Here is a 56,777-nt window from a genome sequence, read left to right as displayed (position 1 = left end):
GGCATCCCTGTTGTTCGGATAAACCCCTGTTGATTGGGTGCTCCTCCATCAATAACCGCTTCGTAAAGTTGCTCAGTATGCACGGCATACGCCTGTTCTTCTAGCGACACCGTTCCCGGATCTACAATATCCAAGGTAGTTGGATAGGAAAACGCATGCTGTTCTCCAATGCGCGTCGTAAAATGATAATTGTAAGTCTTGATACCCTCAAAGTCTGATTCCGCTTTTCGGGTTAAAACAGTGTTTGCCACACTTGGTTGGGTAGCAAATGCCTGAATAACAATGTCAATCGTGCCCGCTACCGGCCCCTGTGCCTCTGTTCGCCCCAGTGTGCCCGGCTCCATCCACAGCGTGCGCACACGAGCGATCCGGTCATCGCCTGCGTCGTCGTCCACTTCCGCCAAGTACAGCGTCTTGCCTCCGAAATCCAGTGTAGATACGCCCACATCCTCCTCGTCATACTCGACTGCTGTTCCGGGCAGGGCTACCTCCACGTATTCCATCGTCCGTAGTCCGCGCCGGGGGGCTTTTGCCCGCACCGGCTCCTCATTCGTCCACGTGCTCGTCAGCGTCACATACCGCTCGTAGACATACATGCCCCCCAGATCCGGCGACACATCGGCAAACACCTCCACCAAGTGCACATCCGTAAACGCCTCATTGGTGCGTACTGGTTTACTTTTACCGGTAGGTCCGGTCGCACTATCTGCCGTGGCAAACGCGGCCAACAATTCCCCCGCAACTTTATCGGAATAGACCAGCGTCTTCGTGCGCGGGCCAAACCACCGCTCTACCTGCAAGCGGTTATTGTGCAGCCGCGTGATCTTCGGCTCGCGAAGGGATTTGAGATTGGTATTGCGCAGTGCCATGGCCTCATTCTTCTACCGGCCCCACCCCATCTGTGGCACCTGCACCCGTGCTTGCACCCGGGGCTGCGTGTTCATCTGCGCGTAGCGGCGGCACAGCTCATCCAGCCGCTCGATCCCCCGTGCCTTAGCCTGGCTGGCCGCTGCTGTGTTTCCCTGCCCTGCATAATAGTCACTTGCTGCCAGCTCCACCGCTGGCTGGCGAAACACCTCGTAGACCGTTGGCGTAGGACTATCGTCCAGCCAATCCGGCGCAGCCGGTGCGTAGTGGTAGTAGACCCAGTCCGGCGCACTCGCATCCAACCGCAATTCTGTCCCGTTGAAAAACGAAGTCCGCACCATCTGCGCATGCTCATTCTCCCGTGGGTCTTCCGCCCACACACCAAAGACCGTGCGGCCATCCGAAAGATCAATACTGCGGTAGACGCTGCGCGTAACGCTGGGCGCGGGATCGTCCCCAGAAGCTGCGATCCATCCTTGATCGGGCGGGGTTTCGGTCACCACCCCAATCGATCCTGAAGTATAATACGTTACTGAACCATCGGGGTTCCTTAGTCGCCAAAGTTGGTTAAACGGTGTCGGGTCATCCAATAAGTCAATTGCGACTGTCACTCCATCGCTCTCGTATTGCGAGTATCGGGGGAATGTGTTAAAGTCTCCCCTACGTGCATAATACCCATCGACAGCTACCGTCCCCGCTCCCGAAACTACATACGCATCCGCCCGCGTATCCTCGTGCACCAGCACCTTCAGGAAATCCCACTGTGCATACTCCCAGCACTCCCTCAGCCGCATATTCAGTATGGCCTTGACATCATTGTAGTCCGCACTCGGCGGCGACTCCTGCTCAAGCCCCAGCCGGTAGAGCGTGTATTCGACAACGGAATCAAAAGTGACTGTCGGTAGACTCATGGCTTCGTTTTAATTTTAAGGACTTGCGAACAATCCAGCTCCGGTCACCGTAGCCTCCACTCCCGCGCCTACGCCTTCAAGGGCACCAGCGGCTCCTTGTGCGCCTGCTTCAATAACAGTCTGGTTAGTAGCGTTTACACTATCCATCGCATTATTAACGGTCTCAAAGGTTTTGAACGCTCCGAATACTGCCAAGCCGGACCACACGTCCACTCCCATTTCCTGAGCAGGGCTCGTCGCTGCGATGAAGTATTTGGCAAACATATCAAACGGCCAGGGCTGGCCGACTGGCACCTCTATATCTCCAAACTCATTCGGTATCTTGACCTTATTGTTGGCGTAGAACCTATCTTGATACTCGGCATAAGCATTGATAAGGATCCCATTGACCATTTCTACGTGTGCAAACTTTCGATCTGATGCTGTGAAGAAGTTAATCCAACCTTCCCACCACCCCTCGGGAGTGCTGAGTTGAGTTAAAGCCGACTGGATCATTGGAGAACCCGGGCCGTCAGGGATAAACGTCCCGCCGACCATAGTTCCAAGAAACATGCCGTCATCGTCAAAATACGGGCTGACATAAACAGGTGCAGGAGCATCTTCAGCCTGATCAGAACTTCCCAGCATCGGCGCGGATTGAGCGGGCAAATCCTGCATTTTTCCACCCACGACAGGCGGTCCTTGAACAAACGTGGGCTGCTTACTGGCGCACCCAACCAAGCCCAGCGTTGCGATACATACTAAACCTAAAATTAACGTCTCGAGTTTTCTATTCATTGGTCTTCTTCGGTTCAGATTTCGGATTGGAAAATAAGGCCAGCAACGCGCCGACTAGCGCCCCGAGCACCGGGATTGGATCTGTTGCGGCACGGTCGAGAATTCTCTGAACTACGGCAGCGGCAGCACCCACATGTTGCTGTAGCTCCTGAACGTCAGCGTTGGTTTCTACAAACACAGGGTTATCTAAGAACTCTTGAGTTTCGTTGTATAAATTCGTCGCTGTGGCTTCGGCGTTCGAAATTACGTTCTTCCCCCAGACCGCCAATTTATCTTGATACTCTTCCAAGACCGCTTGCCCGTCTACCATCTCAAAGCTCCGGTAAATTCTTAACTCACCGTCCTTAGCGATTTCGGTCTCTCTGACCTTCTGTTCCACCTGAGTGGTTGCAGGAACGGGCATAGCCTCCACAAAAACCGGCTCAGGTTTTGGAGCTGCCTCTAAAACGATAGCAGGAGGATCATTCAATAGATCCTGTTCAGTAGGTTGCGCTGGGTCCGACGCGAGCAAGGCTACTACTGAGCCCACACCCACAGTAGCTCCACTGCGTCCTGTGTAACGGTGGGTTAATCCTTTTACAATTGGCTCTTTCACCTTCATGTCGCTACCTCCCATCGGCCTTCTCCGGTCCCAAGAATCAATCGATACCAAGGCTGAAAGATGATTAGCCCGAGTTTCTGCCGAAGTGTTTGAATCTTGCTAACCGTCTCATCCACAGGCCACGCCGCTAGCATGTGAGCGTATATCCTGGCAGCTTCAACGATCGAAAGATTCAGATAGACTTTCTTTGCCTCCGAGATCACTTCCCTCATCACATTCTGACCGTGCCTCGGATCAAAGACCGTCACCAACAACTCCCGGTGCTCTTCTTCAATCCAATACACCAGTGTCTTCCGGCCCATTCTGTCGTGTTTGAAGGCGGCCGCGATAACACCTTCCAGGAGCCTGTCGCCGACTACCTTCTTGAGCAGTTTTCCGATTTGTCTAGTCCACCATCCTTCTGCTTGTGGTGACGGATAGGACGCTCCGTCCGACGCGGCTCCAGGCCAGTCCACCCACAACCGATTGTGTCGGTCAATGAAGGCTGAGGGAGCATCAAGAACATGCCCATTTTTGACTCTTCCCCGAACGGTCCCATCCGGCAATACCCAATGGACTTTCGCGGGGGAACAATGCAGATCAGTCAGCCATACATCGCGCCTTGCAGCTTCAGATCGGGCCTTTTGTAGCCTGCGTTTTCTGACTACTTCCGGCCTCATGCCAGACCCTTCTTAGGGGCGTGATTCTGCCCGGTGTAGTAGCGGTTCAGGAAGTTCTCCCACGGCACATGAAATCGTCCTCTGTCGCCTACGTGCTCATCCCATGATCCGAGCAAAGTGACCATGATCCTCGAATCGGGGAAACGACTAAGGTTTTCAACGACTTCTCGGTGCCAGTAACCAGGCTCATTGCGGCTCCGGTAAAACGCCTGACCCCTGATCCCGGTTCGCCTCACCTGCGAAGACCGCATGTCCCCCACGGGTATTTTGGTAGATACCCAAATCGGTAACCGCTCCAGCTTGATCCACTGTAACCACATCCGCAGAGAGTAATTGGTTCCGGGGGCGAACTGCCCCGCCTCGTCGGTAAACGTGGGCATTTTGTAATACCCTAAATCGAGTTTGATCGAGCTGTCTTTGTAGTCGGCAGGTGGAGCTTCAAAGACACTGTCAGGCTCCCAAAACGAAGAAGATCGAAGACCCACTTCCTTCATCCCTTCCATCATTTGGCGGGAAGTCATTCCCTCATCCTTATCAAGTCGCCCAAAGTGATTACGGATCGCGTTGTAGGCACCCTCACGGGACAAACCACTTGGACCCTCTCCCGGCCAAAACCGACCATAAAGCATGTCGATTCCATTGACTCCTGCATGGAGAGTGCAGGACGAGCGACGCCCTTGATTTGACGCTTTGACTCCAAACTCCCCGAGTCCAGGCATCGCCAGCATTTCATCGATTGAAAGGTTGGCCGCTGCTCTACTCATGTTTGGCAGATGGTCCCGAGGATCGGGCTCATCCATGATGGACTGCGGCGTATGCAGCAAAATCTCTGAAAGGTCTTCGCTCATTCTCCTACGTGCTCGACGATTTTCACCCGATCCCAGGTCCGTTGCTGTAGATCCACAAAATCGTATCCGTGGAACTCCGACGCCGCTTGCAGCTCGATCAACGGTCTTTCGGTAGGCGGTTCCGCGAAGAAACGTTCTTTTGTCAGATATTCTCTATCGTCTGTCAGAAAGAGCCAGTTCAACGCAGTCGTTCGCACCAGCTCGTTCTTATTAACGACACCCCTTTGGCTACTGTTGGTCGTGGCACAGCCAAAGACCACCAAGCAAGAGGCGACTAAAATCAGTTGCTTCATAGTTCGCCGAAAATAGCCTCCCTTAGCTCTGGAATTTGAGTCCGATCATAAGGCTCTGTCGCCCGCTTGAAATCGGCCATCGTCCAGAAATCGTCCGTCGCTACTTGAACAAAGTAATCGAACTTTTCCGGGGAAAGCTCCCACGCCTGCCAACCGAATTTGAGCAAGCCCTTTGGTATAACTGTGCGCGTCTCAATGGCTAGAACTGCAGGCTCTGGCCAATCGACCTCGGTCATTCCAAACCGATCTTCGGGAATCCTAACATCCCACGTGGGATCGGTCGGGTAGGCGATCTCAGTTGCGGTCGCGCTGACCGTAAAGGCTAGCAGCAAGAGAGTCATTAGTGTTTTCATGGTATTAGTATTTTGTGATTTGTCCGTTGAGTAATCGGTTCTTCTCCCACTTTTCCTTCCAAGTGAGGGTTTCTGCCGGGACCGCGTAATCGACACCCAATGCCACCCGCGCTACAGGCACCCGCGAAGGTTGATACATGCTGAGAACGTCGATCTTCTCCCGGTCAGTCCAACCCTCCTCTTCGGCTGTCTGGACGAGATATTCAATCTCGCTGTCCGGCAGTGCGAAGCGAACGGATCTTACATTAAAAATGACACCGAAGAACGTCCACGCCTGCCGGGTGGAAATAGTCACCCCCTCGTCTTCGGCCGGGATTTCCCCTAGAGGCTCATACGTCCGGTAAAACGTTGTAATCGGCGTATTGTTGTCGATTTTAAAGACCGTCCGGACCTTATCGTCGATGAGCTCACCGGTATAAAAAGCGGGTTGGTCTGCAAAGGTGGAGGCAAAAGCCAGAATGAAGCTGGCGATTAGTGTGATGTTTTTTAGTTTCATGGTCTTTGTTGTCTGGGTTCAAAATAGGAGGCTATCACCGCGACATCGCGTTTGATGTCTGCCAGATCGTCTTTAAGAAGATCCCTTTCCCGCTCCGCTTTTACATCGGATTGGATCAGAAGAAGTTTTTCCTGTTCCATCCTTGCGAGGTCGCGACGGATCTCGGAAACCGATGAAGCCGAAGTTTGATTCAGAAGGTTTACTTTTGCTTCTACCGCAGCTAGTTTCTTCTCGTAGTTGTGGACCAATACAAAAACCGCCAAGAGTGTGGAGAGCAGCCCAGTGACTGCACCACTCACTATATTTGTCCAGAAAGGTTTCATTCTTATTCAGTTGGAAATTTGGACAACATCTCTTGTCTTACAGACTCTAGCTCAGGAGGAACCGTCGCGCCTTGTATTAGGATTTTGGCTACCTCATAGTCGCCCCTCTCAATAGCGTCCCATACAGGCCGCCGCAAAGGTTCAAAATTGGCTCGAATCAGCGCAGGCTGATTATCCAGCAAAGCCTTTAGTTGATCTGTAAGTGGCAGCTCAGGCGGAGGTGGGATAAAAGCCCAAGCGGCGGCAATCTCAGCCTCCGTGAGAACAAAAGGAGTCGTGGTTACAGTCGGTTCGTCGCCTTCGACGTCCGAAGGAGTCGTGACGATGACGGTCAGCGTCAGAGCCTTACCGTCCCATGCGGTTGTTGCACCTTCCGGAATAGTCACACTTGCTGGCAATGGCTTGGGATACATCCCGCCCCTGCCCTCTACCCGAAAATGAATGGCGTTGGCGTCGACGTGAACTAGAATTGGTTGTTTCATCTTAGGTTAGACTCGGATCGAGGACGATGTAATCGATGCGGACAGCGAGATTGGTCGCTTCTGAGTCGGAGGCGGTTAAGGCGACATTAGGGCGCAATGAAGTTAGGGCGTTCGAATCGGCCATATCTAAGGCAAACGTATTGCCCCGAACCACCGACGATTTTCCTGCCATGTTTAGAGTGACGGTGTCGCCTGTGAGTTGACCGGCTCCCCCAGTGGTGAGCTTCACATCGAGAGTGCCCGTTACCTCGGCTGTATTTTGATTCCAAATACTCAAACGCGTCAGCATAGCCCCCTCTGGCAGAATCGGACGGAGCGACGAGATCAGATCCACGTTGCCCGCGCCAGCGTTGTAGGCGTCGACATTCGGCTCAATTATATAGCCGCTCGCTTTGGGATCAGTCCAAACGGCACCATTCTCGCTAAGTAGTGCGTAGTTTCCGTTTCCGGAGAGATCAGGCACGTAATAGCCCGTGCCCATTGAGAAATCGAGGGCAGTGAGTGCACCGAGTTTCTTTACTGTGAAATCACTGATCGTCAGTGCTGTTGCTGAGGAACTCGCGAAACGGACGATGGGGTTTTCCGTTTCGCGGAAAAGATTGGTGAATCTTACTGAGTAATCACCTGTGCCTGTAACAGTGATAATTGTCGCATAGGACCCAAACGTAACCGTATCAAAAATAGTAAGATCGACATTGCCACCGCTGTGAGCGTCTACGCTAAAACTAATCTCATACTCGGCTCCCAGGCGGATGTTGTCCGGCACTAACCTCGCGTCCGTGGACCCTCCCGAGTCAGTGGCCTCAAATCCTGTAATGTCAGTAGAGGAGAAAGTATCCCACGTATTACTTTGATTGGACCAACTAGATGCTCCATAAGTGACCGTCTCTTTCTTTAATGCCGGATTCCGTGCCAGAAACTCTTTAAGGCCGATCTGTGCCAGACCGTCATCATTGGAATTTGAGAGTAGATCGAGGGCCGTCAGAGACGTGTCAAAAGGTGCAAATTCAGAAAAACCGCCGTTGATAAAATGCGAGCCACCCCGACTACCGAGAACGACGTTCCCGGAAGAAACGCCGCTGAATGCTGCAGACACCGTGTCCGCAAGATCGCCGTCAACGTAGATCAAAAGGTCGTCTACTGATCTCTCAAAATAAAGATGATAGGTTTTTCCAATTTCTGGCAACCAGTCTACATTGATGTTCGCCGATCCTAGTCTGCGGACTACAATTTGGTCATCCTCGTCCCAAAAACCGAACAGGAAGTTTCCCGATCCGCCGACGCTGAGAATTTGAGCAAATGTATCTGCAGCACCCAGCGTGAATTTAAACGCAAGGCTGTCGCCGTCGTCGCCCCACGTCGTGCGTGTATCGATCTCGCCGCTAACCCCATCCAGCCAAACTCCGCCATCCCGAGCGCGGGTGTTGAGGTCGCTCGTGAGACCAGTAACATCGGTTTGCGGAATAGAGTCTCCCGGCTGCAAAGCACTATCTGCTTTCGTCCCTTGAGAGGCTGAAGCAGCTCCGATCGCTGTTCGTATTTGGGCTTGCTCTCCACTCGACGGCGGATCGCCTACAGGTGTATTTCCAAGATCAATACTCATATTTATTCCTCATCAAAGTTAAACGTCAGGGCCTCACCGTTGTAGACAATGGCTTCGCCGTTATAGGTGAGTGGACCGCTCCGAAAGACGGCCGCTCGGATTCTTAGCAATAGTCTACGGGCTCTTTTAAGCGGAGGTAACATGGCTTCGTTCAGTTTCCGGTTATCAGTTCTTTAGTTCACCGTTTCAAAATCTGCGTGAATTGCCGCAATCTGCGGATCAGTTCGGATCATCTGACCGCAGATAAACCGTCAAAACGATCCCACTCGCCGTAAACGTGTTGCCTCCGGTGCGATCAATCAGGGCGGCATAGAGTGCCCCGCCTCCTGCGCCAATCGGCTTTGCCAGTTCCACATCGGCTAGCTGGCTATTGACCAAGTCCGCGTAATCGCTAGCCGCAACTTGCTGCACCGCCACCACTTTCTCTGCCGCCGCATCGCTCGCACTCACCGCGCTCCCAGCCGTGCCCAAAGAGGTATCGTCCTCTAGCAGCACCACATCCAGTGCAGCCCCATTATGGTCTTTGTCCAGCACCGTGATTCGCTCCACCGTGCCCTTCCATCCAGGTGGCAAGACAGTCAATTGCGTCGTAGCGCACAGCACATCCCCCGCAGTCGTAGCGTTCGTATCGAGCACCGGCACCACCCGGCAATCCCGTATCTTAAAATTTCCAATATGATTCATCGTTTTCCTTGGTTTCCCAGTTTTCGGTTTGCCCGCCGTAGCCTTGCGCGGAGGCGGGTTTTCGGTTGGTTAAATTCTAGATCACTTTTTCCATTAAGTTTTCCGTGCTATCCGTGAAATCCGTGGTTAGAATCCGGCGTTGTGTTTGGCAGCTCGAAACCCAGCCTCAGTGGGTATTTCGATCCCGCTTAGGTGCACAGGCGCACCCGCATCATCGATCTGCGGCCGCAGCGCATCATTGCGCTTCAATTCCCACGGTAGAAAATCCGGGTCATCCCACACGTTCTCCATGCGCTCCATGCGCCCCGCATCGGCCTCACGCTCCTCAAACATCCGCTTGAAGTAGTAGCCGCTGGAGATGTTGGCCCCCGGCATCGCCAGTAGCTCCCCATTCTTGCCCCGTGTGGGTCGTTGTCCGCCCACCTGTTGCACTGCCCCCGCCGCAATGATCTGCTCGGCTTCGGCTAGAGCGCGCTTCATCAATACCTCGTTGTCCAAGTTCTCGAGAAAGATCATCAAGTCCTCCTCGGGGATATTGTGGAAGGTAAACATGCCAGTGGTCGATAAGGTCTGCGCCCGGCCCCGCAAACCCTGAAATAGGGCCGGGCGACAAACCAACTGATGATGCTCGGCTCCGTCTTACTGATGCGGGCCGAAGTGGTTGAGATCGGCCACGCGCACATACAGGGCCACCTCGCCCGTATCGATGTCGGCAAGAGCCTTGCCACTCATCGAGCCAAACGCGAAGTCTACCGTATCGGCTGCATTGTAGGCATAGCCCACACTCAGCCCGGCCGCGTAGTCGATTTCCGTGCCGTTGACGTTGAGCTGTGTCGCCGCCAGGTAGCGGTCGGCATCATCCCCATCGCCAATCGTCAGCGTGGTCGAGTTAAAGGCCGCATCGTCCGCATCCTGAAAAGGGATGACTAGGCGCATGGCGACCAGTTGAAAGAGGCTGCCGTCTACTACTGCCAACGTCACCGTCTGCGCGGTGTTGTTCGTAGTCTCCGTCAAGTCCTCGTGATCGATGCTGATCAAGTGCGTTGCCCCCAGGGCGGTACGATCAGCAGGTGGTAGTGGTGAGATATTCATTTCTCTGGAATCTTAGTTTCTATGGTTAGTGTTTTCCCGGCTTCACCCTCGACCCCGGTGTGGGGCGGCCGTAGAGAAAGGAGGGTCTACGGCACGGCCCCACGGGGATCTCAGGTTGGTGAGAAAATCAGTTCAATCGCTCCCCGGCTATTAGGTGAGTGCGGCAGGCACATGCTTGATCATGCCTGTAGGATCGCAGCAAAGGGCCGCACACATATCAATGTGCCCGTCTTCGCCACCCCCGCGCTTGGCAAGCGGCTCGTGGCTCGGCTCCCAGCCGAAGCGATACTCCGCGCAACCTTCGTGCCATCCGATCATCGAGAAAGCACCCGTGTATTTTCCGGGGCTAATCTCGCGGCGTGAAGACGGGGAGCGTTCCCACAACAGGTTGCGGCTCTTGTGCACTTCGACGCGGCCGCCATCGCAGACGAGCACGTTCACAACGGCATTCAGCACCTTGCGCTCTTGGCTTGCGTCACTGCTAAACCGACGGATGTAGGAGAAGTTAGGATCGCCACTGTCCAGCACAGTCCAGTTGCTTACCTTCTGCTTCCAGAAAATCCCGGCGATTGCCGTAAACTTTCCTTCCCGTCCGGTGGCATCGTGATGCTCATTCAGAAGACCTTGGAAAGTTTCCTCGTAGAACTCATCGTGATTCACCGTGCTGATCTGCCCGGCAGGTGTGCGGTAGAGCGGGTCCACCGGCTTGACTGCCTGCGCAGTCGACTGGCACCAGCGGAACATCCCGCGTGTCTCAGAGCCTTTGCCACCCACGCCTTCCAACCGCGCCTCGGCATCGTCACAAGTGATTTGGTCGAAGGCCGTTTTGATCGCCTTCTGCTTCTTCGTCAGCACGCGGAGGTATTGCTTGCCCTTGCCGATTCCGGCTTGGTCTACAAACGTGTTGGCTTTCTTCCCCACGCTGATCAACTCGTCCAGCATGTGGTTGGGCGACTCCAGAATCCGGTAGTTGTCTTCCTCGGTTGCGCCTTCGGTCGGCGTATTGTCCAGCACACCCTCCTTGCTGGCCGTGTCTCTGTCGTCAATCGGGTATTGGGCGATTGGGTTGCTTAAAGGGTCTCCCTTCGGCAACAGTGAAAAGGCTGGCGTCTCCTCCGCATCCACCTCAATCAATCGATTAAGATAGTTGGGATGCACCCCTGTCGTTACATTTTGTGCCGGTCTTGGCATAGTGTCAGTCTCCTGTGTTTAAGTGGTTGTTTACTTGGTATGGTTAGGAGACCGATCCGTTGATGATCCGCGCGCTTATCCGGCGCGTAATGCAGCGGCAAACTCTTCGTCAGTCATGATTGCGTTGCGGGCAGGATCTGGTGATCGGGCGGGCGATTGCGTCGTCTTCGGCACGGGCGGTGGCTTGGTCACGCTCTTGGGCTTTTCTGCGGGGGGCACTTTCTTCCCCTCGGCAATCGCCCAGGCATCTTTGCCATGCTTTTTCAGTAGGCTTTGGCCCAAGGCGATCTGCACCGCTACCTCGCGGTAGTCTGCCTGTGCCTTTACCTCCGGGCGTTTTGCCAGCACCTCATTGACCGCACGGGAGAGCGGGCTACCCCGCTTGGCGAGATCCGGCAACACCTTGCCCACCTCCGCCTCTTTCTGACGCGCCTCGGTCAGCCACTGCTTGCGGGCCGGTAGATCGCGCTGCAAACGCTTGTCTACCACAGCCAGCCGCTTGCGTTGCTCGACCTCCGTCATCGTGCGCTTACCACCCTCGGCAGAGGGATCGGCGATCTGGAACGATTCCGGCTTGGCCATCAGCTCTTGCCGCAGATCCCAAAGCTCGTCTTCGATCTTGTTCAGCGCATCGGTCGTGGTCACATCCGCATAGGGATTCGCCTCGGAGTAGGCCGGGGCAGACTTTTCGGCGCGCAGCTCGGTCAACTCATTGGTCAACCGCTCTACCTCATCGCTCTGTCCGCTGGTACTCTCACGCAGCTCCTCCAGCTCACCTTTATACTCCTCCGCCTTGGCTCGTGCCTTATCGCGGGCCTTCTTTACGATGGCCCCCACCTTCTCGTGCAGCTCCTCGGGTATCTCCGTCAACGCCTCTGGCGAGTCGTCTTCGGCCTCCTCCGTTTCATCTGCGTCGGCGTCCGCTTCCGGCCGCCCGTTCACCAAATCCTCACCCTCGGCAACCGGCGTTTCATCCTCGCTGGTTTTCTCGGGATCGGTCTTCGTTTCTTCCGAAGCAGGGCTTTCCTCCTCCGGAGCGCTGTCTCCAACGCCCAACTCGGCCAAAAGGGCCGCGTCGTTCTCAGCATCACTTAACGCGGTTTGGGTAGGGGATTCCGCTGCCCCCGGTGATGCGACTGGTTCTGTGATGATTTCTTGTGTCATGGCTTAACCCTCCAAGTAGGTAAGCCCCACCAATCACAGCGAAAACACCCTTAGCAATACCCCGCCTGCACAAACCACACGAAACCACACGAAACCACACAGTTACACCCCGATCAGGAGGGGAAGAAGTTGGAAGTTAGAAGGGGGGGAAGTTTGAAAAGCTAGTCGACCAACTTGCTCTTAGAAAAATGATCATCTATGAACGTTTGCCATTTCTCATTCCTACGGTCTAACTCGTCAGCGATCCACCGAAGGTGGTGAGACGCAAAGTGACCATTATGCGAGACGTTAGGCCACCAGTATACATATCCATCAACCTCTGTAACAAACTCTCTGCGGGTATCTAGTTTTTCGATAAGGTAAGAACCATTGGGTAAAGAGGAACCACTGGTTTGCTGGCCGGGCTTAAATCCGTAAGTGCCTCGGTGATCTGGTATGCTTTCGTCGTTCCTAGTGCTCATTACAGTGATCGCTTTACTGATTGTTATCTGCGTTCATCTTTGTCCATCCATGCAACCCCGCCTTCTCCGCGTCTTAGCGTCTTTGCGTGATTCCCTGAATTTCCGCGCCCTGATCTTTCACTTCTCCCTTCAAACTTAAAGTTGGAAGTTCGACGTTGAACGTTAAACGTTCGCCATCTCTTCCCGTTTCAAACTTCCCCCCCTCACCCTCTTGACCTGCGTAGCCTTGGCGAAGCGGGTTCAAACTTTTGACCTGCGGAGCTTCATGCGAAGCAGGTTCTACGCTCCATACCCTCTAGGCCGATGCTCCACCGCCTTCATCCCCTTACTCTGCCGCCACAGCTCCACGATCTTATCCTTCGCTTGCCGTATCCGCGCCGCTGCAAGGCTACAGGCGGCCGCTGACTCCAGCTTACCCCCTTCGGCATCGTCCTCGCCATCCTTGCGCACAGCCTCAACCGCACGGTCAATCAACGCCAGGCACGCTCCCAGCGGCCCTTCCTTGGTGTCCGCATCACTCAACGCAGCCAGCAACGTCTCATCATTCCAACGCGGGTTGATCCCCGCACCCAGCAAATGATTCTGCTGCGTCAGCAAATGGATCTGCTTCGCGGCTTTTTCCCTTTCCTCTATAGTGCGCTCAACAAACTCTTCCGCCGCCTTCCGCTCCTTGTCGCAAGCCGCATCAGCCTTAGCACAATCCCGCTCCAACCGCCGACACCGATTCACCAGCTCCTCAGCCGTCCACTCCTCATAAGGCTTCCCCTCACTCATAACTTCACTCAGTTGTTCAGTTCCCAGTTTTGAACTTCTCGGTTATTTAGTGTTCGACGTTCAAAGTTAAACGTTCGACGTTCGCCATCTCTCCCCAACTTCCAACTCTCGACCTGCGTAGCCTTGGCGAAGCAGGTTCACCCTTCCAACGACACCCCAACTCTCCCTTCCTGCGGCCGTATTTGCTGCTGCCCATACACAAACTCCAGATGGTCCCGATACTTCATCAGCATCTCATTGCGCGGGTCGCCCTCATCCACCGCGATCCCCCGCAGCACTGGATTGCTTTGCAACTGCCCGTTCAAATACTGCAACCGCATCGTCGCATTCATCCGGTCGGTAAACGTTGGCTCCTGCCCGCTCACAATATCGCCAATCGCATCCTTAGTCTCGCGCAGCTCCATCTCACTCCCCTGCTCATCGCTGCGCACCAACAGATTCGCCCACGCCGGATCGATCATCTGATAGCCCAGCTTCACCAGCGCATTGCTATCGGTGATCTGGTTGCGGTCCAGTGACGTAGCAATCTGTCTGACTGCCTCAAACTTCTTTTGCGCCTTATCCGGGTCCAGCACCGCAGGATCAAACGCCACCGCCACATCAAACTGCCCCTGAATCTCCTCCCGGCTGATCCGAAACGGCTCCCCCTCGGCCGCCGTCACCCTCGTCACCGTAGTCTCGGGCAAATACAACTGGTCGAGCTGTAACGTTCTCCGCAACAATTCTGCATACGGCGTCCCAAACTGGTCCGTCAAATGTTCCTGATTGAGCTGCACGATCATATCCGGCACCTCCGCATCCGGCTGCCCCGTAAACCGGTTGGCCTCGCGCTCAATGTCGCGTTGCAGCTTCTGGCTTACCGCCGTCAGATTTTGCGGGGGCTTCATCCATTCCGTGCTCCCCGCCTGGCTCTCGTAGAGCGGCATATCCGGCCCGATAATCAGCGGGATATTCATATCCCGCACATGCCGCCGCACCGGAGGCATGATTGAAATCGCCGCATAGTTCTGCTCGTTATCGCGCAAATTCTTCTTCTCTTGCTGGTAAGTGTGGATCCACAGCGGCAAGCCCTCACTCTCGACCAGCGGCCGCTCCTCATCCCAAATCGTGTAGTCGATCCCCGGCAGCATCGCCGTGCCCTCGTCGATCAACTCCTGCGAAGCCACCAGATACTCATCCTCTGCCGCCATCGACCCCTTCACATGCGGCGAAAGCACCGTCTCGTATATTCCCGTCACCCCCTCGTCGTCCACCGCACGGTGGCGAAACGTCATCACCTCATACAACCCCTTGCGATCATACTCATAGGCAAACGCACTCCGCCTGTGCCCATTCCACCGCGTCCGCCCATAAGCCGCACTGGCCGAGTAATTGTCCAACGAGTAGGTGGACGCCGCCCCCGCATGGTTCCACAACTCCTCGACAAAACTTGCGTCCCAGTCCTTCTCCGCCGCCCGCGCCTCTACCTCACTCCGCGACAGCCACTCCCGTGTGCCCATCCACCGCGCCGTGCCCGTATGGTCGGCCTCGGCCGGGAGAAATACATGCTCAAACGGACGGTAAGCCCGCCACTCCGGGTGGTCTGCCACCGTCCGCAGCTCCGGCACATGCGCCTCGCCCCTCTCCCGCAATGCCTTCGCATACTTGCGCGCCATCTTCTTCTGCGTGATACCCGGAAAAAGCGTCATCAACCACTCCTCCAGCCAACCATCTCCCGTATCCTCAAGCACCGCCGTTTGAAACGCCTGGGCCATCTCCTCCTCGGCTACCCGCCTTTCCTCGACATTCTCTATTTCCGCCCCAGTGCGCACCAGCAAAAGTGCCAGCACATCCTCACGGCTCACCCGCCGCCTGCACCGGGCCTCCGCCCGTGTCCAGCCCAGCCCCATGATCGACCAACCATACAGCCACGCCCAGTTTACCCACAGATTGCACTCCCTCGCCGCATTGGGGATCTGCGTCCTCATCTGCCAATCCAAAAGCAACTGCGCCTGTCGCGCCCTTTGAAAGTCAAACCCCTCCGTACCCTGGATGCTCACCATCCCGCGCCGCTTCACCGCAAGGGCCACCTTTACGCACTCGCGCACCTTCTCGGCTGCCAACCGTATCCGCGTGTCACTGCTGTTCTCCCAAGGGAAAGGCGGCTCCTCATCCCCCGGAAACGCATGCTTCAGCCCATCATCCGACTGCCCCGGCCAGATACACCACGCCGTCTCCTCAGCCAACCGGCAATTATCCGCCCAACCATCCGCATGCTGGATCGCCTGCTCCAACTCATCAATCAACGCACCCCCCAGCACCCTGCCCTTTTGGAGCACATCAATCTCCGAATGTCCGATACTCATAACCTTCCCTTACCCATGGGTTTTCCGTGCGCTGTGTAGTTACTCTTTCATGCGACAAACCCTCTACCGGGTGCAAAACAAAGCCTCCCCATCCCAAAGACTCCCACCCAAAGCAACCCCTCAGCCGCACAAACCACACGAAACCACACGAAACCACACAGTTTCACCCCGATCAGGGAGAGAAGTTTGAACCCGCTTCGCATAAAGCTACGCCGGTCAAGAGTTTGAAGGGTGAAGTTTGAAAAGCTACTCGATCAACTTGTTCTGTGAAAGAATTTCTTCGCCTATTTTGATTTCGGCACACAGTTGCGCGTATTTGGCTCGATAGTCCATTCGCGGCTCATTTTTCCACCAGTGATTTTCAGCACGGAGTTGGCGAGTGTTATCTAAAAGGTTTTCAAGAAGTCTCACGGGCACAGAACAAGTCGGAGTAGGACAACTCCGCTCGCGCTCCGTTGTCTCGGTATCATTAGTGTTTTCTTTGCTCATAGCTATTCGTTACCTCTCTGTGTTGTTTCCGCACCTATCCTCATTGTTATCTGCATTTATCCATGTCCATCCATGCAAAACAGCCATCTCCGCGTCTTGGCGTCTCTGCGTGATTCTTGCCATCTCTTCATCCTTCAAACTCTTGACCTGCGTAGCCTTGGCGAAGCGGGTTCCCACTCTTGACCTGCGTAGCTTTATGCGAAGCAGGTTCTACCTCCCCAACCCCAACTCCCGCTCGATCTCTTCGGGCACATACTTCGCCTGCTTACACTCCCCTACAAAATGCTTTTTGATCGTCTCCGCTTCGACCATCTTCCGCACCTCATCCACCGAAATCCCCCACTCCTCCAGCCAATTCACCATCACCCCCCACCGCACATAATAAGGCGCAGGCAACTTCGGTTTACTACGAATTTCACTCATATCGCTTCACTCCTATTCTTTGTGTTCTTCATGTCCTTCGTGGTTAAAAATTCCGAGTCACTTAACGTTCAAAGTTAAACGTTCAACGTTCAACGTTCAAAGTTCGCCATCTCTCCCCATCTCCCGCGTCTCTGCGTCTCTGCGTGACCCATTTCCCATCTCCCCATCAGTGTTCATCTGTGTCCATCAGTGGTTAAACTTTCCCATTCGACTGGCCTTCGACGGCCCTGCCTCATCCGCTCGCCGCATCCCGCCACCTGCGCCCGCGCGCATCCCATAGCCCCGTCCACTGTATCCCCCTTGCCGTCCATCATTCGGCACATAGCACGGATCATCCATCAGCAGATACCGCAGCGTATCGATCGGATCTTTCGTCGCCTCCTTGTCGCCGCCCATACTCGTATACACCTTAAGCGCAAACAGCAGATTCTGGCAGTCCTCGCAAATGAACAACTTCGGCCCCAACTGCACCGCCCGCAGCGGATCCTCCTCCGTCAAAAACTCATCCTTCCAGCCCAGCCCATCATTGATCAAGTCCAGCCCCTCATCGACCCCCTTCCCGCTCGCCTGTTCAAAAAACAACCCAATATCGGCCATCTCCTCAAGTAGAGTAGTATTTTCGGAATACGCCTTATAGTTGCGGATCGCCACCGGCCGCGAATCGATCTTCCTCTGGTAGATCCGCTCGCGCGTTCCGTTGCTCTCGCGCCAATCCTCCACCGGCTTTCCACTGCGCACATCCTCCCAACCCTCAAGCCGGGCAATCTCGTTTTTGTATTCTCCCAGCGTCAGACCAAACCCCTTCTGCCCCGGCCCCGGCACCCCGCCAAACTTGTGCGTTTTGCTCGACCCCGTCTCCGCCCACGCCCCAGGAAACCCAATCCCCGGCACCGGGATCCGCGCACAAGGCCACTCGCGGTAAACCCACCGCCGCTCCTCCGCATCCACCCGACACCAAAGCATAAACCAATTCCGACCCCGCCCACACGGATCCACATACTGATAATTAGTCCCCACCTCCGGCAACCTAAACACCCCTCTCCCTCCTAATCCTAATCCTAATCCTAATCATAATCGTAATCACCATCCGAAAGAATCCATTAACGTTCGACGTTCGACGTTCGACGTTTAAAGTTCAACGTTCGCCATCTCTTCATTCTTCCCCAATCCGCGTTCATCCATCCCCATCCATGCAAAACCGCCATCTCCAAAATCCGCGTCCATCCGTGTAATCCGTGGTTAAACATTCTCTCCTATCACCGATTCAAACACATGCACCCTCTCATCCAACCGCGGAAAAAGGTTCATTTCCTGCTTCTTCGCATACCCCCGTATACGGATCGCCCGCGTCGCATCCGAGTCACCCGACAACAAATCCACCAGATTTTGGTAACTGTTCCGGGTAGGGTAGGGATTGTATATCGTAGGAAAATAAACCACAGCCTTACGCGGCTTTGCCGGTTCTCCCTCCGGTGCGCCAATCTCAACCAACGGAAGCATTCTCGGCTCCCGCAACTCAATCGCCATCTCTTCCAACACCACCGTAGCCCCATCGCGAAACCAAGCCACCACATCCGAATAGCCATGCTTAGGAGTAAATCCCAGCACCCCCGCAGCCTGTCTCCGATTCAAGCGTAAGCGCAGAGTCTTCAACAAAGGCAACGGAATCAACTCATCCGCTGCAAAACCGATAGCCCTTCGCTCCAGCTTATCGCCCAGCTCTCCCCCCTCAAACGAATCCTCTTTCTGCTCATAGTTGCGGTGCCAAATTAGCCCCCCTTTTGGCCCCGTAGCTTTCCCATCAGGAAACCCCGTTTGCTTTTTATAACTCACATACCCCACCTGCCCCTTGCCCGTGGTTCTCCAGTTCTCCGGCAGGTATTTCCAAGTCCGCGTCTGGTGATAGGTAATACTCATTGGGTTCGTCTCATGCAGCACCCACCCCTCATACTCCTCAAACTTGTCTGCGTGCTGCACCACCCGCTTCAACATCCACTCCGTCTTTCCTCCCGCATTCCCTCCAACCACCATCACCAACTGGTAAGGCCCCTCATCAATCGCCCTCTCCAAACTTTCCGACTCGAGCCAACGCCCCAGCCCATCGTAAACCTCCGGCCGCCAAGCCAAAGCCCGTATCTCCGCAATCTTCCGGCGAAACGTCGCCTTATCGATAAACCCCGCCAGCACATCCGCCAGCAACCAAGTCGGCAGCTCAAATCCGTAGTTCAGCGGATCGGTCAACTCCGCATGGATCGCCGCATTCCGCTGCGCCACATACTCCGCCAGCTTCTTCTCTCCATGCTGCGCCAAAATCCCCGCCGCCATCTCCTGATTAAACGGCAACACCGGATGCTCCGGCATCAAAGGCTTCTCAATCAAAGTCTGCGTCATCCGCAACCTCCGGTTGCAATCTCAAATCTCAAATCCAAAATTTCAAATTCCATCTCACCCCCCGGAGCATCGGCAGGTTTACCCGCCGAAGCCTTGTGCGAAGGCTGGGTCAAGCCGATGATCCCCCGCCTACGCGCCGCATAAAACGCGCTCCAAGTCCTAAGCCCAGGCACCACTCGACCAAACACCGAAACCGCAATCCGGTTGGCCCGATCCCCCTGCCGAATCACATACTCCACCGAGGCAAAGTCAGGCCTAGTGACACGCTCCACCATCAGCAACTCACCCAGCATCGGCGGATAGTCAGGCGTAGGCCCAGCCATCCTCTTCTTAGCCTGAACTTCCTGCGACCGTTTCCCCATCCGCGAACACTGGGCACGCAACGCCTCCCTCTTCCTCTGTCGATATCTTTGCAAAGTTAGGATATCAACTTGTTCTCGGAAAGAAATCCATTTAGCTTTTTCAGGAGCCTCTCCGATGCAGTGGCCTCTTTGCCTGTGTTTAGATCGCAGTAAAGGTCAGCCCATATCGCCACACACATCCTAAGAGTCTTTCGACTTTCCTTACAGTCGATGCCTTCAGCTATGTCGTTGCTCACCTTGTAAGCTATCTCCTTTTGTTTTTCAGTCCAGCGGTCAGCCATCCGAGAACCATACGGTTCGATCAATTCGTTTCCTCGTTCCTCGTCACTCATCATAGACCTTTCCGTTCTGCGAAGAAATTCGTTGATCGAAGTATTTGTAGCGACGCGGTTTTACATAGACTACGCCACGACCACCGCACACTGAGCACCACATGCCCTGCGTGTCTTCTCCGTGGCATTCCGGGCAAATGTAGGCTACAGAACCAGGCAGTTGAGAGGAACGAGCTACCCTTCCGGCCTCATAACCTGTATCGTCTCCCGGTTTCTCAATAGCAGGATTACCATGCTTGGTCACTTTCATTGCTCGTCCCTCACTTCGGCGTTATCTAAATGAAGAGGTCTGCGGTATATCATGTGTCCCATCGGTTTTGGGTCGCTCGCTGGTGTTCCAACCCTGCAAGTGCTTACCTCGTCCCAATCCCCATCGCCCTCATGCCCATCTCCCTCCGGCGAGAGTTGTTGGTCGTATGAGCGAATGATTTCACCCTTCTCTAGTTGTCTGTAGTTTTCCCAATCAGTTTTCATATTAGTTATTTCGTCGTGTTAAGAAATTAGAACGCCTTCGGCGCGAGTGCGCTCAGCGTTATACAAATGAAGGTTCGAGCCAGCGGATCGGCTTGCCAGTCTCTTCGGCGTAGGCGACTTCGGACTTCGTAGAGTTTCCGATATAGCCCCCTACGTTCAGAACATAGACCTCATCGGCTAGATCGATCTTGCGCTTGTGTAGTTCATCGAGCGCGACCTTTTCGGCGCTGTCATGTCCAACACCCTCGCCATGCATTTCATCTGTTGCGTGAGGGTAAAAGCCAATCGACAGGTATATATGCCCCTTCATGGTTTCTAGGTATTCAGCTTCTTGATACTCTTTGTAGAAGCGAGAGCTGCCACAGAGGCAGACGATCTTAGGTTTGTCTTGTATGTTCATAATTTTGAAAGTTCGTATGTATAACCAGTCCGACGAGGGAACGGCTAATCGCCGCCCCTCTCGTCAGTGTTCAATCCGGGTCCATCTGTGTAATCTGCGGTCAAAAACCTCCGCGCCACCTCCCACGCACCGTTCACCCCCTGAACTGCCGTATGAGGCAACGGCTCGGTTTCGTAGCCTAAAATCGAATACCGTTCATCCGTAGTAAATCGAGCCGGGCGGTTGCCCCGCCGCACCAACTCTGCCCGCACCAAATCGTGCAGATCAATCGGCTCCTGATCCAACACCCGATCTGTCAACCCGGAAGCGTTCTTCAAAAACCCCATATCAAACCGTGGATTCCGCCCCACAAGCGTCCACCGCCCACCAGGATTCAGCTGCATCAAGAACAACAACAACCGCACCACCGCCTCGTTTTGTGGCATCAAGCGTTCATTCCAGGAGCAGGAGTTCCCCTGTGTTACGCCAACTGGCCAAAGGCGTCCGTTGATCCCAAGTGCCTCCAGCTCCACGGATTCCGGTGGATGAAACGGCGCACAATCCAGCTCAAACACCTCACCAGAATCCGTTTTCGCAGCCATCTCAACGATCCCGTGCCTCTGCCAGTCCAACCCAGTCGTCTCCAGATCAATCACCACCCATCTCACCGGAAACACCTCTATCTCTGTGTCTTTATTTGTATCCATAATTCGATTTCAAAAGTTCAACGTTGGACGTTCGAAGTTCAAAGTTCGCCATCTTTTTCACCCTCTTGACCTGCGTAGCTCATGCAAAGCAGGTTCAAAAAACCTTCACCTCATCCCTGCGGAAATCCACCCACGCCTGCTGGCCACTCTTCCCCTCGACCAACACCCGGAACTGACTCTTCCCCCGCTTCATCCCCAAATACTCACCGCCCACCAGCTTGCCTCTCCTCTTCTTCCCCTCCCTCACAAACGTACACGAGTGCCCCACCCAGCCCAGCAAAGCCGCCTCCATCCGCTGCGTCAGCTCCGGCTCGGCAAATCTCGTTTGGTTCTCCATCTTCCCGTCCCATCACTTAAAATTCAAAGTTCGACGTTCGATGTTCAAAGTTCGCCATCTTTCCTTTCCCCCGCGTCTCTGCGTCTTTGCGTGATCCATTTCCCATATATCCTTTATCTTCACAATCGTCCCCTTAAGCGTCCGTTCCCCGCGCGCAAACGAGCACTTGTGGCCAATCCAGGATAACCGCACCGCATCCATCCGCCGCTCCAACTCCTCAGGAGAAAACCGAACACAATCCTCCGTCCTCATCGCTGCCGCCTTTCATTCAACTCGGCGAACGCCCTTACATTTAAGCTTTAAACGCCAACACATATCCTTGGCCGCCTTACGAAGACCAATTTCGATAGCGCTAACCTCGTCATCTGCGAAAACCGTTACAGTCCCACTGTAAAACCCGACATGGTTTGGTCCTGTGGACCAGTCTATTTCATACCTATTCATTGCCTTTTTCTCTTAATCCTAATCTTAATCGTAATCATAATCTGCCTTCACACTCTTGACCTGCGTAGCTCATGCAAAGCAGGTTCAAAACTCCTCCGCCTCCTCCAGCTCCTTATCATGCGGCTTGCGCCCCCGCATCTCCGGCTTCGGCAACCCCCAGAAAAGAGTATAACGCGGCTGGAACGTCACCCACGTCCACCCCAACGCACGCCCACGCCCCTTCACCCGCTTGATCTTCTGCTGGAACGTCAACCTCGGCTCACCATTGTCCTTCACATCCTTCTGCGCATTCCCATTGGCATCCTCCTCCGGCCGCCACATCATAAACGACACATCCGCCGCATAGGAAATCGCCCGGCTCCCGCGAAAATCATTCTCACTCGGCCCAAACTTGGCATCGTAAGTATTGTTGATCGCGCTGATCAAAATCAACGGGCACCCACACTCCTTGGCCAATGCCTTCAACTCCTGGCAATTCTGGTGCAAAGTCTCATCCGTGCGCACCCCCGCCTTTGGGGCTGTCATCTCCTGTAAATAATCGACAACAATCAAATCCACCCGGCCCGTCCGCGCCTCAAACTGCTTCACCCGCGCCGCAATCTGCGCACTCGACCGCGACACCTCATCCATCAACAACTCCTCATCATCGATCCACCGCCGCCACTGCGTCATCAACTCCCGCGCCCGCTCAATCTTTTCCTCGCCCCTCTTGCCCAGCCGCGTCGCCTCCGCATCCACCTCCAGATTGATCTGCGCCTGTTGCGAGACTGCCTGCTCTGGCCAAAGCTCCTGTGAAGTCTCCAGTAGAAACGTTGCCACCCGTTTCCCCTTCCTGCGGTTATTCCAAACAACCTGCCGCGCCAACGCTGATTTCCCCTTGCCACTATCGGCCCCCAGCAAAATCAGGAACTCCCCCTTCGCCGGATTGATCGCTCCAAACGTGTCATCCAACGGCGGTATCCCCCACACCACCTCACGGCTCCGGTCAATCTCCTCCTCGCGCCCATCCAGCCACGCATTGAAGTTTTTTTCCACCCGCGCCGCCATCTCACTTGGCGACTCGTGACGCTCCTCCAGCGACAAACCATTCAACTCCGTCAGAAACTCCGTCATCCGCCCCTGCACCTCGCGGAAATCCGCCGCTGGCTCCTGCACCACCTCCAGCAACGCCCTCACCGCCCGCTGCGCCTGACGCATCTTCCACAAATCCACCAACTGCTTCAACCAACTCTCCGCAAACGACGTACTACTGACCGACTCCGACACCTCATTGATCGCCGACCGGCCGCCCGTTTCCTCCAGCAGCCCCCGCCCATGCAACTCATTCTCCACCGCGATCTCATCCACATCGATCCCCCGCTCGTGAACCCCCACAACCCCCGTCCAAATATTCCGGTGCGCCGGGCGGAAAAACGCCTCCTCCCTAACCCCCGCAGCCACGCAATCCCCAAAAAAAGCCACCCCAGAATCCTCCCGCATCAGCGAGGCCAACACCGCCCGCTCCACATCAATAGAATGCGGCGTCCTCACCCCCGCCTCTTCAAAATCCGCGCTCACCCGTGTATCCATAATCCCATTTCAAAGTTCAGCGTTGGACGTTAAAAGTTCGACGTTCGCCTCTTCATCCCGTTCCAAATCCGTGCTCATCCGTGTAATCCGTGGTTAAAAATTCCCGACAAACTTCATCACAAAAACAACTGCCCCCAACACCCCGACCAGCATCACAAGCCCAATTCCCACCCAAAACAGCCACTCACCCAGCCGCCCCAGTGCCATCCACAAAAACGCCAACACAACCCGGACAGCCAACCCCGACCGACGTCGCGGAAAAACGTAAACACCTCCTAGAAGATCACTCACCACTATCTTCCCTCTGTGTCTTCGGGTGACCCACCACTCCGACCACCGCGTCATCGATCAGTTTAAGCAAATCAACCGGCTTCGATTTCTCGAAATCAACATCCTTGTGGTCCTCCCAACGACCAACGATTCTGCGAATGAGCATTATCTCCTCACTCTGCGAACCTAAGCCCTGCACGTCGTGAGCTTGTCGAACGGTTGATGGTAAACTTCTCCCTTCAACCTTCTCCCTCGCATCCCTCACCTGCTCCAACGCCGCATCCCACTCACCGCGCTCCATCAACTCATCGACCCCCGCAGCCTCGAGCAGCAGCGTAAACAACCGCGCCACCTCCACCTGTTGATCCCGCAACCGCTCCGCAGTCCGCCGAGCATCATTGCGCTGCACCTCCACCTGCGCCGCAAACTCCGCATCCACCATCTCATGCAGCACCCCATTGCCCCCCTTAGGCACCAACTCCACGCGCCCCCGAGTCTCCGCCGCCATCTGTATCACCTTACTCATTGCCTCTGTTCCTTTCTTCGTAGTTGCGAGGGATCATTTTGCGGTCATGCACAAAATGTTTGATTCACCATCACAAGTGATTGTCGGTTGCTGCCACCACGGAGTCTCTGGCCATCGCTCAATGATTATTGGCGGAGCGGCGGGAACAGGATACGGCTGCGGAACAGGAAACGGGATTGTCTCCACTTTCTGCGACGGGAAAAGGTTCTCCAGAACACTCTTCAGTTCCTTGGCATGTTCCATGGTCAGTTCAACTTCCTGACCAGCTAGGGTCAGCTTGATTTTTTCTATCTCCATCTCTTTCATAATTCTAAATTCCCAACGAATCCGTGTCCATCCGTGCAATCCGTGGTTCGCCTCATACAGCATTCACCACCCCCGGCACCTCCTCGGCATCCTCCGCCTCTCCATCCCCCAACTCTTCCAACCAACCCCGGCACTTCACCGGATAAGCCGACCAATCCCCAAGCAAAGTTGCCAAATCCCTTTTCCGGTAATCCTTGTCGTCCGGTCCCTTGGCAGCGGTCGCCGCATATTTTTCAACCACCTCGAGATCCTCTCGATCCAGATTCCCGAGATTCATCAACAACTTCAACTCCCTCCAAGACCACCTCTTCCCCGCCGAGCGGTTTTTCACCGCTCCGCTCAGCCGCATCATCACCGGCGTGCTCTCCCCATCGATGATCGCCTTCAACTCATCCCGGTTCGCCCGATTCAACTGAGCCCGAGTAGGAAACCCCGCCCGCCCAAAAATATTTTTTTCAAAATTCTGCGCTTCGCTTGATTCCTCAAGAGCAAGATTTTTCTCCGCCCCCTCAGAGGAGGGGGTAGGGGGAGTACTGTACTCTTCTCTTCTCTTCTCTGGTATACGCGTTTGTAACGCTTCGGGCGTTACATTATCATTACCAAAGCGTTTCTTTTCACGTAAATCGGCAACCCGCCGATTCGCTAAAGCCCTCTTCTTAGCCGTTTTACCGTTGTGACGGTCAAAGTTCGGGAAAATCAGATTACCATCGTCCCCATGCAGCCAACCGACCTCGCGCATCGCTTCGGCAAAACCCTGGCAAAACACGATACGATTAAGAAACGCAGATGTAACGCTCACAGCGTTACCATCAACCGAGTTGTTATCGGCCCAAATCCAGATCCGCACCAACTTGCCGACAACCGCATCCTGATCCAAATCCAGCCTCGCCGCCATCTGCACAACCTCGGGTTTATCGGGCGTAGTCATTTCCACCTTGATCCAATCTCCAGCCATAGAATTATTTGTCCTAAGCAGTTGTGATTAGAGGATTTTCAGCCGCCTCTTTCATTGCCTTTAAAAACGCCTCCGGTCTTTTTACGTCCGTACCAAGCACAACAAAGTCACCCGCGCCTCTCCAAACCCCCACCTGCCAAAACTGTGAACTAGCTAGCTTGTGCGAGGTATGTTTCTTGATCGTCTCGACTCTAGCAAATGCCCGCTCTCCCAGTAGAATCTTTGCCAAAGAAAAGAAAGCACTATCGGCATCTGCCCTCGCTGCCTTCATGAGTCTCCGCCTCTCATCTGCGGCAAGAACCTTGATGTTTTTGTTTTCGGGATCCCTCCGGTTGGCTGCCTCGACCATTGGCCTGCGGGCCTCTTTATTCAGACTTTTAAGTTCGGCCATAAACCCCTCATCGCCGACATCCGTTCCCAGCGGCAGTGCTTTTATCCGAAAAGCAGTTTCCTGAATAATCTGATCAATGGATTTGCTCATCTCTGATCCTTGCTTGGTTTCACTCGTCTCCGCTTGCGCCCCTGGTATTCGAGCTGAACAATCACGAGAAGCTCACTTGCGTCCTTACCCTCAAGCATTCTCTCTAAAGCCTCTGTTTCGGTTTCATTCATTTCTTCCCTAGCGGTTTCAATTTCATGCGGGTGAAGTCTGCTTGCTGGTATCTTCTCTCTCAGAACTTCCCTCACGCGGCCATATGGTGTTTCGTCGCTCATAGCACCGCTGTCCTCCGCAAAGGCCCCATATAAGCAAACCCCTCTTGCCCGGCCACCAATGCGGATTCTCGCCACTCCCACAGCGGCCCAAACTCTTCCTGCCACCCCTGGGCCACCCTCCATCCAAAGACACAAGTCCTGCCCGCACAATACGCCCGCAACTCCTCATCCCACTCCAGCACCGTCCCACGGGCCAAACCGCCCACCTCGCAGCGCACAACCACCTCACGCGGCATATTCTCCGGCACGCGTAACAACTCCTCAACCACCTCACGCAACGCCCTCACAATCCGGCCCTCCGTCCTGGCACATCAACGCACACCGGCGCGGCCAAATTTTTTGTTACCTGTTCTGGTCCTCCCTCCAATCGATCCAAAGGAGACCGCAGGAACAGCACCGGACATCCAAACCCCGCAAGCCCCTCCTCGCGCCGCACAGCCGCCAAATGATCCCCCATAAAGTCTAAAGCCAACCGCGTCAGCTCCGGCCGCTCCTCCGGGCAATTCACCGCCTCAACCACCCCCGTCTCCGGGTCCGAATAGATTTCCATAATCATCTTACCACCTTCCCCTGTATCGAGGGCAACGCCCCTCCAGATACCAAACCGACCCCTCCATCGGCGGCCGCGCCCTCACCGTCATCCCCGCCGTGAAATTCGCATTCGACTGCACCCTTACCAGCGTGCACGCCTCCTCACCCTCCAGCCTCACCTCGATCAACTTAGGATTCCGCAACGCCCGCACGAAACTCCCCTCTCGAGACTTCGGCGGCGTCCACCGCCTGCCGTTTCCTCCACTCTCCGCGCCGCGCGCAGAATTTTTTTCAGAATCAGAACCCCTCTCTTCTTCCGGCTCCTCTATCTCCAGCTCACCGAAAACCGCCTTGCGCCCCTGCACCGTCAAATAGATCCGCCCCGACGGCCCGTAGCCAAACCCCTCGCCCTCTTTCAACTTCAGGTTCCGCCGCGCCCGCGCCAGAATATTCCGTTGCAGACCCAACCGATCCGCCAAATCCTTCTCATACCAAATGTTGGTTCCCTTACTCATCCCCTTTTAGCCATAAAATTTCCATGGAAACTACCCATCGATAGAATGGGGCGCAGATGAATCGGCCGACCCCCCCCGCCCCCCTTCGGCGGAAACTACAGCCGGGGCATCATCACCACCCGTCACTTCCGCTTCTCCCTGCTTATCAATCAAGTGTTTATCGTAATTTGACTTTTGATTATCAACGCTTTGCAAAACCTTATCCGCTTCCTTATCCGCTTCGGATGCCATCTCCGACCGCACAGCCGCCGCGACAAACCCAGGCCCAACCGCCAATCCAGCCGTCAACGAACCGCTCTTTTGCTCCCCGTTTTTCTCTGTCAAAACGGGTTTACCTGCACTCGCAGCCAGCTCTCTAAACATCTCGCCAACCTGTAGCAAGTTGGGGCTTGTATGCCCTTGGATCTCGGTGGGTTCCCCGTCCAACACCTGACCTTTGTCAATCGTGATGCCCGCAACCATCGCCGCGCTCTTCGCGTCGTTCCAAGTTTTGACCGAATGGGACTCAACGAAATCGTGGATCTTTTCCAACGCCCTTCGGCCAGTTGCATGGGCCAAACGCGCCGTTGTCTTTTTACCGACTGCGACAACTTCCGGGAGTTTGATCGATACCGCATTAACGGTGTAGAAATGCATCCCCAATTCTTGCGCAGTCTCTTCGGGTGAGTAGCCAGCTCGAAGCAATGCCACTACCGCCCGGTAAACTTGCGGCCGTTCGGTTTCCAGGCGTCCCGCTGTGTATCGAGAAGACTCTTGGCTCTCGTGCCGCTCTATGACCTCAAGCGGCAGACCACTGGAATCGTCCAGAGTCATCATCGCTTGCTGTTCTTCTAGTGCCATTTTTAAAAATTTAATGCGCGGCGCCTAAACGGTGTCGGTCGCAAAAATCCTGATACGCTGAGATCGGAACCTCTATTGATCCATTAGGCAGGCGAGCCCACTCCCTGAACTGACGTTGTTCGGCCCACCGAGAAACCGTTTTGACGGTCACCGAATGTATCGCAGCAATCTGCTTTGCATGAAGCCGAGGCTCCACAATCGCCTTGCGGCAGCGAACTGGACGACTACTTACCATATTCAAAAAATAGCGTGCTCCATCTACTCACCACGACTGGTGTCCGCAGGCTCGGGTGTTTGGGTGGGGGATTCGTCTTCGGGGATCGTGATCTCTAAATCCCTGATCTTGTCATGCCAGATTTGAGCGGCCCTTCGCTCTCCTGATGACCTTGCGTGACGACGACTAAACTTCGCTTGGCACATCAACGATTTCCTAATGTCTTCTAGCTCGGTATTATCCATTTGGGGAATTATTTCCCATAAAGGATATTCAATTATTCTTGCCGTCAACGAAAATATTATCCAAAAAGGAAAATTATTATGCACCGGACGATTACTGTTCTTCGCCAAGCGGCCTCTCAAAAAGACTGGACGATGTCAGATCTCGCTCGAGCAGCAGGAATGTATCCTGCGCAACTAAGCAAAGTTGCTCGCGGGCGAGCCCTTTCTCCTGAGATGCTTCAACGAGTGCTGAGGCTGTGGCCTCAGTCTATCCAAACGGAAATCGCAATGGCTTGGATCACCGATTTACTTGAAGAAGCTGGAGTTGATCCGACGACAATTGCAATTCGGCCGGCCGAGACTGTAGTAAGTGGATTAGGAGACGACCTTACAGTCATCAACGAAATGATGACCGAAGAGCCTGATCTTTCGGCGATGATTCGCCGAATGGCCGACATGGCTCGAGAATCCCGTGGAAGGACTTGGGACCGCCCGCTGCAAGCCGCTGAAGATCCGATACCCTACCCTGCAAAGCCAAAAAAAAACACAGGTCAAACGCAAAACCAAGGACGACCCCCGACAAGTTCTGATCCAATTCCCGGACCAGACCAAACGGCCTAATTGCCCGATCTCACGGGATTACCAACCGTGTCCGTTTGGTCTTTTGGGTAAGTGGTGTTATCAACCGTAAGACTACTTTACTTACCTTTTAAAGTTTTTTCATGAAAAAACTTTACTTTGCCGGAACGCAGGGTTAACCATAACGTACAATCAATTACTGATTGACCGACCGGGCGGCACCCGGACCACCAGAAATGCAAGGAAAACCAATGACGAGAGGATTATACTACACTAGAAACGCAGCAGAACGGAAAAGACTTCGTGAGGCACTAATCGACCAGGAAACCAAAAAGCCAGGAGGAAGGAAGGTATGCGCCAAAGCTGTTCCAGTAGTTGGCGTTTTTCGCTCTCACCCGAGAGATAAAACCAAAGTAATTTTGACAATATGGACTGGCACGGCCGCTAAGCCTCATTCATATTACGAATTCCAAAATTCCGAACGCGCTTGGAAGTATTTTCAAACGGTTGTTGAGCGGCAAACTGAAATTGAGAAAAACCGCAAACCTCGAAAAGCCGCGAAGGCTTCTGATCATTGGAGCGTCGGTGATGTGGCGTACACCTCTTGGGGCTACGATCAAACCAACGTTGAGTTTTACCAAATTGTCGAACTTAAACCAAAATCTGTTGTAGTTCGACAGGTAAAAGAAAACTCCAGTGATCACGGCCAGCCAGGAGGAGGGAAAACAGCCCCGAGGAGGTTTGAGTTTATCGGCCCGAAGTTCCTCTGTCCACTTGCGCCCGATGGTAGTTTCAAGGCTGGTCCATGCTACAATCGAGACAAGCCGAGATGGAGGCATCATTGTTCAAAGTGGTGTGGCGGTTCCGCATACACTTCCAGCACCCACTGACTATTTTACACACAGGGAGGAAAGGATTGATTCCTTTCCTCCCTTTTTATTAGCTTCTAACCATGTCACCTCCAGCCCACAAAGGAAACGACTACGCCACAAAAAGCGACGAGGAAAAACGGACCTCTAAGATTGAGATCCCGGTGACACCTCGCGAAAAAGCGCAAGTAGTCCGCGCCGCCAAAGCCGCAGGCGGGCTGAAACTGGCTGCCTACGTTCGCCAGTGCTTAAAACTTCAAACCGAGGATTAAAAAAACGGGCGATTTTTATCGCGATGCGTTTCGATAGGGCGCACCAGCAATCGGCCTTCGCAATACGGGCGATTTACAACCCTTCTACCCCGAACTGCGCCGCATTGTGCTTTTTAGGTAGGTAGTACTTTCGCGCCGTCTCTTCTCGATCCCGCAAGAAAGCCGCTGCAGCCGAAAGGCTACCACTCGCCTTCCACACGTCCCAACCGGCCATCTTACGCAGCTCATGCAACCTCATTCTGCGGCCAGATAGGAAGGGTGCAAGCCATAGACCCACTTTCGTGCGACAAGTAATCCAGCGCGGGTGTTCTTCGCCAGGCAAAACAAACTCTTGCGAACCCAACGCCTCAAACCACCAACGCACCCGGTTTGGATTTAAAGGCACAATCCCGTTCTTTTTTCCCCGCTTCGTTCGAAACTTTTCATCCACCCGAGACCGCACATCGATTGATCGGAGGTCCTCAGCAAACCAGTCCACCCGCGCCGCATAAATCTCTTTCCGGGTGAGAGCCGCAAAACGAGCCATCTCACAGGCCACGGCGATCTCTGCCGGTGGCACCTCCTCCGCCCAATCCACCGGCACCCTGTACTCAATACCCCGAGCACGATGAATGGATGCCTGACAAAGCACTTGGATTTTCAAGTCATCTTCAGAGGGGATCGGCTCAAATCCATCTTCTTCGGCCGGTAGCTTCCGCATCGTCAAAAACCGCTGTAACGAATCCGGGATCACCATTCCCTCATCCTTGTATACCTGCAACGCATGCCGTCCAAAGATCGCCCGCATATTCTGCGTCTCGCTGTTCAGGGAAGCATTCAACGACTCATCCACATCTTCGGGATCCCCGTAAACAAGCCCCCGCGCCGCATACCTGCCTTTCCACCAGCGCAGCATAAAATCATCTGAAATCCGGGACAGGTTCACATCCCGCCAATCTTCTTTCTCGACCAACTGCACCGCCCGTCGAAGCGAGCCAATGTAATCCGTTACCGTATGCTCAGACGCTTCTGAAATATCCGTGCGTCGCTCCACATACAAATCGACAATCTTACCCAACTTCGGACTCGTCGCCCGCTGGAGAGGCACCCGTTCACTGCCCCCAGTCAAACCCCTCGCCTCTTGCCAAAAAGCCCAAGCCTTCGCTCGCGCCTCAACCACCGTAGTTTCCCCCGTAGATCGCCTAAATTCTTTCTTCCGGCCATTGCGAGTCACAAAAAAACGACAGTAAATCACATCTTTTCGTTTACCGCCGGATCGAAAAAGATTCCCTTTCGTCGCACCAGAGCGTGGTGTCAGGGAAAAATCCGATGGATGCCTAATCATATATTCCTCCTTTTTATCCGCTTTTCTATACGCCTATTTTCTAGCAAACAGACCAAAAACATCCGCTTTTGTCAAGTGTCTAAAGTTGCCAAATTTTGGCACCACCCAAAAATAAAAGCCGTAAACCACTGTTATTTAGTGATTTACGGCCTTAAAATTGGCGGAGGAGGAGGGATTCGAACCCCCGAAACCGTTTCCGGTTTACCTGATTTCGAGTCAGGCCCATTCGACCACTCTGGCACTCCTCCAGCAAGTCTTCGGTATCGAATCTCCCGGCTACTCCCCGAGTCAAGGGCAGAGTCGTAGTCTCAAATCTGAAATCTGCGATCTCAAATCGTGAAATCCGCTTCTGCGGATTTCACTTCTGCCCCTGTCCCATCTGGAACGCAGGCTTTCCGTCGAAGTAGTATAAACCCTCTGTCTTGATGAACTCGAGACCGGACTTGTTGACGCGGTCTAAAAGCGCAATCACTTCCGAATGAGGAAGTGGTCCACCATTTTCTGGGTCTTCGATGAGAAAGCGGCAACGCCAGTGATCGCAGAGAAGAGTCGTGGAGAAACCATCCGGCCATACCGACATTCCCCGACTCGAGATCATACGAAGCTTCAAATCCTCGCCGTTACACTTTTGGAGGAGCGCTGCAATCTCATCGGTTGTGCCTTTGAACTCGCAGAAAACGTCTACTCCGACGAGTTCACGCACAACAACTGGACGATCATACGGGGGGTTAGTTTCAAAGCTGGCTGCACCCTTGTTGTAAGAGACAGCGGGGAGGGTTTCAGGTTCCTGTCCGACCCGTTCCGCGACCGCCTGAGCGAATTCCTTCGTGCCTACCTTTTCAGTGCTTACGCCTTCCTTGAAAATATCGTAGGTATGGATCCCCTCTTCGATGGTCTTCAACCAAGCGTTGTGTGCACGCTCCGCCGCTTCAATCTGACCGATATGGATCAACATGAGGATCGAACCGAGGAAAAGGCCTGAAGGGTTCGCTAGGTTCTGTCCTGCGCGCCGGGGAGCCGAACCGTGAATGGCCTCAAACATCGCGTGCTCTGGCCCAATGTTCGAGGAACCGGCAAGACCAACCGAACCAGCAATCTGTGCCGCTACGTCGCTTAGGATATCCCCATAAAGATTGGGCATCACGACCACGTCAAAATTCTCGGGTGTGTCAGCAAGTTTTGCCGCACCGATATCGACAATCCAGTGCTCGTTCTCAATGTCCGGGTACTCAGGAGCAATCTCCTCGAAGACCTTGTGAAAGAGGCCGTCCGTGATCTTCATGATGTTGTCCTTGGTGAAGCAGGTGACCTTCTTACGGTTGTTTGCCTTCGCATATTCAAACGCGTAACGAACGATCCGCTCTGTTCCCTGACGCGTAATCAGCTTCAAGCATTGGGTGACATCAACAGTTTGTTGGTGCTCAATCCCGGCATAAAGGTCTTCCTCATTTTCCCGAACAATCACCACGTCCATCTTGGGATGTTTGGTGTCTACAAATGGATGGTAGGAAACGCAGGGACGGACATTTGCATAAAGACCGAGAGCCTTCCGCGTGGTAACGTTCAAGCTCTTGTAGCCACCTCCCTGAGGGGTGGTAATCGGAGCTTTGAGAAAAACCTTCGTTTGTAGAATAGAATCGAACGAACCGGGTGCAATTCCTGCCGTGTTACCCGCGAGATACTCCTTCTCTCCAATCGAAATTTCTTCAATGTCCAGACTCGCGCCCGCCTCCTGAATGATGTGGAGGGTAGCGTCCATGATTTCGGGACCGATTCCGTCGCCTTTGGCGACCGTGATGCTCGTAGATTCGCTCATTTTCGTAGGTTTTCGTAGTTGAAGTGAAAGAAAAAAGGCAAGCCGATGATCATTGTCAGCAATCCTAGTCTTGTAAAGACCGGAAAGGGGAAGAATTGCGACCACAGGATCTCCCCGCGGGAATATGAGCGCTCAAACCGGGTTCCTATCCTGTATCTCTACCCGACTACTCCCTTGAGTTTTGAACGCGAAATCCCTATCCAGACTCTTTTTCCTCCGTACTAATTCGATAAACCCTGAAATGAGCCTAACACCCGAAGAAATTCAAAAAGAAGTCGAGGAGACTGCGACCTGGGTCCCCACTCTGCGCGATAAAATTCGCGAGGTAATCGTCGGCCAGGAATACATGATTGACCGCCTGATCGTTGGCCTTCTCGCCAATGGACACGTCCTCCTTGAGGGAGTTCCCGGACTCGCAAAGACCCTCTCGGTGCGAACTTTGGCCACAGCAATTAGGGCAGACTTTTCCCGCATCCAATTCACCCCGGACCTTCTCCCAGCGGACGTGATCGGAACACTGATCTACAACCCACAGACCAGCGAATTTCAGACGAGAAAGGGCCCGATTTTTGCCAACGTTGTCCTTGCCGATGAGATCAATCGAGCACCCGCAAAAGTGCAGAGCGCTCTCTTGGAAGCGATGCAGGAAAGACAGGTGACTTTGGGCGACGAAACTCATCACCTCCCCGCTCCCTTTTTGGTGCTGGCTACTGAGAACCCGATTGACCAGGAAGGGACCTACCCTCTCCCCGAAGCACAGGTCGACCGTTTTATGCTCAAGCTCAAGGTCGACTACCCGGAGAAGAAAGAGGAGCTGCGGATCCTTCAGGAGATGGCGACGACTAAGCCAAATACGACCGTGGATCCAGTAATTGGCCTTGAAGAGATTCTTCGCGCCCGGGAAACAGTCGATAAGATCTACGTCGATCCAAAGCTACAGCAATACGTCGTCGATCTCGTTTTTGCTACCAGGAAACCCAGTGAATACGGACTCGATATGGATCACTTCATTCAGTTCGGTGGGAGTCCAAGGGCCACGATTTCACTCGTGCTTGCTGCGAAAGCTTGGGCGTTTCTCCAAGGGCGCGGCTATGTCACTCCCCATGATATTAAGACAATCGGCATGGACGTTCTGCGGCATCGGATCATCCCTTCCTACGAAGCAGAAGCGGAGGGCTACTCCAGCGAGCCAATCATCTCCCGCGTTTTCGACACGATTGCTGTCCCCTAGAGCACTTTTCAGTTCGCTTGCTATTCGATCCGGGAATCGTCATCGCAATGCCTGACCAGGAACAGAAGACGCGGGACATCCTCAAAAAGGTCCGCCGACTTGAGATCCGGACCAACCGGATGGTGACCGATGCATTATCCGGGGCCTATCACAGCGTCTTCAGGGGACAGGGAATGGACTTTGAGGAGGTTCGTGAGTATGCACCAGGGGACGAGATCCGTTCAATCGACTGGAATGTCACCGCGCGCATGGATCGACCTTTTGTCAAAATCTATCGAGAGGAACGCGAGCTGACCTTGATGCTCCTTGTCGACCTGTCTGCTTCGGGATCTTTCGGATCGGAGTCCGAATCAAAAAGGGAGCTGGCGGCAGAAATCGCAAGCGTCCTCGCCTTTGCAGCTACCAAAAACAACGACAAGGTAGGCCTCCTCATCTTTAGCGATCGCATCGAAACTTATGTGCCTCCGCGCAAAGGGCGTTCCCACATCTTGCGGGTGATCCGAGAGATTCTCTTCTTTGAGCCCGAGGGCAAGGGAACCGACCTCCCGGATGCTCTCGACCACATGAACAGGCTGCTGAAAAGGAAGGCTGTCGTCTTTGTAATTTCCGACTTTCTCCAAGGCCCCGACGGTCGACTTCCCGATCCCGACAACCCTCGGGGAGATGCGGTGTTCCGAGCTCTTTCGCGAACCAATCGACGGCACGACCTCACAACGATCTTCCTCTCTGATGAACGGGAACATCATCTCCCACCGGTTGGGCGAATTACCCTGGAAGATCTGGAAACAGGTGAAACCGTGGAGATTGATACGTCGAGCCGGAGACTCCGATCCAATTATGAGAAGGAGAACGAGAATCGTCTGACCAAGATGAATCGGGCATTCAATCAGCTGGGGCTCGGAAGGTTATCCCTTAAAACGGGTGAACCCTACATTCACCGGTTGCGGCGTTACCTCGAAGGAAGGGGGAAACGGCGATGAGGCTGCTGGAAGACTCCTACCGCCGAAGCGGACTGAAGTCCGCGCTCCAGGGATTCGGACCGTGGACTTTAGTCCGCCCCGGTCTCTTTGCGAAGCAGTTCTACTCAAACCTCGTTCTTATTGCATCGATAACGAATCTACGAGTTCTTCGCACTCCTATCCTATTCATTACCTTCTACTCCCAAACTCTTGCCCAAGAGGGTCTTCGTCCTATCCGCGGACCTATCGTTCCAGGGTTCTGGGAAGAAAATTGGTATTGGGCCGTGCCGACGATTCTGGTTTCCGCAGTCCTATTGACCTTCTTTGTAGTCTGGCTTCTAAAACGCCTGAATCGCGAAAAACCAATGACTCCTTTCGAAATCTTCCAAGACGAAGAAAAGGAAATCCAGCATCTTCTCATTTCCAAGAAGGTCGAAGAAATCCCAGCCCGGCTTTCCCGCGTTCTGCGAGAATACATTGAGGCAGCAACGGGAGTTCGAGCCCCTGAGCAAACCACCGAAGAGTTTCTGATGGAGGTCAAGGATGGAAGCCAGATCCCTCCAGGGGCTGTTCGGAATCTCAATACGTTTCTCTCGACTCTCGATGAGGCGAAATACGCTAGACGGACTCTCGACGCTGCTGAAATCAAATCATTGGTCGAGACCGCCGTCCAGTTTGTGGAGTTAAACGAGCAAAAATGACCCCCACGGTAAGCGATTTCATTTTCAAAAACCCGGAATGGTTCTGGCTGGCTCTGCTCCTTCCCATCTGGATCTACCTGCGGGGCAGGAAGGGGAGAAACGCGGCACTTTCCTTTTCCTCGGTCGCGCTTGCCAAAGAGGTCTCGAAAGGATCTCGGTCGCGAGTCGGAGGCTTTTTCTTCTTCGCTCGTCTGCTCGCAGTTCTTTTGGTCTTAACAGCTCTAGCGAGGCCTCAACTCGGCAGCGGCCATAGCGAAATCGAATCCAGCGGTATTGATATTGTTCTCGCGATTGATGTTTCCGGTTCAATGAACGCACTCGATTTCGCATCTCGGGAGGAACTCGCGACCCGTCTGGAAATCGTCAAGCGGGCGGTAACCGAGTTCATCGAGAGACGGCCCAACGACCGGATCGGTCTCATCGCTTTTGCCAAAGAGAGTTTTCTGGTCAGCCCCCTCACCCTAAACCACCAATGGCTCCTCCAGAACCTTGATCGGATCGAAACGGGGTTAATCGACGGAACGCAAACGGCAATCGGCCCCGCCATTGGTATGAGTGTGAATCGCCTGCGAGACCTCCCTGCCGAAAGCAGGATCGTAGTTCTCCTCACCGATGGTGAAGACAACGTAAACCAAGTTCCGCCAATCGCCGCTGCCGAAGCAGCCGGGACATTTGGAGTGAAAATCTACACGATCGCAGCCGGAAGATCAGGACGAGTGCCGATGCCCGCTGTAGATCGAAACGACCGCATCATCCGCCGTCCCAACGGTGATCCGGTTTTTCAGGGCTACGCTGAAAGCCGCGTTGACGAAGAAACCCTCCAGGAGATCGCGAGGATCACCGATGGGCGTTTTTATCGGGCAACTGACACCGAAGAGCTAAAGGCGATCTACGAAGAAATTGATCGCCTGGAAACCACTGAGGTGAAACTTCGTCACTACTCTCAGTTTGACGAGCTGTATATCTGGCCCCTGATCGCAGCATCGGTCATTTTTGGAATAGAATTGATCCTCTCAAACACTCGATTCCGTTCACTTCCGTAAAATACTGGTCCAAATGATTGAATTCGCAGATAGGTTTTGGCTCTACGTTTTGCCGATCGCGTTGGTCTTGGTCCTTCTCCTCTTTCAAATTGATCGAAAGGGTCGGCGCCTTAAGATCCGCAAATTCGCCTCGGATCGCCTCATCAAAAGTCTTCTCCAGTCGTACAGTCCCCAGCGAAAGAAGCTCAAAAACATTTTACTACTCATTGCCGTCAGTTTCCTCTTTCTCTCTCTTGCGAGGCCACAATGGGGCCACACTTGGACAGAGAGCACGAGCCGTGGGATTGATATCGTTTTCGCACTTGATTCATCCCGCAGTATGCTTGCCCAAGACATCAGGCCTAACCGGCTGGTTCGCGCCAAGCTCGCAATCGAGGATTTTGTTGGACAGCTCGAGGGAGACCGTATCGGGCTCGTCGCGTTTTCAGGAAGCGCTTTTCTCCAATGCCCACTCACTTTGGATTACGATGCGTTCCTGCAGTCCCTCAACGCCGTGGACACTACGGTGATCTCCGCTGGAGGAACCGACCTATCCGCGGCCTTACGAGAATCTGAGTCGGCCTTCTCGGAAGACAATAACTATAAAATCGTCGTGCTGATCACGGATGGCGAAGACCTGGAGGAAAGTGGTGTCAGGGAGGCACAACGGGCTGCGGGAAACGGCGTTACGGTCTACGCCGTCGGCGTTGGAACTGCAGAGGGAAGCCCGATCCCAATTCGCGACCGCTCCGGGAGAATTGAATACGTCCGCGACGAAAGTGGTCAGATTGTACAGAGTCGGCTGGACGAAACTACTTTGACAGAGATCGCAGAGACAACCGGCGGATTTTATGTGCCCCTCGGCTCGACCGGTTTTGGGCTCGAGCAGGTCTTGAACGCAGGGATTGGATCCATACCAGAGGAAGAAATCTCGTCGGAGTTGCAGCGCACGGCCATCGAACGTTTTCAGTGGCCTTTAGCGATCGCTCTCTTCCTTCTGCTCCTTGAACCATTAATAGGAAGCCGCAGGGGCTGGCGAAAGCGCTCAACTGGAGTGGCTGCGACTCTACTGATCTGCCTCATGCTCGTGGTAGCTGAGACGCCAAGTGCGATGGCACAAATCCCAAATGATCCAGTATCAGCTCCTTCGAACGAAACCGAAAGTATTCCTTTGGACCAGCTTCCAGACACCCAGTTCTCTCAAGAGATTGAGAGTAATCCGCTCAATCCTGTTGAACTTTTCAATCGCGGCACCGCACTGTACGGCGAAGGGCAATACAAACTCGCGGAAGATCGATTCAAGGACGCACTGAGGCTGTTCCAGGATTTCCCTCTCCAAGCCGATACCTTCTACAATTTGGGGAACACCCGCTACCAGCAAGGGCGCTCTTTGTTTTCCGATAACGATCCGGCCGAAACTATTCGCACCTCGACATCAGTTTCCGGAGAAAACCAACAGCCAATTGCTATTGGGCGTCAGATTTTGGAAAACGCTCCTATTCAGGTTCCTCCTCAAGATCAGCTTCAACAGGCAATCTCCCTTCTGGAACAACGCCAAGAAGCGACGGAGCAATCGGTCGAGTCTCTCCGTCTAGCAATCAACGGTAACAGTCCCGTGGAAAGCTTGTGGCAACGCGCCATCAATGATTACGAAAGCACTCTTGAACTCACTCCGACGAATGAAGACGCCCTACACAATCTTGAGTATGTGAAGCAAGAGACAGCTACGCTTTCTCAGCAGACCGATCTGAAGGAACGGTTGGAGGAGGATCAGCAGAAACAGATCGAAGAACTTGAATACCTGATTGAGGAGTTAAAGAAGCTCCTCGAGCAACAAGAGAACGAAGATCAGCAGAACGAGGACCAACAGGACCAAGATCAAGAGGACCAGAATCAGAGTCAGGATCAGCAGCAAAACCAAGATTCCGGATCCGAGAATCAGCAGGATGAGAATGAAGAAAGTTCAAGTGAACAATCGAACCAACCTGAAGAAGATCGGGCCGGGGAGGAGAATAATTCTGACCAGCAAGACCCCGAGTCCGAGCAATCTGAAGCTTCTGATGAAAATGAACAGCAGTCGCAAGCAGGGGACGAGCAGACTCAGGAATCTGAAACACAGTCTGGTGACGGAGAAAGAGAACAAGCAGAAGAACAAGCTGACGAGCAGGAGAGTTCAGAATCCGCCGAGTCCCAAGCCTCCGCTGAACAAGAGGAATCGATTTCCGAAGAGAACGAGGCGATCGAGTTGAGTGATGAGCAGGCTAATGAAATTGCAGAAGAAATAGCCGAAGCGGCTGCTTCCGCGGGAGAGGAAGGAGATGACGGGTCCGGTGAGGAGATCGTGGTGGGCGTAATGTCTCAGGACGACGCAGCTCGGCTTCTCGATAGCTTGAAAAACTCAGAGCGAAAATTACCTTTCGCTGGCAGCGGTTCAGAAGGCTCAACCAACGACGGCCCACGGAGAAACTGGTAGTGAAACTCGTAATCGCAACGGCTGTCACCGTGCTCCTACTGGGGGCTATCAAAGTGTCTGCTCAGGTTCAAGCGTTGTCGTCGTTCGAACCAACGAGAGTCGTAGCAGGTGAGTCAGCCCTTCTTCGGATCACCTTCTCGAGCGAAGGTAGCGCTGTGAACTTCTTTCGGATGCCGCAACCGGAAATTCCTGCTGTGGAGGGACTTACCTTTCAGTATCTCGGTCCGAATCAACAGGTGAATATCATCAACGGCCGAACCAACATCCACTCCGCCCACCTCTTCCGAGTGCGCACCACGAGACCCGGCGAGTTTGTAATGCCTCCTTTTCCAGTCATTCAGAACGGGGAGGAAATAGAAGTGCCTGCCGCCTCCCTTACCGTCGTGGAACGGCCAAATCAGGAAGATTCAGGTGTTACCGAGGACTTTGAGGCTGTTTGGCTGGAGACCCTGCTTCCCCGGGAGAACCTGTATGTTGGGGAAGCAGTTCCAGTCGATGTAAGGCTGTACGTAAACAGCCGAAAAGTCGAGAACGCTTCATTGCTCCGAAACGGCAATCACCCGAATAAGATTGGGGACGCTTTCTCAGTCGGTGAGTTTTCCGAGATGGCCCAGAGCCGGACGGCACTGGGCGAACAGCCCTTCACGGTCGCCGATTGGAAGGTTCTTTTGACCCCCCTCAAGACTGGCAAGCAGCCACTCTTTTTCGAACTACCGCTGGCAGTAACCTTACGGGAAAACAATCGGCGAAATCCTTTTCAATCTCGCTCTTTCTTTGGGCCCTCGCTCTTTGATCAGATCTTCAATCGACAGGAAATTGTAGCCTATTCCGAGGACCAGGAGATTGAGATCCTCCCGCTCCCCACAACAGGGCAGCCCATAGACTTCACGGGCGGGATCGGAGAATTCCAAGTTGAGGAGACCCTTGTCTCCGGAACAGATGTTCAAGTAGGGGAGCCGTTATTGTTCTCAATTGAAATCTCAGGATCCGGAAATTTTGACCGCGTTGGCGCGCCGATGATTGAGAATTCGGATGGCCTCTGGAGAGAGTACAGCCCTGAAACCAGTTTTACTCCGCGAGACAATCTGGGCTACTCGGGAGTAAAAAACTTCACCTTCACCCTGATTCCACTCTCAGAAGAAATTTCTGCTACACCGGCGTTCAACCTTAGCTACTTCTCGCCGGACATTGGAGAATACAAGACAATCGCTGTGCCAACGACCGCTCTCGTCGTTGCACCAGCTCCAGAAGGAACCCTTGCACCGCAAAGGAGCGAGCCGGATGCAAATCCGGTCGAGGCGAGGAGAGGCCCAGACCTTCTTCCGATCAGTTCGGCATGGAGTCGCGGCGGTAATGCCCCCCTTCAGCCAATCCTCTTTAAGTCTTGGTTCATCGCGCTACAGGCCTTGTTGCTTGCCCTCATTCTCACAGCTTTCGTTTTCGCACGGCATCGCGCACTTCTCAGGGACGATCCTGACTACGCCAAACGAAACCGTGCACGTCGCGCAAGTAAAAGGTTCTTGACCCAGGCAAAGTCTGATGCTGCTGCGGGAAGTACGATCGGATTTCTTGCTTCGGCGACTCGGGCTATTCAAGAAAGTGTCGGACCATTCCAGCGGGGTGAACCCGAATCACTTACCGAAGCCGAAGTCCTTTCAACTCTAAGATCGATGAGCGCGGAGGAAGATTGCCTCTCTCAGGTTCAGCAGTTTTTCCGCGCCAACGAAGCGATCGGTTACGGAGGAGGAAGCGCGAAAAGCGCGAATCCTCAGTCCGATTTCCCAAACCTTGAACGCTTGCTTCGAGAAATTTTGGGAAAGAAAAAGAAAGCCCCTTCGAGCCGCCTCATTCAGAAATCAGTGGGAGCTTTGGTTATAGTCGGGCTTATTGCGTCGATCATGCTGTTCCCTGCGGGAGTGACAGGGCAGGTTCCCGAGAACTCAGGATTCGGAGACGATTTCGATCCAACTATTGATGAGGATCCGCAGCAAATCTTCGAAGGTGCCGTATCCGCCTACGAAAACGGGGATTTTGAGGAGGCGAAAAACGGTTTCTTATCGCTGGTGGATCAGTCTGCCTCAGAGGCGGTGTTTTATAATCTCGGGAACACTTTTTACCAGCTGCGCGACTACCCAAGTGCCATCCTCTTTTATGAGCGCGCCTTTGTTCTTAACACAGGGAATCCGGATGTTAGGGCCAACCTGAAAATAACGCGGGAGGCAGCGGCACTCGAACCCGTGGAAATCTCCCGCTGGACTGATCTAGCGTTCCGCTTGAACTGGAGCTCGTGGGGTTTCGTTCTGTCGGTTGCTTTCTGGACGATAATCGCAGTTGTCCTTCTATCCAGACCCACTCGCCTGCCCAAGATTTGGCGAAATACTGTTCTTCTTCTGTCTCTGGTCTTCCTGGGTTTCTCGGTTTGGAGCCAATACATCTGGTTCAAGATGAGTGAGCGAGCGATCGTCATCGATTCAGAAACCCACCTCCGCGTAGCTCCAACGGCGTCTAGTCCCTTAGAAGAAAGGATCCCTCCCGGCTCTACTGTAGCTGTCAAAGAGGGCTACGGAGACTTTTATCAGGTTCAGACTAGAGATGGTGATCGAGGCTGGGTTCTGGCCAGCGAAATCGAGACGGTCTTTCCGTAAAAGCCATTCCTTAGAAGCAAGATTCTGTGGCGTCTCCCACAGGCAGCAGAGCATCTTTCGCAGCAAAGCAAAGCTCACTTAATATCCAGAATCAAGCGGCCTTCTAAATTTTCAATCAATCTTTACTACCGCCTGGACTTGAGGCTTTCTGGCTTGTCATGCCCCTGAGTCGACTCATTGGAGGGTCGTCGTTCCAAAGCCGGAAAACGATCCTTGTTGTTACGCGTTTCGCCTTAGCCGTTTTCTATGTCCTTATCTTCAGTGCTTGCTCCAAGCAGTCTGATACACGCCAGAAGGGTGACTACGAGGCGCAAACAGCCGGCCCGTTCCCTTTAACCCATCGACCAGAACGTCTCTCGCTCATCGGTGAGAACGCTTGCAAGGAATGTCATCCAGCAGAATTTGAAGAATGGAGACGCAGTCACCATGCCCAAGCAAACCGCGCGGTTAGCACTCTACGTGACGAATACGCATTTACACCAGCAAGAGAAGTGACGGACTCCGGTAGAGTCCATCGTCTCGAGTGGAACGACGGCACGCCTACACTTGTCGTTGGAGATCAAAATGGGAGTGCTTATCCGCTTGAAGGCGTTATCGGCTACGATCCGCTTATTCAATATCTTGCACCATTTCCGGGCGGAAAATGGCAAACCACCACTGACGCATTCGACCCAAAAGAGAATGAATGGTTCGAAGTCTTTCCAGGTGAAGGAAGACGGAGGGGAGACTGGGGACACTGGACCGGTCAAGGAATGAACTGGAACGCCAATTGCGCAACTTGTCACATGACTGAATATGAGAAAGGACTGAATCCGAAGACAGGTGAGTATCAATCCCTATGGACCCGTCAATCCATCTCCTGCATGCAGTGTCATACCGGGCTGGAAGCACATGTGGCAACCGCCAGCACCGAAAATGGAGGCCAATTGCCTCGAAAACTCACCGATGTGAAAGTGAAAGCTTCCTGCGCAACTTGTCACTCCCGACGAGACGAGCTGACCGCGAATGAATTCAGGCCCGGCGACAGTTACTTTGATCACTACGACCTTACTCTTCCAGTGCGGAATGGACTCTACTACGCAGATGGACAGATACGAGACGAGGTCTTCGTGTTCGGATCCTTTGAGATGAGTCGCATGGGTCATGCGGGGGTCGACTGCCTTGATTGCCACGACGCACACTCCATGGAGTTGACCCGACCTACGACAAACAATGCAGCCTGCACCTGGTGTCATGATACCGGTCTCGATGGCGCACCTTTGATTGAACCACTCACCCATAGTCATCACGCCGAAGGAAGCTCTGGAAATCTATGTGTAGAATGCCATATGCCAAAAACACCTTATATGGTGCGAGACCCACGAGCCGATCATGGCTTTCTCTCGCCAGATCCACTGCTCACTATTGAGATGGGTATTCCCAATGCCTGTTCAAAATGCCACGAAGATCAAAGCGTCGACTGGGCCGCCAGAAAAGTCGAAGAGTGGTATCCCGAGAAAGTAGTGCTTTCACGGCAAAGAGAAAGGGCCAGAGTCTTACAATCGGCTTGGAACCATGAAGACGGAATTGCTGATGACCTAATTTCGATTGCAAGAAAAGAGCCGATCCACGCGTGGCGAGCCGCATATACAGAGCTCCTGACCTGGTACTCCAACGATTCAAAGGTGCAGGATTTCCTAGAAGAAAGCCTAAACGACCCAAGTTCTATGGTCCGATCTAAGGCCGCTTACGCATTCGGCGAGTCAGGTGCTGCAGGTCCCAACTTTGATCAAATTCTTGACGATCCGAGCCTCAACGTTCGGATTGCAGCCGCTCGTTCATTCGTCGCACGTGGAGAGAGTATTCCTGATCCATCGGCGTCAGTAGAATGGGAGGAGTATTTGCTATACAATTCGGACCGTCCGCAGAACGCCCTTCTTCTCGCAAGTGAAGCCATTAGAGAAGGGGATCGCAGAAATGCCCAACTGTGGATTGATCGGGCGATTTCTCTGGAACCCGGTAACGCAGAATTGCTTCGTCAAGTGGCTGTCCTCCAAAGCCGATTGGGAAATCTCACCGAAGCCAATCGGCTCCTCGAAAAAGCATATGGGATGGCTCCCGATCAGGCACAAATTCCGTTTTCACTCGCTCTCCTCCGAGCCGAAGAAGGTAGGATACCGGAGACAATTCAGCTTCTGCAGATCACCACCCGGCTTGATCCGAGTTTTGATAGGGCTTGGTACAATCTTGCTCTGGCCTACCTTAGGAACGGTGAGCCTGCAAAGGCCAGAGAGTCCCTGGAAAAGGCAACTCGGCTCAGAAACAGTCCCGAGTGGCAGACTGCGTCTGACGCCATTGATCAAACAATGCTCGGGACTCAGGAATTCTAGCGATCAATAGAATTATTATCGTCCCACTCGCTTCTGATTTGTTTGCGCTTGGGAACGATTCCCGCTTACAGCATACGAACGATTTCAAAACCTTAACCACCACGCCAATTTCGAATCATGTCAGGAAAAACGCCCGCAACTAGCAAGAAGGTCGCAAAAAAGAGCGCAAATAAACCAAAGTCGAAGAAACGAGACGGCGAGACGGCGCCTTCTCAAGAGTCTGCTTTGCCTTCCTCGAAGGATATCAAGGCGGCGATCATTGGGCACCTTGAAAAAACTCTGGCAAGAGACACAGCCACCGCGACGCGGCGGGATTGGTGGATCGCCACCTCTAAGGTGGTTCAGGACCAGATTCTCACCCGTTTCATCGACACGATGGGGGTCCACAACAAGCAGAATGTCAGGCGGGTTTACTATTTGAGTCTCGAGTATCTGATGGGACGCCTATTTCGAAACAACATATTCAACGCAGGCGTCTTCGATCAAGTGTCCGAAGCGTTGAGCGACTTGGGACTTGAACTCGACGAGCTTGCTTCGGAAGAGAACGATATGGGTCTCGGCAACGGGGGCCTAGGGCGCTTGGCAGCATGCTTTCTCGACTCTCTGGCCAGTCTGGATCTGCCCGCGGTGGGCTATGGGATTCATTATGAGTATGGACTCTTTAGGCAGGAGTTTGAGAACGGGCATCAAGTCGAACGACCAGACAATTGGGAGAAATTCGGTAACCCTTGGGAGATCATCCGCCCAGAATACAGCCAAACGGTCCGTCTCTACGGTCGGGTAGAAAATCGCGTGAACGAGAAAGGGGATTTTGAGCCAATCTGGACCGACACGCGGACGGTTAACGGAGTTCCCTACGACATCCCTATCTGCGGTTATGGAACGAAAACGGTGAACTTCCTCCGACTTTGGGAATCAAAGGCCTCCGAAGAGTTCGATTTTCAGGTATTCAATCAAGGAGGTTATGTAGAGGCTGTCCGAGACAAAGCGATCGGAGAGACGATCTCTAAGGTTCTCTACCCTAATGATGCGACCGAGAGCGGGAAAGAGCTGCGCCTCGTCCAGCAGTACTTCTTTGTCTGTTGCTCTCTTCAGGATCTCATCCGGCGGTTTTATAAGCAGGAAACGGATTGGTCGAAGTTCCCGGAGAAGGTCGCCGTCCAATTGAATGACACTCACCCAGCTGTCGCTACGGCCGAGCTGATGAGAATCCTAGTGGATGAGCACAAATTAGAGTGGGAAGAGGCATGGGCAATAACGCGAAAGACCTTCGCCTACACGAACCACACCCTTCTCCCGGAAGCGCTGGAAAAATGGAGTGTTCCCCTTTTCGAACGCGTATTGCCTCGTCACCTCCAAATCATTTTTGAGATCAACCGGCGGTTTCTCAAGGAGGAGGTAGAGGCTATGTGGCCGGGAGACGAGGAAAAGAAGAGGCAACTCTCTCTCATTGAAGAGGGCCACCCGCAGATGATTCGAATGGCGTATCTATCTGTTGTTGCGAGCCATGCTGTCAACGGGGTCGCCGCACTTCACACCCAATTGTTGCGAGACAACCTTTTCTACGATTTTGACCAGTTGTATCCTGGAAAATTTCAAAACAAGACAAACGGAATCACACCTCGAAGGTGGCTTCTCGCGTGTAATCCGGAACTGTCCAAACTCGTCACCAAAGAAGTGGGCAGCGATTGGACGGCGAATTTGGATGCCCTCACCAAGTTGGAACCTCTTGTCAAGAAGGCCGAGTTCCGAAAAGCCTATCTCGACGTCAAACTGAAGAAAAAGGAACAGCTCGCGGAGTTTATCGAGAAACACCTGAAAATCAGTGTCAACCCATCGGCGATTTTCGACGCTCAGGTGAAACGTCTCCATGAGTATAAGCGCCAACACCTGAATCTCCTTCACATCCTGACCCTCTACCACCGGATTCTACACAATCCGGATTACGATATGGTTCCCCGCGTTTTTGTCTTCGCAGCGAAGGCAGCACCCGGCTACTTCCTTGCGAAAAATATCATTCGGGCGATCAACAAGGTCGGGGAGAAGATCAACCATGATCCGAGAGTGGAAGGTCGCATCAAAGTCGCCTTTCTCCCCAATTACGGGGTAACCCTTGCAGAGAAGATTATCCCCGCTGCCGATCTCTCCGAACAGATTTCCACCGCTGGAAAGGAAGCTTCGGGAACCGGAAATATGAAGTTTGCTCTGAACGGCGCCCTCACTATTGGCACGCTTGATGGTGCGAACGTCGAGATCGAAGAAGAGGTCGGCGAAGAAAATATCTTTATCTTCGGACTCAAGGTCGACGAAGTAGCAGCTCTGCGCGCAAGTGGCTACAATCCTTACGACTACTACAACCGCATCCCGGAGCTGAAGGCTGTTCTCAACTGGCTCCAATCCGATGCATTCACTCCGGGCGAATTCGGAGCGTTCCGGCCACTAGTGGACAGCCTCCTTCAAGACGGCGATCCATTCCTCGTATGCGCGGACTACGAGGCCTACATTGAAGCGCAGGGCAAAGTGGACCAAGCCTACCGGGACCGGGATCTCTGGGCCAAGATGGCCATCCTCAACACCGCGCGGGTCGGCAAATTTTCTTCCGACCGCACGATCCAGCAATACGCAGATGAAATTTGGGACCTACCCTCCGTTTCTGTTTGAGGCACTTTTGAAGGCGAACAGGGTAGGAGCCTTTCTCAGCTAATCTCTGTAGCATCCGCCGCAAAGGCGGATGTTATATCTTCCTTCCAAAAAAGCCTGTCCCAGGTCTATACCAAAACAGCATTATCGCAGGCCCCAAAGAACCTGAAAGGCGGCACCGAAGTTAGCGGGATGCAGGATCTGCATGAGACGCCTCTTTGAACCTCCGTCTGGATCGTCCTTACCTTCTATAATCGCCCGTACTCTCTGGCTGGCATGATTGAGGAAAAAACTCTCCTGGCGCTCCGGCCCGTCAACCGTAAATCCCTCTAGCTCGAGCGATTCCTTAACATCGTCCCAGCACACATTGCAGGTCAAATCCGACTCACCAGGATCATCCAAAAGGTTGGTGCTCAGTCTTTGCTTTCGATAGGCCCTTCCACTCCCATCGGGCATTTGTCTAATCAAAGACTCCCAAGAGGAGCCGTAATCAAATGTAAGGAACAGGCCTTCCCAAGGTTGCTTGAGGTATTCCCCTAACACGCCCGCCACCTCCATCGACAGATCAACCCGGTAACCCTCCGGCATTTCTCTCGGCAAGCGAGCTTCTAGGGAAAGTCCATCTTTGCTTTGGACTTGGTAGAGCTTCTCGACAAGTCCACCTTCTTTCAAACGCTCGACAAAGACTTCCCGCCACTCACCATTCGTAAAAACAAGCCGGACAAACGGTTGCGCGTCCAGCCACTCGTTCGCAAACAGCACAACCTTGCCCGTCAAAGACGGAAAAGAATCCGAAACGCCAATGCTACTGACCTCGGCAAAATTAGGAGCAAGTCCTTTGAAAGACGATTGGTTCGGCTCAGCTCCTACCTCAATGAAGTGATAGTCAGACACATCCGTCCTTCCCAAAAGACTGCATACCGATTCAAAAACCAGTGGGACAAATGTAGATTGAACAGAAAGGTTGGTGGTAAAATCCGCTTCGATACTTGATCCAACACGAAGCTTCTCCTTTTGGTAATAACCATCGTTCTCGTCATAGAGGGCTATCCGACAGAACTGCGAAAATGGAATAGCTCCTCGCTTTTCCAAAGCGGTAGCCAAAGGCTGCGGGAGCAACTCACTCACAAGTGGCCTTCATTTCTTCTCGGAGCTTCCGCTGTGGGTTCTCCGCGAAGAAAGCACCCGCCAAAAGCAACACGCCACAACCCACTGAGATTGCGATGGCGGGTCGATATCCACCCAAAAATTCATAGCTAAGACTAAACCCTATCGGGCCGAGCGCACTTCCGATTACAAGACAGGACATATTGAAACCGCTAATGGCTCCAAGAGATTTACGACCATAGAAACGCGCCCAGACCGTTCCAATCAGAGGTGAAAAGGCCCCACCCCCCATCGCAAAACCCGCGATCAGGATGATCAAAGAATACTGATGCGGCGCGAACAATAGGCCCAAAGGAATGAAGACAGTACCTATCGTAAAAACAATCAGACTATACTTCAGCTGAGTCTTATCGATCAACCATCCGATTCCCAAACTGACGAAGACTCCGATCACGGCCCCCGGAAAAAACGCTCCCAAAACAACCTCACGGGCCAACCCCAAATCATCCGCGACAGATAGAATGTGGAACGTGTAACCTGTGATAAACAGCCCCTGAAAGGAGAACGCCAAATTGTAAATCCAAAACCCATAGGTTCCGAGTGCCTCCGCTGTAGAATACTGTTTAACCACCCGGTTGTCTGGGTTTACCTTAGACTCTGGAATTTTCTCAAGCCCACCATCCATCTCAAGACCGCACTCTTCCGGATTGTCACGAAACACGACCCATGCAAAGACGGCAAAAACAAATCCACAGATAATCCCCAATCCTACCCAGGATACTCGCCAGCCAAACTCTATAATCAGTCCATCAAAGAACAATGGAGTTACAGAGAAGGCAAAAGATCCGATAATGCCCGTAATCGCAGTCACTCTTCCTCGGTAATGATTGAACCACTTCGCTACAATGCCACGGGACACCAGTGTCATGACCCCTTGCCCGCAAAAGCGGAGAAGAAAAAAGCCAGCAGTCACAAAAATGAAACCAATAACCACTCCCGAATCTGGAGCGATCACCTCTTTTACTCCCTCTGCGATGCGATCCACCTGAGACAAAAAGAGAAGTGCGACCCCTAATCCCAAGCCTGCATAGACTCCACCTGAGCGGAATCCCGAAGCATCCAGAAGCCAACCAACAGGGACTACGAGAAACCCGCTACAGATCGTTCCAATCAAATACGCGAAACTAATCCACGTGCGACTTATTCCCAGATTCTCGATCAAAGAGTCGGTAAAAACGCTCACTCCCATCGTCTGACCGGGAATACTACAAATAACCCCGACAGTTCCGGCAGCAGCGATGACCCAACCGTAGTAAAATCGAACCTTTTTCGGCTGAAAAGGTCGGTCCGGACGGAAGAGAGTCATTGACCAAACCTATGCCCGACCGCCCCGCGATTTCGCAACCACCGAGACACTTCTCTCGTGCTCAAAACAAGATCCTCCGAGAATCGGTTTCGAGCAGAGAGATTCGGAAGTGAATCAGCGATCAACGGTCACCGCTCGGCCAAGAGTTCATCAGCGATCTCGAAGTTGGCAAAAACGTTCTTCACGTCTTCCAACTCTTCCAAAGTGTCCACCAGACGCAACACTTGCCGGGCCACGTCGGAGTCGGTCACCTCGACAGGAGTCTGGGGAAGATAGGCCAACTCGGCAGACTCTGTCGGAATCTCTGCCTTCTCAAGAGCCTGAACCACGTGATCAAACTCACCCATCTCGCAAAGCACTTCAAAATGATCCCCATTATTCAGGATATCCTCTGCGCCTGCCTCAATCGTCACTTCCATCAGCTGGTCTTCATTCGTGGCATCAGCTGCGATAAGAAATTGGCCTTTCCTCTGAAAGTTATACGCCAATGCACCAGAACCCGCCAAGTTACCGCCGTTCTTGGTAAAGGTGCTCCTCACCTCAGAAGCACTCCGATTCTTATTGTCTGTGGTGACCTCAACGATCAAGCCAACCCCCCCCGGACCGTAACCCTCGTAAGTGAGCTCTTCAATGGTTGCTCCCTCTAGTTCTCCTGTCCCCTTCTTGATGGCGCGTTCGATATTATCGGCCGGCATATTTGCTGCCTTCGCTTTAGCAATATTGGTCCGAAGACGGGGATTGAACTCGGGGTCACCCCCTCCGTCACGCGCTGAAAGGGTCAGCTCTTTGCTAATCACACTGAAAATTTTTCCGCGTTTTGCGTCCACCGCTGCTTTGTGACGCTTGGTGGTCGCCCATTTACTATGTCCAGACATGGATTACATGATGGAACTGACCCGACTCGGGGCAAGGGGATAGTCCCTCAATTGAACCTCCTCAAACCGAGCAGAGGGATCTTACTTCTTTCCGGTGCTCTTCTTCGCCTTCTTTTTCGCTGAACTCGGGATCACTACCGGTTCATTGGCCACATCACTTCGCTTGTTCGTGATGTATTGCTGCAGAATAGTGAGTAGATTCTGCACCGTCCAATAGAGAACGAGGCCGGAGGAAAAATTGTAGAGGATGACCAGAAAAACGAAAGGGAGGAACTTGAAGATCTTTTGCTGAAGAGGGTCAGCATTCGCCATCGCAGGCGTCATCCTCATTTGGAAGAACATGGTGACTCCCATGATCAACGGGAGGATGTTGATCGGCAGACCAAAAACGACTGCTACCGTATCCGGTCGGGACAGGTCGTCGATCCAAAGAAACGGGGCATACCTCAGTTCGGAAGCGGTCCTTAGCATCCAGAACAGACCGATAAAGATCGGCATCTGAATCAGGATCGGCAGACATCCCGCGGCCGGATTCACCTTGTTCTCGCGAAAGAGCTTCATCGTCTCCTTCTGCATCTTCTGCGGGTTGTCCTTATACTGCTCGCGAAGCTCCTTAAGCGGAGCCTGAATCTTCTGCATCCGCTTTTGGGATTGGGTCGCCTTGGCAGTCAATGGCCAGAAGATCAACTTGATGATGATGGTCATCACGACGATCGACCATCCCCAGCTAGGCACCACCGTGTGGATCGCGTACAGGAAGGAGAGAAGAATCTTGCTGAAGAAACTCAGAAACCCAAACTGCATCACCTCGTCCTGCTTCTCACCAAGTTGGGTCAGGCGGCGAAACTCTTTTGGCCCAGCGTAGAAGTCGATCGCGATATCCAAGCTCTCGCCTGGCTCGATGCGCTCTAGCGGGAAGGCTAAACTTGCCCGAATCGCATCAGCAGGAGGCGCGTCTGGAGGATTCGGCGGGATGACGGAGGAACCTGTTGCAAAGAATCCATTACTCCGCACGCCCTCCCCTACCGTCGCTACAAAAGCGAAGAACTGATTCTTCACCGAACCCCAGACTACATTTAAATCGTTTCTGGATTCTGACACACTTGATACTGGCGCACTTGCTCCGATTCCAAGAAAACCGGAACTTCCCGTGAATTTGCGACTCCTGATAAACTCTGCGTCTTCACCATCGAAATAGCCGAAAGCCAAAAATTCCCCTCTCGTATCCGGCCCAATTGAGTAAACCGTTCCCAAATTCAAGTAGGCCCCATCTCCCGATTCCAGAGGTTGTTCAGACCGGTTAATAAAAGTCGTTTTATGGCGAATAAGGTATGGGTCTACCCCCTCCTCGCCAGGGCTAGAAATGGAGAAAACACGTCTAACAAAAATGTTACTCACTAACTCTCGCTCGAAAACAATCTGAGTTTGGTTCGTTTCATCCTCTAAAATACTGTAGTTCCGAGAGAACGAATACTCCGAATCAGGCCCTCGAATGCTTACGCCCAAGGCAGGCAAACGAGTGTCCGCATTAAACACAAACGTGTCCATCCCACCTCGTTTGGTTTGGAGGAAATGGACTTGCTTGATGCCACCTCCACGTGAGGTGAACTGAACATCAATAAACTCGTTTGCCAGACTCCTCGTGACTTCCTCGACGCTTGCAGTCTCTTCTTCCTCGGCAACGACTTCAGGTGCCACCGGCTGGAAGACCGGTTCTTCCCCCGAACCATCAGCAACCGGGGCAGTTTCTTCTCCCTCTAGAGATCCAAGGTCAGTTCCTGAGTCCGTATCAGAACTCGAGGGCAGTGCCTCCTCTACAGGTGTTTCAGGCTCAACCGGAACAGGTTCCATCTGCGAGGACTGGTAGAACATGAGTCCGAAAGCCGCCAAAATGAAGGCGAGCCCAATCAATACGTTCTTTTTGTCCATTACCGGGAGTCTGCGACCAAAATCCAGCGGCTCAGTCTCTTTCTAAAATCGTTCTCCAGCGCAGAGAAGGAAACCTGATCGAGATCACGCTTTGCGACGACAACTACGTCCAAAGATCGTAAAAGGTCTGGACTCAGCATTTGAAAGAGAGAGCGACAACGGCGCTTGATTCGGTTCCGCACGACAGCTGAGCCTACCTTGCGGGAAACCACCAGGCCAAGACGACTCCCGGACGATTGGTTTTCTCTCTCCATCACCTGCAAATGAAAGAAACGACCGGGCAACCACTGACCATGTTGACGAACAAGAGCGAATTCCGCACTTTTCAGAATCCGGCACTGCCGGGAAAAGTGCATATCTCTAGCGAGACGCAGATAGGCGTGCTCGGCCTTTACGCCTACGTGCTGCAAGTATCTTTCGACCGGAACGGGTCGAGTTGCGCTTACGAAAGCCAAACTTGCGGGCTCTCTTGATCTTAGAAGGGCGATATGTCGGTTGCATGGTTCTTTCGGGAAAAACCGAGAACAAAAACGGACCGAGCATTCACTGTCAACCCAACGCTCCTACGGAAAACCTGGAAGGAAGAGTAACTACCTTGAGGGGTTGGTGATGGTTCCCGCAGGAAATGCGCAGAAAGGTCACTCTCCGGGAGAGGCAAGAAAGTCGTGAACCTTGTAACGATTCAGTGTTCGACGAGCCCAATCCAACGTCTCATTCACCGCCCTTTCTCTGACAGCCCCCCGATTCCCAGGGAGCACCAACCTCTTCGACCAGACTCCTGAAGGCGAGAAATGAGCGGCGTAAACCGTTCCCACAGGATTCTCCGCAGTACCCCCTTCCGGACCCGCAAATCCGGTAACAGACAAAGCATAATCAGACCCGAGCCGTTCAGCAGCACCAGTCGCCATCGCCACTGCAGCCTCGCCGCTTACTGCTCCATGCTGTTGGAGAAGCGATTCGGGGACATCCAACAGCTGGACCTTTGTCGCATTAGTGTAAGCAACAACACCACCGATGAATACTTTTGAGGCTCCAGGAATGTCCGTAAAGGAACCAGAAAGAAGGCCCCCGGTGCAGGATTCAGCTACGGCAAGAGTGCGATCCCAGCAGCGGAGCTGGAGGATCAAAATCTTAGCCAGAGAATCGTTGCCAAAACCAAAGAAATTCTCCCCAAGCATCAAACGGCACTCCTCCCCAGCCTGGTTGACTGCAGCGGTTCCGGTTCCTGACTCCGCAGGAGAAAGACGGACGTCGACGATTCCTGCATGGGCGCAAAAAGCAAACTGAACGTTGGGCCGGCTTTCTACAATCGGTGCAAGCCGGGTTTCTACTGTAGATTCACCAAGGCCAGCGGTTCGAATCTGGAGCCACGAGGACTGATCACCAAGACATCCCTTCTCCTCCAATTCAGGCAGGACTTCCTCCTCAAACATGGGACCCAGCTCGGACCGCGGTCCCGGGAGTAGATAGATGAAGCTATGCTCTAGGTGCATGCGAAGGCCCGGCGCGGTGCCCCACCGATTCGAAATTACCTCTGCTTCCGGAGGACGTTGACATTGGCGAAGGTTATTTTGCGACATACTCCGACCGACTGACTGGAACTTTTGCCGAATTCCCTTTTCCACCTGGGAGTCGTGAACCAAACGCGACCCCAGCACTTTTGCCATTGCTTCCCGAGTCAAATCATCGGCTGTTGGTCCCAATCCGCCAGTTACGAAAACTATGTCCGCAACCTTCATTGAACCTGAGATCGCTTCGGCAATCTCGTCGACCTGATCTGGAACCACCCTAGCATGCACTAGGTCGCCCCCCCTCTTGGAGACGTGCTGCCCAATGTAGGACAGATGGGCGTTCTCTCGGATACCGAGCAGGAGCTCATCACCCACGTTAACTACGGCGACTGAAAAGTTATGACTCATGAGAAGGGGACTAAAAGCACTTAGGTTGACTGGTTCGAAATAGTGAAGATAATCGGCTAAATTGCGAACTCCACCAACAGGTAAACTCAAGGAAATTCTGCATCAGCTTCCCTACCGGCCGGGTGTTTACCTGATGAAAGATCGCCTCGGGGAGGTCATCTATGTGGGAAAAGCAAAGGAGTTGAAGAAGCGGGTAACTTCTTACTTTCAACCTTCGCGCCTTCGCCAAATCGATCAGCCAAAGATCCGCACCATGATTACTCTGGTCCGTGATATCGAAGTCATTGAAGTCCGTTCTGAAGCAGAGGCTATTCTACTCGAAGGAAGACTCATCAAGGAATACAAGCCCCGCTACAATACAGATTTCACTGATGACAAACGGTTTCTTTTGATCCGCGTGGATGTTCATAGCGAGATTCCGAAATTTCGCCTTTCCAGAAATCGTTCGCAAGATGGCTCTCTCTATTTCGGGCCTTTTGCCCACGCAGGACCGCTGCGGAAAACCCTCGGTGAAATGCGCCAAAAATTTGGTGTTCTTTTGGCAGATGCCTCTCCAAGAAAGCTTCCGGGGGACAGACTACGACTGTATCAAGATGCCCGTGCTGAGATTTACGGCCACGAAAATGAAATCACTGTGGATGAATATAGGGATCGAGTTCGCAAAGCCTGCACCTTCTTGGAAGGGCGCAGTAGAGAGTGGCTCCGCGAGTTGGACAAGGAAATGCGGCGGTGCGCAAAGGAGCAGAGATTCGAAGAGGCAGCAGGCCTTCGGGATACGCTCCAGTCGCTAAGGAAGACCATAGCTCAGGGGCGCAAATTTACCCGCGCCCTTCCGGAGCACAATATTGCAGAATCTGGCTCATCCCGCCTCTCCGAAGCTTTAGGACTGCAGGGTAAGCTCAACTCAATAGAATGCTTCGATATCAGCCACATTTCAGGAAGTTTTACGGTCGCATCGATGGTGCGGTTCGTGAGCGGAAAACCGGACAAAAAGAACTACAGAAGATTTAAAATTCGGTCGTTTGAGGGAAATGATGATTTTCGGGCAATGGAGGAGGTCGTTGGACGTCGGTATCGCCGAATGTCCGAGCAAGGAACGCCGTTTCCGGATTTGATTGTAATAGACGGAGGAAAAGGACAAGTCTCCGCCGCTCTACGAGCGTTTCTAATTCTCGACTTGGATCCCCCTGCCCTGATCGGACTCGCAAAGAAAGAAGAGACCATAATCTTTCCCACCGAGAGAAGTCCTCTACGCTTGCCCATCCACGACCCTGGGCTCAGACTCTTGCAGCGCGCGAGAGACGAAGCTCACCGCTTTGCGAACTCCTTCAATGCTGATCTTCGGTCGAAGAAGATTCGGGAATCGATCCTAGACGACGTTCCTGGATTGGGACCGAAAAGAAGGGAAGCTCTGTTGACTCATTTTGGCTCAATTCAAGCCATCCGGGCTGCAAGTCTGGAGGAACTCTCCTCGGTGCAAGGTTTTGGAGAAAGCTTCGCACAAACCCTCTTTTCCCATCTAACACGAGGGTAAAGAGTACCCTCGCATTTGAGACGACTTTCTTCTCTTGAGCAGAAGCCTACCCGAACAAATCCTTTCGAAGCCCCCCGAGTACGGTGAGCCCTCTCCAATCTGCACCTCTCATCGCCTTCGGTCCCGGTGGTCTCACCGCTGAGAGCTGCGGCTGCGTAGCGGCCTGACTAGCGACAAAGGCCTCCGAGCCCAGAACCCTTCCGTCGGTGAAGTAGCGCACC

61 protein-coding genes and 1 tRNA gene (1 of these 62 running past the window's edge) are annotated in these 56,777 nt (G+C 53.4%); 11 read left to right on the top strand and 51 right to left on the bottom strand.

From position 1 onward, the window contains the following. From AAGJ81_10770 to AAGJ81_10570, 41 genes are all read right to left on the bottom strand, one after another. Positions 1–869, bottom strand: partial view of a hypothetical protein gene (locus AAGJ81_10770; GenBank protein MEM0966619.1) — the 5' portion only. It extends 517 nt beyond the left edge of the window; 869 of the gene's 1,386 nt are visible here — the first part of the coding sequence; it begins with the start codon at positions 867–869; its stop codon lies off the left edge, out of view. A 12-nt stretch (positions 870–881) separates the two neighbouring features. Then, on the bottom strand, positions 882–1,778 hold the full coding sequence (locus tag AAGJ81_10765; GenBank protein MEM0966618.1) for a hypothetical protein: 897 nt from the start codon (positions 1,776–1,778) through the stop codon (positions 882–884). Between the two features lie 15 nt (positions 1,779–1,793). Next, complete coding sequence (locus AAGJ81_10760; protein ID MEM0966617.1) at positions 1,794–2,435, bottom strand: hypothetical protein; 642 nt, start codon at positions 2,433–2,435, stop codon at positions 1,794–1,796. A 112-nt stretch (positions 2,436–2,547) separates the two neighbouring features. Beyond that, on the bottom strand, positions 2,548–3,156 hold the full coding sequence (locus AAGJ81_10755) for a hypothetical protein (protein MEM0966616.1): 609 nt from the start codon (positions 3,154–3,156) through the stop codon (positions 2,548–2,550). Further along, positions 3,153–3,815, bottom strand: coding sequence for a hypothetical protein (locus AAGJ81_10750; protein MEM0966615.1), 663 nt, complete (start codon positions 3,813–3,815; stop codon positions 3,153–3,155). Before AAGJ81_10750 ends, AAGJ81_10755 begins: the two co-directional genes overlap by 4 nt. Continuing rightward, a complete protein-coding gene (locus AAGJ81_10745) occupies positions 3,812–4,663 on the bottom strand; it encodes a hypothetical protein (protein ID MEM0966614.1) in 852 nt (283 codons plus the stop codon). Before AAGJ81_10745 ends, AAGJ81_10750 begins: the two co-directional genes overlap by 4 nt. Continuing rightward, on the bottom strand, positions 4,660–4,956 hold the full coding sequence (locus AAGJ81_10740) for a hypothetical protein (GenBank protein MEM0966613.1): 297 nt from the start codon (positions 4,954–4,956) through the stop codon (positions 4,660–4,662). The genes AAGJ81_10745 and AAGJ81_10740 overlap by 4 nt, the downstream gene beginning before the upstream one ends. Further along, positions 4,953–5,309 carry a hypothetical protein gene (locus AAGJ81_10735; protein ID MEM0966612.1) on the bottom strand — a complete coding sequence of 119 codons (357 nt, stop codon included), beginning with the start codon at positions 5,307–5,309 and terminating at the stop codon, positions 4,953–4,955. Before AAGJ81_10735 ends, AAGJ81_10740 begins: the two co-directional genes overlap by 4 nt. 4 nt (positions 5,310–5,313) lie before the next feature. Beyond that, the gene (locus tag AAGJ81_10730; protein ID MEM0966611.1) at positions 5,314–5,805 is read right to left on the bottom strand and encodes a hypothetical protein; all 492 of its coding nucleotides are present in this window, start codon (positions 5,803–5,805) and stop codon (positions 5,314–5,316) included. Further along, a complete protein-coding gene (locus AAGJ81_10725) occupies positions 5,802–6,128 on the bottom strand; it encodes a hypothetical protein (protein ID MEM0966610.1) in 327 nt (108 codons plus the stop codon). The genes AAGJ81_10730 and AAGJ81_10725 overlap by 4 nt, the downstream gene beginning before the upstream one ends. Before the next feature lie 2 nt (positions 6,129–6,130). Next, positions 6,131–6,610, bottom strand: coding sequence for a hypothetical protein (locus tag AAGJ81_10720; protein MEM0966609.1), 480 nt, complete (start codon positions 6,608–6,610; stop codon positions 6,131–6,133). Between the two features lies 1 nt (position 6,611). Then, the gene (locus tag AAGJ81_10715) at positions 6,612–8,213 is read right to left on the bottom strand and encodes a hypothetical protein (protein ID MEM0966608.1); all 1,602 of its coding nucleotides are present in this window, start codon (positions 8,211–8,213) and stop codon (positions 6,612–6,614) included. A gap of 219 nt (positions 8,214–8,432) precedes the next feature. After that, on the bottom strand, positions 8,433–8,897 hold the full coding sequence (locus AAGJ81_10710; protein ID MEM0966607.1) for a hypothetical protein: 465 nt from the start codon (positions 8,895–8,897) through the stop codon (positions 8,433–8,435). 126 nt (positions 8,898–9,023) lie between these two features. Continuing rightward, on the bottom strand, positions 9,024–9,449 hold the full coding sequence (locus tag AAGJ81_10705; GenBank protein MEM0966606.1) for a hypothetical protein: 426 nt from the start codon (positions 9,447–9,449) through the stop codon (positions 9,024–9,026). Positions 9,450–9,536: 87 nt separating this feature from the next. Then, a complete protein-coding gene (locus AAGJ81_10700; protein ID MEM0966605.1) occupies positions 9,537–9,989 on the bottom strand; it encodes a hypothetical protein in 453 nt (150 codons plus the stop codon). Between the two features lie 150 nt (positions 9,990–10,139). After that, a complete protein-coding gene (locus AAGJ81_10695) occupies positions 10,140–11,180 on the bottom strand; it encodes a hypothetical protein (protein ID MEM0966604.1) in 1,041 nt (346 codons plus the stop codon). Between the two features lie 75 nt (positions 11,181–11,255). After that, positions 11,256–12,344, bottom strand: a complete 1,089-nt coding sequence (locus tag AAGJ81_10690; GenBank protein MEM0966603.1) for a hypothetical protein — start codon at positions 12,342–12,344, stop codon at positions 11,256–11,258. 161 nt (positions 12,345–12,505) lie between these two features. Further along, complete coding sequence (locus tag AAGJ81_10685) at positions 12,506–12,805, bottom strand: hypothetical protein (GenBank protein ID MEM0966602.1); 300 nt, start codon at positions 12,803–12,805, stop codon at positions 12,506–12,508. 279 nt (positions 12,806–13,084) lie between these two features. Continuing rightward, the gene (locus AAGJ81_10680) at positions 13,085–13,579 is read right to left on the bottom strand and encodes a hypothetical protein (GenBank protein ID MEM0966601.1); all 495 of its coding nucleotides are present in this window, start codon (positions 13,577–13,579) and stop codon (positions 13,085–13,087) included. A 137-nt stretch (positions 13,580–13,716) separates the two neighbouring features. After that, the gene (locus AAGJ81_10675; GenBank protein ID MEM0966600.1) at positions 13,717–15,924 is read right to left on the bottom strand and encodes a hypothetical protein; all 2,208 of its coding nucleotides are present in this window, start codon (positions 15,922–15,924) and stop codon (positions 13,717–13,719) included. 699 nt (positions 15,925–16,623) lie between these two features. After that, positions 16,624–16,836, bottom strand: a complete 213-nt coding sequence (locus tag AAGJ81_10670; GenBank protein MEM0966599.1) for a hypothetical protein — start codon at positions 16,834–16,836, stop codon at positions 16,624–16,626. Positions 16,837–17,022: 186 nt separating this feature from the next. Next, complete coding sequence (locus AAGJ81_10665) at positions 17,023–17,853, bottom strand: hypothetical protein (protein ID MEM0966598.1); 831 nt, start codon at positions 17,851–17,853, stop codon at positions 17,023–17,025. Between the two features lie 222 nt (positions 17,854–18,075). After that, entirely contained in the window at positions 18,076–19,227 is a 1,152-nt protein-coding gene (locus AAGJ81_10660) for a hypothetical protein (GenBank protein MEM0966597.1), read from the bottom strand. Then, positions 19,224–19,589, bottom strand: coding sequence for a hypothetical protein (locus tag AAGJ81_10655; GenBank protein MEM0966596.1), 366 nt, complete (start codon positions 19,587–19,589; stop codon positions 19,224–19,226). The genes AAGJ81_10660 and AAGJ81_10655 overlap by 4 nt, the downstream gene beginning before the upstream one ends. Positions 19,590–19,645: 56 nt before the next feature. Further along, positions 19,646–19,870, bottom strand: a complete 225-nt coding sequence (locus tag AAGJ81_10650) for a hypothetical protein (GenBank protein ID MEM0966595.1) — start codon at positions 19,868–19,870, stop codon at positions 19,646–19,648. Positions 19,871–19,913: 43 nt separating this feature from the next. Further along, positions 19,914–20,171 carry a hypothetical protein gene (locus AAGJ81_10645; protein ID MEM0966594.1) on the bottom strand — a complete coding sequence of 86 codons (258 nt, stop codon included), beginning with the start codon at positions 20,169–20,171 and terminating at the stop codon, positions 19,914–19,916. Continuing rightward, positions 20,168–20,395, bottom strand: a complete 228-nt coding sequence (locus AAGJ81_10640) for a hypothetical protein (protein ID MEM0966593.1) — start codon at positions 20,393–20,395, stop codon at positions 20,168–20,170. Before AAGJ81_10640 ends, AAGJ81_10645 begins: the two co-directional genes overlap by 4 nt. A 58-nt stretch (positions 20,396–20,453) precedes the next feature. Next, complete coding sequence (locus tag AAGJ81_10635) at positions 20,454–20,795, bottom strand: hypothetical protein (protein ID MEM0966592.1); 342 nt, start codon at positions 20,793–20,795, stop codon at positions 20,454–20,456. A gap of 44 nt (positions 20,796–20,839) precedes the next feature. Then, the gene (locus AAGJ81_10630; GenBank protein MEM0966591.1) at positions 20,840–21,481 is read right to left on the bottom strand and encodes a hypothetical protein; all 642 of its coding nucleotides are present in this window, start codon (positions 21,479–21,481) and stop codon (positions 20,840–20,842) included. Between the two features lie 94 nt (positions 21,482–21,575). Further along, entirely contained in the window at positions 21,576–21,818 is a 243-nt protein-coding gene (locus tag AAGJ81_10625) for a hypothetical protein (protein ID MEM0966590.1), read from the bottom strand. Positions 21,819–22,346: 528 nt separating this feature from the next. Beyond that, positions 22,347–23,831 (bottom strand): DnaB-like helicase C-terminal domain-containing protein, encoded by a 1,485-nt coding sequence (locus AAGJ81_10620; protein MEM0966589.1) that lies wholly within the window; start codon positions 23,829–23,831, stop codon positions 22,347–22,349. A 93-nt stretch (positions 23,832–23,924) separates the two neighbouring features. Continuing rightward, entirely contained in the window at positions 23,925–24,122 is a 198-nt protein-coding gene (locus AAGJ81_10615; protein MEM0966588.1) for a hypothetical protein, read from the bottom strand. Next, positions 24,115–24,627 (bottom strand): hypothetical protein, encoded by a 513-nt coding sequence (locus AAGJ81_10610; GenBank protein ID MEM0966587.1) that lies wholly within the window; start codon positions 24,625–24,627, stop codon positions 24,115–24,117. The genes AAGJ81_10615 and AAGJ81_10610 overlap by 8 nt, the downstream gene beginning before the upstream one ends. A gap of 33 nt (positions 24,628–24,660) precedes the next feature. Next, positions 24,661–24,924, bottom strand: coding sequence for a hypothetical protein (locus tag AAGJ81_10605; GenBank protein MEM0966586.1), 264 nt, complete (start codon positions 24,922–24,924; stop codon positions 24,661–24,663). Positions 24,925–24,985: 61 nt separating this feature from the next. Beyond that, a complete protein-coding gene (locus tag AAGJ81_10600) occupies positions 24,986–25,888 on the bottom strand; it encodes a hypothetical protein (protein ID MEM0966585.1) in 903 nt (300 codons plus the stop codon). A gap of 13 nt (positions 25,889–25,901) precedes the next feature. Next, positions 25,902–26,369, bottom strand: coding sequence for a hypothetical protein (locus AAGJ81_10595; protein MEM0966584.1), 468 nt, complete (start codon positions 26,367–26,369; stop codon positions 25,902–25,904). Next, the gene (locus AAGJ81_10590; GenBank protein MEM0966583.1) at positions 26,366–26,500 is read right to left on the bottom strand and encodes a hypothetical protein; all 135 of its coding nucleotides are present in this window, start codon (positions 26,498–26,500) and stop codon (positions 26,366–26,368) included. Before AAGJ81_10590 ends, AAGJ81_10595 begins: the two co-directional genes overlap by 4 nt. Before the next feature lie 98 nt (positions 26,501–26,598). Continuing rightward, positions 26,599–26,889 (bottom strand): hypothetical protein, encoded by a 291-nt coding sequence (locus AAGJ81_10585; protein MEM0966582.1) that lies wholly within the window; start codon positions 26,887–26,889, stop codon positions 26,599–26,601. After that, on the bottom strand, positions 26,886–27,152 hold the full coding sequence (locus AAGJ81_10580; GenBank protein ID MEM0966581.1) for a hypothetical protein: 267 nt from the start codon (positions 27,150–27,152) through the stop codon (positions 26,886–26,888). Before AAGJ81_10580 ends, AAGJ81_10585 begins: the two co-directional genes overlap by 4 nt. A 7-nt stretch (positions 27,153–27,159) precedes the next feature. Then, a complete protein-coding gene (locus AAGJ81_10575) occupies positions 27,160–27,648 on the bottom strand; it encodes a hypothetical protein (GenBank protein MEM0966580.1) in 489 nt (162 codons plus the stop codon). Between the two features lie 30 nt (positions 27,649–27,678). Further along, entirely contained in the window at positions 27,679–28,488 is an 810-nt protein-coding gene (locus tag AAGJ81_10570) for a hypothetical protein (GenBank protein MEM0966579.1), read from the bottom strand. Positions 28,489–29,025: 537 nt separating this feature from the next. Between AAGJ81_10570 and AAGJ81_10565 the strand changes: the two genes are divergently transcribed. Together AAGJ81_10565 and AAGJ81_10560 are read left to right on the top strand one after the other, a co-directional pair. Beyond that, a complete protein-coding gene (locus AAGJ81_10565; GenBank protein ID MEM0966578.1) occupies positions 29,026–29,547 on the top strand; it encodes a helix-turn-helix transcriptional regulator in 522 nt (173 codons plus the stop codon). 910 nt (positions 29,548–30,457) lie between these two features. After that, positions 30,458–30,646, top strand: coding sequence for a hypothetical protein (locus tag AAGJ81_10560; protein ID MEM0966577.1), 189 nt, complete (start codon positions 30,458–30,460; stop codon positions 30,644–30,646). Between the two features lie 73 nt (positions 30,647–30,719). On the opposite strand, the gene AAGJ81_10555 is transcribed toward AAGJ81_10560, so the two are convergent. The 3 genes from AAGJ81_10555 to AAGJ81_10545 form a co-directional block, all read right to left on the bottom strand. Continuing rightward, positions 30,720–31,970 (bottom strand): hypothetical protein, encoded by a 1,251-nt coding sequence (locus AAGJ81_10555; GenBank protein ID MEM0966576.1) that lies wholly within the window; start codon positions 31,968–31,970, stop codon positions 30,720–30,722. Between the two features lie 158 nt (positions 31,971–32,128). Further along, positions 32,129–32,218, bottom strand: a tRNA-Ser gene (locus AAGJ81_10550). A gap of 110 nt (positions 32,219–32,328) precedes the next feature. Further along, on the bottom strand, positions 32,329–33,786 hold the full coding sequence (locus AAGJ81_10545) for an NADP-dependent isocitrate dehydrogenase (protein ID MEM0966575.1): 1,458 nt from the start codon (positions 33,784–33,786) through the stop codon (positions 32,329–32,331). Between the two features lie 241 nt (positions 33,787–34,027). Between AAGJ81_10545 and AAGJ81_10540 the strand changes: the two genes are divergently transcribed. The 8 genes from AAGJ81_10540 to AAGJ81_10505 all read left to right on the top strand — a co-directional run bounded on the left by AAGJ81_10540 (position 34,028) and on the right by AAGJ81_10505 (position 47,847). After that, entirely contained in the window at positions 34,028–35,017 is a 990-nt protein-coding gene (locus tag AAGJ81_10540; protein MEM0966574.1) for an AAA family ATPase, read from the top strand. 47 nt (positions 35,018–35,064) lie between these two features. Further along, entirely contained in the window at positions 35,065–35,997 is a 933-nt protein-coding gene (locus tag AAGJ81_10535) for a DUF58 domain-containing protein (protein ID MEM0966573.1), read from the top strand. Beyond that, a complete protein-coding gene (locus tag AAGJ81_10530; protein MEM0966572.1) occupies positions 35,994–36,677 on the top strand; it encodes a DUF4381 family protein in 684 nt (227 codons plus the stop codon). Before AAGJ81_10535 ends, AAGJ81_10530 begins: the two co-directional genes overlap by 4 nt. Beyond that, positions 36,674–37,720: a VWA domain-containing protein gene (locus tag AAGJ81_10525; protein MEM0966571.1), complete on the top strand. Its 1,047-nt coding sequence runs from the start codon at positions 36,674–36,676 to the stop codon at positions 37,718–37,720. The genes AAGJ81_10530 and AAGJ81_10525 overlap by 4 nt, the downstream gene beginning before the upstream one ends. A 13-nt stretch (positions 37,721–37,733) precedes the next feature. Next, positions 37,734–40,172 carry a VWA domain-containing protein gene (locus tag AAGJ81_10520; protein ID MEM0966570.1) on the top strand — a complete coding sequence of 813 codons (2,439 nt, stop codon included), beginning with the start codon at positions 37,734–37,736 and terminating at the stop codon, positions 40,170–40,172. Further along, positions 40,172–42,817: a BatD family protein gene (locus AAGJ81_10515; GenBank protein ID MEM0966569.1), complete on the top strand. Its 2,646-nt coding sequence runs from the start codon at positions 40,172–40,174 to the stop codon at positions 42,815–42,817. The genes AAGJ81_10520 and AAGJ81_10515 overlap by 1 nt, the downstream gene beginning before the upstream one ends. A 158-nt stretch (positions 42,818–42,975) precedes the next feature. Then, positions 42,976–45,186, top strand: a complete 2,211-nt coding sequence (locus tag AAGJ81_10510) for a cytochrome c3 family protein (protein ID MEM0966568.1) — start codon at positions 42,976–42,978, stop codon at positions 45,184–45,186. Positions 45,187–45,303: 117 nt separating this feature from the next. Next, complete coding sequence (locus AAGJ81_10505; protein ID MEM0966567.1) at positions 45,304–47,847, top strand: glycogen/starch/alpha-glucan phosphorylase; 2,544 nt, start codon at positions 45,304–45,306, stop codon at positions 47,845–47,847. A gap of 123 nt (positions 47,848–47,970) precedes the next feature. Here AAGJ81_10505 and AAGJ81_10500 read toward each other — a convergent pair whose 3' ends face one another. The 7 genes from AAGJ81_10500 to AAGJ81_10470 form a co-directional block, all read right to left on the bottom strand. Next, on the bottom strand, positions 47,971–48,954 hold the full coding sequence (locus AAGJ81_10500; GenBank protein MEM0966566.1) for an SAM-dependent methyltransferase: 984 nt from the start codon (positions 48,952–48,954) through the stop codon (positions 47,971–47,973). Further along, on the bottom strand, positions 48,947–50,299 hold the full coding sequence (locus tag AAGJ81_10495; protein MEM0966565.1) for an MFS transporter: 1,353 nt from the start codon (positions 50,297–50,299) through the stop codon (positions 48,947–48,949). The genes AAGJ81_10500 and AAGJ81_10495 overlap by 8 nt, the downstream gene beginning before the upstream one ends. A gap of 128 nt (positions 50,300–50,427) precedes the next feature. Further along, the gene (locus tag AAGJ81_10490) at positions 50,428–51,174 is read right to left on the bottom strand and encodes a YebC/PmpR family DNA-binding transcriptional regulator (GenBank protein ID MEM0966564.1); all 747 of its coding nucleotides are present in this window, start codon (positions 51,172–51,174) and stop codon (positions 50,428–50,430) included. Between the two features lie 81 nt (positions 51,175–51,255). Beyond that, complete coding sequence (locus tag AAGJ81_10485; protein MEM0966563.1) at positions 51,256–53,103, bottom strand: YidC/Oxa1 family insertase periplasmic-domain containing protein; 1,848 nt, start codon at positions 53,101–53,103, stop codon at positions 51,256–51,258. Further along, positions 53,103–53,459, bottom strand: a complete 357-nt coding sequence (rnpA, locus tag AAGJ81_10480) for a ribonuclease P protein component (protein ID MEM0966562.1) — start codon at positions 53,457–53,459, stop codon at positions 53,103–53,105. The genes AAGJ81_10485 and rnpA overlap by 1 nt, the downstream gene beginning before the upstream one ends. Positions 53,460–53,463: 4 nt before the next feature. Beyond that, a complete protein-coding gene (gene rpmH, locus AAGJ81_10475) occupies positions 53,464–53,604 on the bottom strand; it encodes a 50S ribosomal protein L34 (protein MEM0966561.1) in 141 nt (46 codons plus the stop codon). A gap of 137 nt (positions 53,605–53,741) precedes the next feature. Further along, the gene (locus AAGJ81_10470; protein ID MEM0966560.1) at positions 53,742–55,112 is read right to left on the bottom strand and encodes a CinA family nicotinamide mononucleotide deamidase-related protein; all 1,371 of its coding nucleotides are present in this window, start codon (positions 55,110–55,112) and stop codon (positions 53,742–53,744) included. On the opposite strand from AAGJ81_10470, the gene AAGJ81_10465 reads away from it, so the two are divergent. Further along, complete coding sequence (locus tag AAGJ81_10465) at positions 55,084–56,556, top strand: excinuclease ABC subunit UvrC (protein ID MEM0966559.1); 1,473 nt, start codon at positions 55,084–55,086, stop codon at positions 56,554–56,556. The genes AAGJ81_10470 and AAGJ81_10465 overlap by 29 nt on opposite strands. Positions 56,557–56,777: the final 221 nt, after the last annotated feature.

Source organism: Verrucomicrobiota bacterium (genome assembly GCA_038744685.1).
Classification (GTDB): Bacteria; Verrucomicrobiota; Verrucomicrobiia; order Opitutales; family Puniceicoccaceae; genus Puniceicoccus.
This window is presented reverse-complemented; position numbering and strand designations above follow the sequence as displayed.

Bases quoted from the DNA above. Each gene is read 5' to 3' on its own strand.
- AAGJ81_10680 (MEM0966601.1), bottom strand. From the start codon at position 13,579: ATGAGTGAGGGGAAGCCTTATGAGGAGTGGACGGCTGAGGAGCTGGTG.
- AAGJ81_10710 (MEM0966607.1), bottom strand. From the start codon at position 8,897: ATGAATCATATTGGAAATTTTAAGATACGGGATTGCCGGGTGGTGCCG.
- AAGJ81_10695 (MEM0966604.1), bottom strand. From the start codon at position 11,180: ATGCCAAGACCGGCACAAAATGTAACGACAGGGGTGCATCCCAACTAT.
- AAGJ81_10705 (MEM0966606.1), bottom strand. From the start codon at position 9,449: ATGTTTACCTTCCACAATATCCCCGAGGAGGACTTGATGATCTTTCTC.
- AAGJ81_10610 (MEM0966587.1), bottom strand. From the start codon at position 24,627: ATGAGTAAGGTGATACAGATGGCGGCGGAGACTCGGGGGCGCGTGGAG.
- AAGJ81_10690 (MEM0966603.1), bottom strand. From the start codon at position 12,344: ATGACACAAGAAATCATCACAGAACCAGTCGCATCACCGGGGGCAGCG.
- AAGJ81_10640 (MEM0966593.1), bottom strand. From the start codon at position 20,395: ATGAAAACTGATTGGGAAAACTACAGACAACTAGAGAAGGGTGAAATC.
- AAGJ81_10595 (MEM0966584.1), bottom strand. From the start codon at position 26,369: ATGAGCAAATCCATTGATCAGATTATTCAGGAAACTGCTTTTCGGATA.
- AAGJ81_10700 (MEM0966605.1), bottom strand. From the start codon at position 9,989: ATGAATATCTCACCACTACCACCTGCTGATCGTACCGCCCTGGGGGCA.
- AAGJ81_10750 (MEM0966615.1), bottom strand. From the start codon at position 3,815: ATGAGGCCGGAAGTAGTCAGAAAACGCAGGCTACAAAAGGCCCGATCT.
- AAGJ81_10510 (MEM0966568.1), top strand. From the start codon at position 42,976: ATGCCCCTGAGTCGACTCATTGGAGGGTCGTCGTTCCAAAGCCGGAAA.
- AAGJ81_10715 (MEM0966608.1), bottom strand. From the start codon at position 8,213: ATGAGTATTGATCTTGGAAATACACCTGTAGGCGATCCGCCGTCGAGT.
- AAGJ81_10540 (MEM0966574.1), top strand. From the start codon at position 34,028: ATGAGCCTAACACCCGAAGAAATTCAAAAAGAAGTCGAGGAGACTGCG.
- AAGJ81_10735 (MEM0966612.1), bottom strand. From the start codon at position 5,309: ATGAAAACACTAATGACTCTCTTGCTGCTAGCCTTTACGGTCAGCGCG.
- AAGJ81_10505 (MEM0966567.1), top strand. From the start codon at position 45,304: ATGTCAGGAAAAACGCCCGCAACTAGCAAGAAGGTCGCAAAAAAGAGC.
- AAGJ81_10670 (MEM0966599.1), bottom strand. From the start codon at position 16,836: ATGAGTGAAATTCGTAGTAAACCGAAGTTGCCTGCGCCTTATTATGTG.
- AAGJ81_10630 (MEM0966591.1), bottom strand. From the start codon at position 21,481: ATGGATACAAATAAAGACACAGAGATAGAGGTGTTTCCGGTGAGATGG.
- AAGJ81_10520 (MEM0966570.1), top strand. From the start codon at position 37,734: ATGATTGAATTCGCAGATAGGTTTTGGCTCTACGTTTTGCCGATCGCG.
- AAGJ81_10625 (MEM0966590.1), bottom strand. From the start codon at position 21,818: ATGGAGAACCAAACGAGATTTGCCGAGCCGGAGCTGACGCAGCGGATG.
- AAGJ81_10605 (MEM0966586.1), bottom strand. From the start codon at position 24,924: ATGGAGATAGAAAAAATCAAGCTGACCCTAGCTGGTCAGGAAGTTGAA.
- AAGJ81_10570 (MEM0966579.1), bottom strand. From the start codon at position 28,488: ATGGCACTAGAAGAACAGCAAGCGATGATGACTCTGGACGATTCCAGT.
- AAGJ81_10660 (MEM0966597.1), bottom strand. From the start codon at position 19,227: ATGACGCAGACTTTGATTGAGAAGCCTTTGATGCCGGAGCATCCGGTG.
- AAGJ81_10555 (MEM0966576.1), bottom strand. From the start codon at position 31,970: ATGATTAGGCATCCATCGGATTTTTCCCTGACACCACGCTCTGGTGCG.
- AAGJ81_10620 (MEM0966589.1), bottom strand. From the start codon at position 23,831: ATGGATACACGGGTGAGCGCGGATTTTGAAGAGGCGGGGGTGAGGACG.
- AAGJ81_10565 (MEM0966578.1), top strand. From the start codon at position 29,026: ATGCACCGGACGATTACTGTTCTTCGCCAAGCGGCCTCTCAAAAAGAC.
- AAGJ81_10675 (MEM0966600.1), bottom strand. From the start codon at position 15,924: ATGAGTATCGGACATTCGGAGATTGATGTGCTCCAAAAGGGCAGGGTG.
- AAGJ81_10760 (MEM0966617.1), bottom strand. From the start codon at position 2,435: ATGCAGGATTTGCCCGCTCAATCCGCGCCGATGCTGGGAAGTTCTGAT.
- AAGJ81_10645 (MEM0966594.1), bottom strand. From the start codon at position 20,171: ATGAAAGTGACCAAGCATGGTAATCCTGCTATTGAGAAACCGGGAGAC.
- AAGJ81_10740 (MEM0966613.1), bottom strand. From the start codon at position 4,956: ATGAAGCAACTGATTTTAGTCGCCTCTTGCTTGGTGGTCTTTGGCTGT.
- AAGJ81_10725 (MEM0966610.1), bottom strand. From the start codon at position 6,128: ATGAAACCTTTCTGGACAAATATAGTGAGTGGTGCAGTCACTGGGCTG.
- rnpA (MEM0966562.1), bottom strand. From the start codon at position 53,459: ATGCACTTTTCCCGGCAGTGCCGGATTCTGAAAAGTGCGGAATTCGCT.
- rpmH (MEM0966561.1), bottom strand. From the start codon at position 53,604: ATGCAACCGACATATCGCCCTTCTAAGATCAAGAGAGCCCGCAAGTTT.
- AAGJ81_10650 (MEM0966595.1), bottom strand. From the start codon at position 19,870: ATGGCTGACCGCTGGACTGAAAAACAAAAGGAGATAGCTTACAAGGTG.
- AAGJ81_10655 (MEM0966596.1), bottom strand. From the start codon at position 19,589: ATGGGGAAACGGTCGCAGGAAGTTCAGGCTAAGAAGAGGATGGCTGGG.
- AAGJ81_10685 (MEM0966602.1), bottom strand. From the start codon at position 12,805: ATGAGCACTAGGAACGACGAAAGCATACCAGATCACCGAGGCACTTAC.
- AAGJ81_10730 (MEM0966611.1), bottom strand. From the start codon at position 5,805: ATGAAACTAAAAAACATCACACTAATCGCCAGCTTCATTCTGGCTTTT.
- AAGJ81_10600 (MEM0966585.1), bottom strand. From the start codon at position 25,888: ATGGCTGGAGATTGGATCAAGGTGGAAATGACTACGCCCGATAAACCC.
- AAGJ81_10720 (MEM0966609.1), bottom strand. From the start codon at position 6,610: ATGAAACAACCAATTCTAGTTCACGTCGACGCCAACGCCATTCATTTT.
- AAGJ81_10560 (MEM0966577.1), top strand. From the start codon at position 30,458: ATGTCACCTCCAGCCCACAAAGGAAACGACTACGCCACAAAAAGCGAC.
- AAGJ81_10495 (MEM0966565.1), bottom strand. From the start codon at position 50,299: ATGACTCTCTTCCGTCCGGACCGACCTTTTCAGCCGAAAAAGGTTCGA.
- AAGJ81_10580 (MEM0966581.1), bottom strand. From the start codon at position 27,152: ATGGAAATCTATTCGGACCCGGAGACGGGGGTGGTTGAGGCGGTGAAT.
- AAGJ81_10635 (MEM0966592.1), bottom strand. From the start codon at position 20,795: ATGAACATACAAGACAAACCTAAGATCGTCTGCCTCTGTGGCAGCTCT.
- AAGJ81_10575 (MEM0966580.1), bottom strand. From the start codon at position 27,648: ATGAGTAAGGGAACCAACATTTGGTATGAGAAGGATTTGGCGGATCGG.
- AAGJ81_10745 (MEM0966614.1), bottom strand. From the start codon at position 4,663: ATGAGCGAAGACCTTTCAGAGATTTTGCTGCATACGCCGCAGTCCATC.
- AAGJ81_10755 (MEM0966616.1), bottom strand. From the start codon at position 3,156: ATGAAGGTGAAAGAGCCAATTGTAAAAGGATTAACCCACCGTTACACA.
- AAGJ81_10485 (MEM0966563.1), bottom strand. From the start codon at position 53,103: ATGGACAAAAAGAACGTATTGATTGGGCTCGCCTTCATTTTGGCGGCT.
- AAGJ81_10525 (MEM0966571.1), top strand. From the start codon at position 36,674: ATGACCCCCACGGTAAGCGATTTCATTTTCAAAAACCCGGAATGGTTC.
- AAGJ81_10490 (MEM0966564.1), bottom strand. From the start codon at position 51,174: ATGTCTGGACATAGTAAATGGGCGACCACCAAGCGTCACAAAGCAGCG.
- AAGJ81_10765 (MEM0966618.1), bottom strand. From the start codon at position 1,778: ATGAGTCTACCGACAGTCACTTTTGATTCCGTTGTCGAATACACGCTC.
- AAGJ81_10535 (MEM0966573.1), top strand. From the start codon at position 35,065: ATGCCTGACCAGGAACAGAAGACGCGGGACATCCTCAAAAAGGTCCGC.
- AAGJ81_10590 (MEM0966583.1), bottom strand. From the start codon at position 26,500: ATGAATGAAACCGAAACAGAGGCTTTAGAGAGAATGCTTGAGGGTAAG.
- AAGJ81_10530 (MEM0966572.1), top strand. From the start codon at position 35,994: ATGAGGCTGCTGGAAGACTCCTACCGCCGAAGCGGACTGAAGTCCGCG.
- AAGJ81_10545 (MEM0966575.1), bottom strand. From the start codon at position 33,786: ATGAGCGAATCTACGAGCATCACGGTCGCCAAAGGCGACGGAATCGGT.